Below are 55,623 nucleotides of genomic sequence, written 5' to 3' on the forward strand. Positions count from 1 at the left end.
TTGTTGGATGAGCCGGAGGTGTATGGGTTGCCGCCGGATCCGGTGGTGACGACGCGGGATCTGCCGGCGATGTGGAAACGCGCAGGCCTCGCCGCACTGGCCATGGCGGCGGCTACCGTCGTCGCGTTCGCCGGGAGATCCTCGTGAGTCCACACCGCCCGCAGGTCGGCGACCTGTTCCGCCGCTTCCGCGACCGCCAGGCCGCCGACAGCGCCCGCGACCGCCAGGCCGCCGACAGCGCCCGCGACCGCCAGGCCGCCGACAGCGCCCGCGACCGCCAGGCCGCCGACAGCGCCCGCCGCGGCCCCCAGGCCGACGAGCGCCCAGGCCAAGCCGCCGACCCCAACCGCCAAGCCGTCGACCAACTCCCCGCCCGCAGCCCCAAACGGCGGGGTGGCCGGCGCGGCGGTGGCGAGGACATCCGGGTGCCGGAAGCCGAATTCACCTCGTACTACGGCAGGCCGATCCTCAAGCCGCCGGTGTGGAAGTGGGACATCGCCGCGTACCTGTTCACCGGCGGGCTGGCCGCCGGCTCGTCACTGCTCGCCGCCGGGGGACAGGTCACCGGGCGGCCGGCGCTGCGCCGAGCGGGCCGGGTCACGGCCCTGGCCGCCGTGAGCGCCAGCGCCGTGTTCCTGATCCGGGACCTGGGCCGGCCGGAGCGGTTCCACCACATGCTGCGGGTGGCAAAGCCGACCTCGCCCATGTCGGTGGGCACCTGGATTCTCACGGCGTTCGGGCCGGCCGCCGGTGTCGCCGCGATCGCCGAGGGCGCCGGCCTGCTGCCCCGGCGTGGGCTGCTCGGGCTCGTCGGCCGGGCACTGCCACCCGCCGGGCACGCCGCTGGGCTGGTCGCCGCCGCCACGGCTCCGGCGCTTGCCACGTACACAGGGGTGTTGCTCGCCGACACGGCGGTGCCGTCGTGGCATGAGGCGTACCCCGAGTTGCCTGTCGTCTTCGCGGGCAGCGCGTTGGCCAGCGGCGCCGGCGTGGGTCTGCTCGCCGCGCCGCCCGCCGAGGCCGGGCCGGCCCGGCGGATGGCGGTGGCCGGCGCGGCCCTGGAACTGTACGGCGCGCACCGGGTGGAGACCCGGCTCGGGTTGCTCAGCGAGCCCTACCGGCAGGGCCGGCCCGGTCGGTTGCTGCGCGCCGGTCGGCTGTTGACCGCCGCCGGGGTCACCGGGGCGGTGCTGGGCCGGCGCAGCCGGGCGGTCGGTGCGCTGTCCGGTGCCGCGTTGCTGGCGGCGTCGGTGGTCACCCGGTTCGGCATCTTCTACGGCGGTGTGGTGTCGGCGCGCGACCCGCGTTACACGGTGGTGCCGCAACGCGAGAGGGTGAACGCGCGGCGGACCAGGACGGATCTGCCGGCTGACTGAGCGGCCACGTCGGCGTTGTGATCGAATGTCCGACGGAGGCGTTCAGGCGGCTGGTGCCCCTCCCGGTCTTCAAAACCGGTGTGGTCCGGGACCCGGGCCAGGCGGGTTCGATTCCCGTCCGTCTCCGCCAAGCGGCAGGAGATGAGGCGATGCGCGACGGCGATCCGCGACGTCGGGTGCCCCGCACCGACACGTTGCTGGCCGACCCGCAGTTGGTCGCGGCAGCCGCGTCCCTGGGCCGGGACCGGGTCAAGGCGCTCGTCGTCCGGGCGCAGGAGCGGGCCCGCCGAGGTGAGATCAACCCCGACGAGGTACGGGACGCCGCCGTCGCCGCGTTGCCGGCCCCGGCGCCCCGTGCGGTGCTGAACGCCACGGGCGTCGTGCTGCACACCAATCTGGGCCGGGCGGCGTTGTCGTCCGCCGCTGTGGCAGCAGTCGTGGCAGCCGCCGGTCACACCGACGTCGAGCTGGACCTGACCACCGGGCGACGTGCCCGCCGGGGCCGGGACGCCCTCGACGCGCTCGCCGCCGCCGTGCCCGACGCGGACGCCGTGCACGTGGTCAACAACGGCGCGGCCGCGCTGGTGTTGGCCGCCACCGCGTTGGCCGCCGGTCGGGAGATCGTGGTCAGCCGGGGCGAGCTTGTCGAGATCGGGGACGGGTTCCGCCTGCCCGACCTGCTGGAGAGCACCGGCGCCCGGCTGCGGGAGGTGGGAACCACCAACCGCACCACACTCGCGGACTACGCCGCGGTGATCGGCCCGCAGACCGGCTTCGTGCTCAAGGTGCATCCGTCGAACTTCAAGGTCACCGGCTTCACCTCGGCCACGTCGGTACGACAACTGGCAACGCTCGAGGTGCCTGTGGTCGCCGACATCGGCTCCGGCCTGCTCGCCGCGGACCCGCTGCTGCCCGACGAACCGAACGCGGCGGACACCCTGCGCGCCGGGGCCGCGCTCGTCACCGCCAGCGGCGACAAGCTGCTCGGCGGCCCGCAGGCGGGGCTGCTGCTCGGCGACGCCGAGCTGATCGACAGGCTGCGCCGCCACCCCCTGGCCCGTGCGCTGCGCGTCGACAAGCTCACCCTGGCCGCGCTCGGCGCCACAGTGCACCAACCCGACACGCCGACCCGGATGGCGCTGCACGCCGACCCGGGCGCCCTGCGCGAGCGGGTGGAGCGGTTACGCGACAGGCTCGGCGCCGACGGCCGCAAGGCCGAGGTGGTACCGGCCGTCGCCGTGGTCGGCGGGGGCGGCGCACCCGGTGTCGAGCTGGGCTCGTGGGCGCTGAGCCTGCCCGAACGGTACGCGGCGCCGCTGCGTACCGGAGAGCAGCCGATCCTCGGCCGTGTGGTGCGTGGTCGGCTTCTGCTCGACCTGCGCTGCGTACCCGCCGACGCCGACGAGGCCGTCCGGATGGCCGTGCTGCGGGTACCGGGGGACGACTGAGCATGTTCGTCGTCGCCACCGCCGGGCACGTGGACCACGGCAAGTCGACGTTGGTCCGGGCGTTGACGGGGATGGAGCCGGACCGGTGGGCTGAGGAACGCCGCCGGGGCATGACAATCGACCTGGGTTTCGCCTGGACGACGCTGCCGTCCGGCGCCACGATCGCGTTCGTCGACGTGCCCGGTCACGAGCGGTTCGTGCCGAACATGCTCGCCGGTGTCGGCCCGGTGCCCGCCGCGCTGATCGTGGTGGCCGCCGACGAGGGTTGGATGCCGCAGTCCGCCGAGCATCTGGCCGCGCTCGACGCGCTCGGCGTCGCGTACGGCCTGCTTGCGGTGACCCGCGCGGACCTGGCCGACCCGGGACCGGCGACGGCCCAGGCCCTCGCCGAGATCGCCGGGACAAGCCTCGGCGCGGTGGAGGCGGTGGCGGTCAGTGGTCTGACCGGTGCCGGCCTGCCGGACCTGCGTGCCGCCCTGGACCGGCTGGCCGCCGGCCTGCCCGCCCCGGCCGTGGACGACCCGGTCCGGCTCTGGGTGGACCGCAGTTTCACAGTGCGCGGCAGCGGCACCGTGGTCACCGGCACGCTGGGCGCCGGTCAGCTGCGGGTGGGCGACGAGTTGGAAGTGGCCGGCACGCAGGAGACGGTCCGGGTCCGCGGTCTGCACTCGCTGGGCGAGGCCCGGCCGGACGTGGCGGCGGTCGCCCGGGTGGCGGTCAACCTCCGGGGTACGTCGCGCGACCGGATCGGCCGGGGCGACGCGCTGCTCACCCCGGGCCGGTTCCACCGCACCGACCTCGTCGACGTGCGGCTCACCGGTGACCCGGCCGCCGACCTGCCGGCGGCCCTCACCCTGCACGTCGGGTCGGCGGCGGTGCCGGTGCGGGTCCGACCGCTCGGCGCGGACACCGTGCGGCTCCGGTTGGCGCGGCCGCTGCCGCTGCTGGTGGGCGACCGGGCGCTGCTGCGCGATCCGGGCCGGCACCACGTGGCCGGCGGCGTACGGGTGCTGGACGTCGCGCCCCCGCCGCTGGCCCGCAGGGGTGCTGCCGCTGCCCGCGCGCAGGTCCTCGCCGACCTGGACGGTCGACCCGACCTGGCTGGGGAACTGCGCCGCCGTCGACTGGTCCGCGCCGGCACGCTCATCCGCATGGGCGTGCCGGCGCACGGCGAGCCGGTGGCCGGTGACTGGCTGGCCGACCCCGCGCACTGGCGGCGGCTCGGCGACCAGGTGACCGAGGAGGTCACCCGCTACGCGCGGGAACACCCGCTGGAGCCGGGCATGCCTGTGGAGGTGCTGCGGCAGCGCCTGGCACTGCCCGACCGGGTGCTTGTCGAGGCCCTGATCCGACCGCCTCTGCGTGTCCACGCGGGTCGGGTCGGTGCGGCGGGCGTGGCCGATCTGCCCGAGCCGGTGGCCCAGGCCGTGCAGCGGGTCCGCGACGAGTACGGCGACAGGCCGTTCCGCGCCCCCGAGGCGGACCACCTCGTCGACCTGGGCCTGGGTCCCCGGGAGATCGGCGCCGCCGTGCGCGCCGGGGCTCTCCTGCGGCTGGCCGACAACGTGGTGCTGCTGCCCGACGCGCTCGACGACGCGGTCCGGGTGTTGGCCGGGCTGCCCCAGCCGTTCACCCTGTCGGCGGCCCGGCAGGCGCTTGGCACCACCCGCCGGGTGGCGGTGCCGCTGCTGGAGTTGCTGGATCGCCGGGGCGCGACCCGCCGACTGCCCGACGACGCCCGGATCGTCGTCACCTGAGGGCGTCGCGGAATCCCGGGCCTGCCGCACGTCCTGGCCCGGGTCGAGCGCCTGATCAGTCCAGGTCGGACATGTCGAGCACGAAGCGGTAGCGGACGTCGTTTCGCCGGAGGCGGTCGAGTGCCGTGTCCACCTGCGCCGACGGGAGGACCTCGACGTCGGCGGCGATGCCGTTGTCGGCGCAGAACTGGAGCATCCGGGCGGTCGCGGGACGGCCTCCGCTGCCCGCGGAACTGAGCTTCTTGCGTCCGATGAGCAGGTCAGTGGCCTCGACGGTGACCTGGCCCAGGTAGCCGAGGAGGCTGAGGGTGCCGTCCATCGCCACAAGCTTCAGGTACGGGGCGAGGTCGTGAGGTGCGGAGATGGTGTCGATGACGACGTCGAAGGTGTCGCGTGCCGCGGCCATCTGCTGCGTGTCGGTGGAGTCGATGAGGTCGCGGGCGCCGAGCCGGCGGGCGTCGTCGCGCTTGTCCTTGGTGCGGCTGATGGCTGTCGTGGTGGCGCCGAGCGCCACTGCCATCTTGACAGCGAGGTGGCCCAGGCCGCCGAGCCCGGCCACGGCGATGCGACTGCCGGGGCCCACTCCGAGGGAGTGCAGGGGTTCCCAGACGGTGACGCCCGCGCACAGGAGTGGTGCGGCGGCGGCCGGGTCGAGGCCGGAGGGGAGGGGGTAGGCGAACGCGTCGCGGACGACGTACTCGCGGGAGAAACCGCCCAGTGTGGTCGACCCGTCCTGCCGGTCGGTGCCGCCGTAGGTCAGGGTCGGGAAGGAGTGGCAGAAGTTCTCCTGGCCGGCCCTGCACATGCCGCACGTGCCGCAGGAGTCGACGATGTTGCCAACCGCGACGTGGTCGCCGATCGAGAAGGCGGTCACCTCGGGGCCGGTCGCGGTCACCACGCCGGTGAACTCGTGACCGGGCACCAGGAGTGTTTGCCTGTCGTGGTCGCGCAGGGCGTGCAGGTCGCTGTGGCACACGCCGCAGTAGTCGACCCGCACCGCGATGTCGTCCGGTCGCAGGTCGCGGCGCTGGATGTCGGTACGCCGCAGTGTGGCCGGGCCGGCGGCCCGCCATCCGGTGGTGGTTCGCATGTACGTCAACCTTCCAACAGACTGTTCGGTCTGTTTCAACGTAGACGTGAATTCGGCCTGCGGCAAACCAACCGGTCTGTTTGCTAAAGTGGGAGCATGTCGGCACAGCCCCAGACCTCGCGAGGCGCCGCGACGTACCAGCGCATCCTGGACGCGGCCACCGAGGAGTTCGCCCAACACGGCATCGCCGGGGCACGCATCGACCGCATCGTGTCGGCCGCACGCACCAACAAGGCGCAGCTCTACGCCTACTTCGGTGACAAGGAACGCCTCTTCGACGCGATCTTCCTCAGCTCGCTGGAGCGCATCACCAACGTCGTGCCCATCGACGCCGACGATCTCGCCGACTGGGCCGTTCGCCTCTACGACGAATACCTGCGCCGTCCCGACCTCATCCGGCTGGCGACCTGGACCCGGCTGGAGCGCCGGCCCGCCGGGCACCTCGTCGAGACCCACGAGCACTACGACGATCGCAAACTGGCAGCCATCGCCGAGGCCCAGGCCGCGGGCCGGATCCGCGCGGGCGACCCGTTCGACATCCTGGCCATGGTGATCGCCATGTCCATGGCCTGGTCGCCGGTCAGCAACGTCTACGCGGCAAGTGACCAGGAGCCCGACGACGTGCACGACAAGCGCCGCGCCCTGCTGCATGACTGCGTCCGGAGAGCCACCGCTCCGGCCGAGCAGGATCGACCGCGCCGCTGACCGCTGCCGCTCGCCTGCGCTCCGGTGCTCCAACCGACCCCGCAGTCGGCGACGGTCACCTACGGTGACGGCATGGACCCTTCGGCGGTCTGGCGGGACCGGCAGCACAAATGGCGGATCGAGGCGTACCGCGCGCCGGACCTGCGGTTCGCCATCTACGCCACGAACGGCCCCACCGAGTCGGTTCCGCTGTGGCTGTTCGGCATGTCGGCGCTGGCCCGGTGGCTGATGACGCACTCCATCTCGCTGGACGACCTGGAGGTCGACTGAGCGCCCCGAAACCGGACCAGGGCCGGGTGCGCTGCGGTTGAGTGACCTGAGGTGGCGAACGGGGGTACGCGATGGGCAGCCAGCTCGGGCAGTTGGTGCTGGTGGCCGTGCTGATCCTTGTCAACGCGGCGCTCTCCGGCAGCGAGATGGCGTTGGTGACGCTGCGAGAGGGGCAGCTGCGGCGGTTGGGGCGGCGAACCCGTACCGGCGAGCGGCTGGTGCGGCTGTCGCGCGATCCGAACCGCTACCTGGCCACCATCCAGTTGGGCATCACCCTGGCCGGGTTCCTGGCCTCGGCGGCGGCTGCGGTGTCGCTTGCCCAACCGCTCGTGGCGCCGCTGGGTTTCCTCGGCGCGGCGGCCCGCCCCGCCGCGATCGTGGTGGTGACCGTGGCGTTGACCTTCGTGACGCTGGTGTTCGGTGAGCTGGCGCCGAAACGGTTGGCAATGCAGCGGGCGGAGCGGTGGGCGCTGCTCAGCGCCCGGCCACTGGACCTGCTCGCCCGGGTGTCCCGACCGGCAGTCTGGCTGCTCAGCTGGGCCACCGACGTGGTGGTCCGGCTGGCCGGCGGCGACCCCCGGGCCAGCCGTGAGGAGATGACCGAGGACGAGCTGCGGGAGATGCTCGTCAGCCGGCGTGGGCTCTCGGCGCAGCAGCGGGAGATCCTGACCGGTGCCTTCGACATCGCCGGCCGGACGCTCCGCGAGATCCTGGTGCCCCGGCGGGAGGTGACCACCCTGCCGGCCGACCTTCCCGTAGGCGAGGGTGTCCGTCGGCTGGCCGCCGCCGGACGGTCCCGCGCGCCAGTGACCGGTCCCGGCGGGCTTGACGACGTGATCGGCGTGGTGCACATCCGCGACCTGGTGCAGTCGGGCGTGGGCACTGTGCAGGAGCGGGGGAGGCCGCCACTGCTGTTGCCGGTCACCCTCCCGGTCGCCGACGCGCTGCGCCAGTTGCGCCAGGAGCACCAGCAACTGGCGCTCGTCGTCGACGAGCACGGCGGCATCGACGGCATGATCACCCTGGAGGACCTGCTGGCCGAGGTGGTCGGCGAGTTGTACGACGAGACCGACAGGGACGTACAGGACGTGACACCCGAGCCGGACGGGTCGCTGCTGGTGCCCGGTGACTTCCCACTGCACGACCTGCCCGACCTGGGGGTGCGTCTGAGCTTTCCGCTGTCGCGGGAGTACACGACGGTGGCCGGTCTGGTGCTGGCGCGGCTGGGTCATCTGCCGCGTGCGCCGGGCGAGACGGTGCGGCTGCCCGGGTTGACCATCGAGGTGGTGGAGGTCGCCGACCGGGCGGTACGGCGGGTGCGGCTACGCGGCTTCGTCGTCGACAGGCACGCCGGAGGCCACCCGGACGGTGGATGATCCGTCCAAAACATCCCGAAGTGGCGTCGTGCTGCCTACGGTGCGGTATGTGAAGGACCAAGGTTTTCGCAAGGTGGTCACAGTGCTCGCCGGCCTCGCGGTGATCTACTTCGGCAGCGCGGGCCGCAGCCCCGAGGAGGGCCGAGGCATCTCCGGCGGGGTGATCGTCCTGGCGCTGCTCGCCGCGCTGCTGGTGTGGCACCTGACCCGACCGGGTGACAAGACGGTCAAGTGAGCGCCTCAGCCGGCGGCGACGCGGGTGACCTCGCCTGCGGATTCCTCCCCGAGCGCCACCCGGACCAGTGCCGAGGCGAGGCGGCCGAACTCCGGCCCGTCGACAAGCCCGGCCAGCCGGTCCGGTGAGCCGGGCAGACCGAGCCGCTTCGCGCCGGCCAGCGCGCGCCGGTCGGCGTACGGGCGCAGGTCGGACCAGACCGTCTGTGCCTCGCGCAGGTAGATGTCCGCGCCGGTGGGCCCGATGCCGGGAAACTCGGTGAGCCGTCGGCGCAGCCCGGCCGGGTCGCCCTGAGCCTCCCGGTGCAGCCGCCGCAGGTCGCCGTGCCAGCGGTCCAGGCACAGTCGCGCGCCGGTGCCGAGCATCGTGGCGGTCCGCTCGTCGTAGCGGCGGTAGTGACCCCTGCCGAGCGCGTCGACCCGCTGCTGCCAGGTGGCCGCCTCCATCGCCTGCGGCGTGCGGTAGCCGGCCGCGAACAACTCCCGTGCGGCGTCGACAGCCACGCACGCCCGGATCCGGGTGCTCAGGAGGGTGGCCAGCACCAGCAACTGGTACAGCGGCCCTGGTCGGTCGGCGAGCCGGATCCCGGCCTCCTCCGCGTACGTGTCGCCCCGCCGGTCCAGCAGGACCCGCACCACCGCTCGATCGTCGCCCACACCGGGTGGGTACCCGCCCCGCGACCGGCTAGCCCTCACGTCGGCAGCGAGCCGGTGCGCGGGGCCGGAATGCCGTCGGGCGGGGCGGGTATGCCGGCGGTGGAGGCGGTCGATGCCGCCTGCCGTACCTGGAGGGAGACACTCGTGGTCAACCCGCAGCAGGAGGAGTTCCGGCGTAACGCCAAGGGAGCTACCAGTCAGGACAGCAAGGGGCCCACGCCGACCGGGCACCCGCGCAACAGGGGTTCGTCGCGCGGAGACGCCGGTCGGCCGGTGCCCAAGGGCCAGGTGTCGCCGTACGGCCCGGCGGGTGAGCCGGTCGCCGAGGACGACAGCGACACCCGGGCCTAACTGTCGCGACGTGACGGCCGCCGCAGCCTGTTCCAGGTTGCGGCGGCCGTCAGCCCGTATGCCAGGTGCGGAACGATGTCCGAGACCCAGTCGGAGCGTCCCCACGTCCGCGGGTTGCTGATACCCAGGGCGGTGATGGACCCGTCGGTCATGGCCATGACGCCAGCGCCGAGCACACCGGTGGCCAGTGGCAGTGACTGCCGCCGACCGCCGGCGTAGAGCGCGAACGCCATGCCGGCCGCGATGCCCAGCCCGTAGCCGATCAACGGCCCCAGCCCGGAGCGGCGGGTCGCCGCCCGGGGCTCCGGTCCGAGGTCCACGTGCGCGATGTCGGCCAGCCGGCCGACGGTCTGCTCCGCGGTGGTGCTCGCCGGCCGTGCCCGCAGGGCGATGTCCAGGTAGCCGACCACGTTCAGCGCTGTGCTGCCGACGGCGCCCGCGATGGCGCCGTCGGCCAGGTCGACCCTCCTCACTTCGGATCGCCCGGTTCGCGCTCACCCTTGGGGCCGTAGGTGCGCTCGCCGCGCACGACGCCCCGCTGGCCGCGATCCTCCTGGAGGATCTTGTTGGCGACCTGGTTCGCCTTACCGTCGGGCACCCGCCGTCCGGAGTCGTCGATGGCGTTGCGCAGCCGCGCCCGCTGCTTGTCGTACGCGTTGCTTCCCGGCCGTGGTCCTGGCATCTGCTGCCTCCTTCGTCGCCGTTGGCGTACCGCGGCCGTCTACCCGTCCTGCGGCGGGTCAACCCCGGTGGTCAGCGGGGCGCGCGGACGATGGCGACGGGACAGTGGGCGTGGTGCAGCACGGCCTGGCTCACCGACCCCAGCAGCAACCCGGTCACCTCGCCTCTGCCGTGGCCGCCGACGACGACGAGTTGGGCGGAACGGGACGCCTCGGTGAGCACGGTGCGGGCCCGGCCGCGGGTGGCCACCCCGGTCAGTCGCAGCCCGGGGTGGCTCTCGACCAGCCCGGCCAGCCATCCGGCGAGCACCTGTTCCTGCTCGGCGCGCAGCCCGTCGGCGTCGTACACCAGGGGTTGCATGTCGCCGGGGCCGCGGCTGCCCGGATGGCGGTAGGCGTGCACGGCGTGCAGCGGCACGTCGCGCGTCAGGGCGGTCTCGGCCGCGAATTCGGCGGCGAGTCGGGACGCCGCCGAGCCGTCCATCCCCACCACCACCGGCTCGTCCGGGCGTTGCTCGCCGCGGGTCACGAGGACCGGGCAGTCGGCGTACGCGGCGACCTGCACCGCCACCGAGCCGATGATCAGCGCGGTGAAGCCGCCCATTCCCCGGTCGCCGAGCACGATGAGCGCCGCGCTGGGGGACTCGCCGATCAGCACCGCTGCGGCCTCGCCGTCGATGATCTCGCCGGAGATCGACAGGCCGGGCACGGTGGCCTCGGCTTCGGCCACAGCGGCGGCGACAAGTTCCTCTGCCTGGTGGCGCAGACCGCCGCCGGGCGGCGCGTCCGGAGCGGGGGAGTCCGGCACGTGCAGCAGCGGCCAGATGAAGCCGTGGACGACCCGCAGCGGCCGGTGCCGGCGGGCTGCCTCGGCGGCGGCCAGGCGTACCGCTCGTAGGGACTGCCCCGAGCCGTCCACGCCGACCACGACCGCCGCGCTGTCCGCCGAGTTCACTGTCCACCTCCTGCCCGGCCAGTATCGCGGGCGTGGCGGCTCGGCGGAGCGATACCGCCGAGCGGGTCCGGGTCGGTACGCTGATTGCCGACCGCCGGAGGGAGCGTCGTCGATGGGTGAACCGGCCGAGCCGAGCACCGCCCGCATGATCGACTTTTGGTTGGGCGGGGAGCATCATTTCCCGGTCGACGTGGCCGCCGCGCACGCCTTCGAGCAGGCGTACGGGCCGTGTGCGCCGGTCTTTCGCGAGCTGCGGGCCTTCCTGGGCCGGGCGGTGCGGGCGATGAGCGAGCAGGGCGTGGACGGTTTCCTGGTCTTCGGCGCGGGGGTGCCCACGATGGGCAACGTGCACGAGGTCGCCACCGACGCCACAGTGCTCTACACCGACGTGGATCCGGTCACCATCCGGTTGGGGCAGAGCATCCTCGCCGACAGCGACCGGGCCGGCTACGGCCGCGGTGACGCCACCGACATCGGCACCATCGATCCGTCGCAGCTGCACCGTTTCGTCCCGGGCTGGGGGCGGCGGCCGGTGGGGGTGGTGTTCCTCGGGCTCGCGGCGTTCCTCGACGACGACACGCTGACCCGGACGCTCGACGAGCTGTACGCGGCGGCCGCGCCGGGCAGCCTGCTGGCGGTGGATTTCGACACCGAGGAGTTGGCAGGCTATCCGCAGGCGCTGGCGATGATGGGGCCGGCGTTCCGGATGCGTCCTCCGGCGGCGTTCGCGCCGCTGCTGGGCCGGTGGCGGCCGACGTCCGACGGGATCGTTCCGGTCAACAGGTGGCGACCGGACGGCCCGCCGGTGGAGGTGCCGGACGCGTTCCACGGGGTGCTGGCCACGCGCGACGCCGACTGACCCGCGCCGACCGGCTGTCCGGCGGCGTCCGTATGATGCTTGCCCTGTAGCAAGTTTCTGGAGGAGCGAGCATGGTGGACGCGCCGGACGTGGTGTCGCGCGCGCTGCGGGAGGCCCCACCGGACCAGTTGGCGGAAGCCGCGGACCGGGCGATCCGTTCGGCGCTGGGCGCGGTACGCACCGACGTGTTCGTCGCCGACTACCGGATCAGCGGGCTGTGGCCGGTGCTGGACCCGGATCTGCCGGCGGCAGGCTTCCTGGCCTGCCACAGCGTGGCACAGCGCTGTTTCAGCAGTCAGCAGCCGGTGCGCGACGGCGCCGAGGGCGGCGGGTGTCGGCTCTACCTGCCGCTGACGGTGTGGGGGGAGCGGCTCGGTGTGCTGCTCATCGAGTTGCCGTCGGTGCCCGGCCCGGCCCTCACGGGTCGCGCCACCGACATCGCCGGCGACCTGGCGGTGGCGTTGCGGGCCGCCGATCGCGAGACCGACCGTTACCGCCGGGTTCGTCGGCGTGAACGGCTGAGCATGGCCGCGGAGATGCAGTGGGACCTGCTGCCGGGTCGCAGCGTGGCGCACCGCGCGTTTGACCTGGCGGGTCAGCTGGAGCCGGCGTACACGGTCGGTGGTGACCACTTCGACTGGTCGTTGGACGGTGACCGGCTCACGCTGACGGTGCTCAACGGTGAGGGCAATGGTCTGGCGGCGTCGCTGCTGACCTCGGTGACAGTCAACGCGATGCGCAACGCGCGGCGTTCTGACGGTGGTCTCGTGGAGCAGGCGGAGCTGGCCTCGGACACGGTCTTCTACCAGCACCGGGGGCATCGGCACGTGGCGACGTTGCTGCTGGAGCTGGACATCCCGACGGGGCTGATGCGGGCGGTCGACGCCGGGTCGCCGCACATGTTGCGGATGCGCGGCAAGACGGTCGAGCCGATCAGCCTGGAGCAGCAGTTGCCGCTGGGAATGTTCGCCGAGACCCGTTACGAGGTGCAGGAGTTCCAGCTCACGCCGGGGGAGCGGGTCTTCGTGGTCAGTGACGGCGTGTGGGCCGCGGAGCCGGCCGGCCGGGAGCCGTACGGTCAGAGGGCGATGGCGCGTTCTCTGCGTGCCACGCGGTTGCAGCCAGCGGCCGAAGCGGTTGGTACGGTGATGCGCGAACTGCACGCCTATCACGCGGATTCCGACTTGCGCGACGACGCGGTCGTGGTCTGCCTGGATTGGCACGGTCCGCGCGAGCGGAACGGCGGATGAGGATCAGCGCCGCGCCGGGCGGGCACCAGCGCGACGACGGCAGGGGACATCAGGTGGATCGACCTGTGGATCTCGCCTCGGCGATCGACGCGGCCGCCGAGACGCTGATCGCCGTACTTGAGTCGGCGTCGTTGCGGCATCCCGTGCCGCCGACCCAGCTGCGGGTGCTGGCGCTGATCAGCAGCCGGCCGGAGACCAACGTCAACGGGTTGGCCGAGTTGTTGGACGTGGTGCCGTCGTCGGCCAGCCGGCTCTGTGACCGGTTGGAGGCGACGGGTCTGCTGCGCCGGGTGGCCGACCCGCGGGATCGGCGGGAGGTGCGGCTGGTGCCGACGGCGGCGGCGCAGACCCTGCTGTCTGAGCTGGCGCAGCGGCGCCAGAGCGCGGTGCAGGTGGTGTTGGATCGGATGCCGCCCCGGATGCAGCAGGACCTGTTGCAGGCGTTGCATGCCTTCGCCCGGGCGGCCAGCCAGACGGTGCCGGAGCAGCAGCCCGATGCGGCGGCCGTGCAGACGGCCTGAGCGTTCAACCTTGAACTAGCATCCTAGGACGCTCTACGCGTGGTGATCCACGCCACAACAGGTGAACGCCGCACCGACGAGCGGGCAGCGGCACCCGGCGCTCGGGCACGAGCCCGATATAGTGGCAGCGCACTCACCCGGCCCGTGATCATCGAGATCGCGGGCCGCATCAGGGAACGGGTCCCGCCCCGGGGCCGCAGGGGAGCCGGCGTTGCCGGCCCGACAGCGCGTACGACCTCCGCCGCGCCGATGACGGCCGGTGCCGGAGCGTGCCGTGGAGGAGGTTCGGTGTCGAGTCGGCCGGCTCGGGCAGAGCATCCGCGGGACATCGACGACCAGGCCCCGAGCAACCAGGTGCTCACCCTTCCCAACCTGATCAGCTTCGGGCGGCTGCTGGGCGTACCGATCTTCCTGTACCTGTTCCTTGTGGAGCGCGCGGACGTGGCGGCCGTGATCGTGCTGGCCATCGGCGGCACGACCGACTGGGTGGACGGCTGGATCGCCCGCCGGATGCGCCAGGTGAGCCGACTGGGGGAGTTGCTCGACCCGCTGGCAGACCGGCTCTACATCCTCGCCACCCTTGTCGCCTTCACCGTGCGGGAGGTGGTGCCGTGGCAGTTCACCGCGGCGCTGCTGGCGCGGGAGTTGCTGCTGCTCGGCTCGCTGGCGGTGCTGCGCCGCTACGGGTACGGCCCGCCCCCGGTGCACTACGTCGGTAAGACCGCCACGTTCCTGTTGCTGGCGGCGTTCCCGGTGCTGTTGTTGGCGACCGCGGCGAGCGGGGTGGCCACGGCTGCCGCCGCCATCGGCTGGGGCCTGGCCTGGTGGGGTCTGGTGCTCTACTGGGTGGCCGGCGCGATGTACGTGGTGCAGGCGGCACGGCTGGTGCGCGCGGCACGCGGGCCGGGAGCGGCGGCGTGAGCGCGACCCCGCCTCAGCGGCCGGAGCGGCCACGTCAGGATCGGGTGTACGCGCCGGACTTCCTCACCGAACTGTTCCGCAATCCGCTGGACCCGGGGTACGCCGACGCGGCGACGGCACGCCGGCGCAAGGGTGTGCCGACGCCGGAGCGGGGTTGGCGGGCCTGGTCCGGGCGCTCGGTGAGCCTGGCCGTGGTGGTGGTGCTGGGCTTCCTGTTCGCGGTCGCCTACCGGCAGACGATGGCCGACGAGCCGGGGCGCGCGCAGGCCCGTTCCGGGCTGGTGGCGCAGATCAAGGACCGGGAGAGTCAGACCGACAGGTTGTCGCAGCGTGCGGACCAGCTGCGCGAGGAGGTCAGCCGGCAGCGGGACGCGGCGTTGAGCGGGTCGACGGCGGCGCGACTGCGGGACCTGGAGGCGAGCACCGGGCTGGGCCGGGTGCGCGGCGACGGCGTGGTGGTGCGGTTGGCGGACGCGCCAGGCAACGCGGACGCGGTGACCGGTGCGGGGGCGGGGCCGCCGCGGGTGCTCTACAGCGATCTTCAGGGTGTGGCGAACGCGTTGTGGAGTGCCGGTGCGGAGGCGATCGCCATCAACGGACAGCGGCTGACCTCGACGTCGACGATCCGTTCGGCGGGTGAGGCGATCCTTGTGGATTTCCGGCCGGTGACCGGACCGTACGAGGTGTCGGCGATCGGACCGGGGTCGATGCGTCGCCAGTTCGAGGCGAGCCGTAATGCGGCGTTGATGCGGGAGGTCGCGCAGCAGACGGGCCTGTCGTTCGGTGTGCGGGGCGCTGACGACCTCACCCTGCCGGCGGCGCCGGAGCCGCAGCTACGCTACGCCAAGCCGTCGGTCAGTCCGAGCCCTTCTGTGTCGGGTGGCCGGTCCGGCAGTCCCGGGTCGTCGGGTCCCTCGGCGACCGCTAGCCCTTCCGGAGGTGGCCGATGATCGCGGTGCTGGCGTTGCTCGCCGGTGTGGTGCTCGGGGTGTGGCTTGATCCCACGGTGCCGGCGGCGTTGCAGCCGTACCTGCCGATCGCGGTGGTTGCCGCGTTGGATGCGGTGTTCGGTGGGGTGCGGGCGAAGTTGGACCGCATCTTCGACGACAAGCAGTTCGTGGTGTCGTTCATCTCGAATGTGCTGGTGGCGGGCCTGATCGTGTACCTGGGTGACCAGTTGGGGGTGGGCGGGCAGTTGTCCACCGGTGTGGTCGTCGTGCTGGGTGTGCGGATCTTCGGGAATGTGGCGGCGATCCGCCGGCACCTGTTCCGGGCGTAGGTTTGATGCGATGAGCGACGAGCAGACGGAGACGGGGACGGGTTGGCCGCAGCCGGCGGGTCCGGCGCGGCCGGGTGGCCCGGCGGGTGAGCCGGACCCTCGGCCGGATGCGCCGGATCCGGACGAGCTGAGTCCGTTGGCGCCGCAGGGCCCGGTGGAGGCGGAGCCTCCGGCCGGGGAGCCTGGTGTGGCGCCTGTCGATGACGGTGCGACGGTGGACCTGAGCGCGGTGTCGCGGTCGGAGGAGCCGGTCGAGCGGTCCGACGGGTTGGCGGAGCCGGCTGTGCAGCGGTCGGGGGAGCCGGTGGTTGCTGGCCGGTCGCGGTTGAGTACGGCCGGGGTGATGATCGCGGCGTTGTTGGCGTTGCTGGGTTTCACCCTCGTGGTGCAGTTGAAGACGACGTCGACGGATCCGACGTTGGGGGCGACGCGGCAGGAGGACCTGGTGCGGATCCTGTCGGATCTGGATGCGCGGGAGAACCGGCTTCAGCAGGACATCCGGGCGTTGGAGGACAGCCAGCGGCAGTTGGCCTCGGGTGAGCAGGGCCGCCAGGCGGCGTTGGACGAGGCGACACGTCGGGCGGACGAGCTTGGTGTTCTGGCGGGGACGTTGCCGGCGGTGGGGCCGGGTCTGACGGTGCAGTTCATCAGTGGGGCCAAGCCGATCTCGGCGACGCGGGTGTTGGACGCGGTGCAGGAGCTGCGGGGCGCTGGCGCGGAGGCGATGCAGATCTCCGGTGGTGACCGGACGGCGGTGCGGGTCATCGCGTCGACGTACTTCCTGGACGGGGAGAACGGGTCGTTGGTGGTGGAGGGGCGGCGGTTGGCGCCGCCGTTCACGATCACGGTGATCGGTGATCCGGCGACGATGCGTACGGCATTGAACATTCCTGGCGGGGTGGTCGCGTCGGTCCGGGGTGACGGCGGTAACGTGACGTTTGGGGAGCGTGAGGTTGCCGAGGTTTCGGCGCTGCACGCGCCGATCAGGTTGGAACACGCCCGTCCGGTCTCCTGACCGGCGCGGCCGCGCCGGGCCGGTGGTCCGGGGCACCGATGGATGAGGACGCGTCTGGTGATTCCCGAGGATCTGCGATACACCGCCGAGCATGAGTGGGTGGCGGGTGAGGGCACGGGTTCGGCCCGGGTCGGCATCACGCACTTCGCGCAGGACGCGCTTGGCGACATCGTGTACGTGCAGTTGCCTGAGGTCGGTGCGGTGGTCGCGGCCGGTGATTCGTTGGGTGAGATCGAGTCGACGAAGAGTGTGTCGGAGATCTACGCGCCGGTGGCGGGTACGGTGGCGGCGCGCAACGAGGCGCTTGGTGACACGCCCGAGTTGATCAACTCGGATCCGTATGGTGCGGGTTGGTTGGTGGAGATCACGCCGAATGACCCGACGGCGTTGGACGGGTTGCTGACTGCGGGCGCGTACCAGAAGATCACCGAAGGCTGAGTGTGCTTGATCCGGCGGGCGGGTTGTCTGCGCGCGTCCGGTTGCCCTGCATTTCGGCGCTGGCTAGGCTCGCCCAGTCGACCGAGAAGAAACCATTAGTTGAGCGTTGCGGAATTGCCTTCCCGGGCACGGGGAGCCAGCCGCCGGGTGTTCGAGTGCCCGGCGGCCAGACCCGCCATTACCCGACGCCGACCGAACAGATCCGTGAGGTGGTCCCATGACGCGGCCAGACGACGAGTTCCCCCCGCTCGACGTCACTTCGACGCTCAATCTCGGCTCGCTCGACGAAGTGCTGGAGGGCCCGGACACCGATGTGGTGCCGAGCCGGATGTCCGGTTCGTTGCCGCCCGGTATGGCGCTGCTGGTGGTTCGTCGGGGTCCGAATGCGGGTGCCCGGTTCTTGTTGGACCACGATGTGACGACCAGTGGCCGGCACCCGGACAGTGACATCTTCCTGGACGATGTGACGGTGTCGCGGCGGCATGCTGAGTTCCACCGGGACGGTGGCACCTTCACCGTGCGGGATGTGGGCAGCCTCAACGGCACGTATGTGAATCGTGAGCGGGTCGAGGCGGCCACGTTGAGCAATGGTGACGAGGTTCAGATCGGTAAGTTCCGGGTGGTGTTCATCGCCGGTCCGCGCCCGGAGGAGGAGGCCGGCCGGGGGTGAACGAGCCTGCGGCCTCCACGCCACCCGGGGCGGCCCGGTCCCAGCCGTTGATGAGCATCGGTGAGGTGCTGGGGCAGTTGCGGGTGGATTTCCCGGACACCACGATTTCGAAGCTGCGGTTCCTCGAGGCCGAAGGCCTGGTTGAGCCGCAGCGGACGGCGGCTGGTTACCGGAAGTACAGCTGGGACGATGTGGCGCGGTTGCGGTTCGTGCTGTCCGCGCAGCGGGACCGGTATCTGCCGTTGCGGGTGATCCGTGAGCAGTTGGCGGAGTGGGATTCGTCCGGTGAGCAGCCGGGGCGGTCGCGGCCTTCGTTGGTGGCGGTGGGTCCTGATGGTGCGGTGCCGGGTCGGGAGTCGGCGGAGCCGGCCGAGTCGTCGCAGGTGCGGCTCGGCCGGGCTGATCTGGTGGCCCGTAGTGGGATCGACGACTCGACGTTGGTGGAGTTGGAGCGCCTCGGTGTGCTCGTGTCGGATCCGCCCGGCTGGTACGACGGGGATGCGTTGATCATCGCGTCGGCGGTGGCGGGGTTGGCGGCGTACGGGTTGGAGCCGCGGCATCTGCGGGGTTACCGGAGTGCTGCCGATCGTGAGGTCGGTTTGTTCGCTCAGTTGGTGGCGCCGTTGGCGCGGCAGAGTGATCCGGCGGCGCGGGCGCGGGCTGCGGAGACGGCGCGGGAGTTGGTGGCGTTGTCGGAGCAGTTGCATGCGGCGTTGGTGCGGGTGGGTCTGCGGTCGACGTTGGGTCGGTGATGTGCCGGCTGGGCGGTGGCGGAGCGGAAAGATCTCTTTCGGGAAGAGTGCCGTAGGCTTGCCGGGGTAACCCCTTTCTGGCGCGGGCGTGGTGCTGTAGCGCATGGGACGGCCGTGTTGCGGTCCGTGTACCGTGCAGGGAAGGGCGCGGTGCGTAGGTTGACGACGACACGGAGGCGGCGGTGCGCGAGCTGAGCGTGGTCGGAGTTCGGGTGGAGCTGCCCAGCAACCAGCCGATCGTCCTGCTCAGGGAGGTCGAGGGCGACCGCTATCTGCCGATCTGGATCGGCGCGGTCGAGGCCACGGCCATCGCTTATGAGCAGCAGGGTGTGAAGCCTGCCCGCCCGTTGACGCATGATCTTCTGCGGGACGTGTTGGCGGCGTTGCAGGCGCCGTTGCAGGCGGTGGAGATCACTGAGCTCAAGGAGAACGTGTTCTACGCGGATCTGTTGATCGGCGATGGGGTGCGGGTGTCGGCGCGGCCGAGCGATTCGATCGCGTTGGCGTTGCGGGTTGGTGCGCCGATTCGTTGTGCTGAGCAGGTCCTCAGCGAGGCGGGGATCGTTATCCCTGACGAGCAGGAGGACGAGGTGGAGAAGTTCCGCGAGTTCCTGGAGCAGGTGCGTCCGGAGGATTTCGCGGGCTGACGGGGCTCGGTTCCCGGGTGGGTGTCACTGTTGGTGATGCCCCGGGGCGGGTTGGTGATCTTTCTCGGGTGGCTGTGCGGCGTGTCGCGCCTGTTTCTCCGTGGTAACTCCTGAGCGTGGCGATAGGGTTGCCGTGTCGAGGGGTGCGCGTCCCGGAAACGACGCGTCGCCGCACTGACGGGGAGGTTGTCCGGATGCACGAGCCGCAGGATTCCGATCCGGGTGCACAGTTGAGTGAGCCGGGTGTCTCGGCGACTGAGAGTGATGGCTCGGTGGGCTACCGAGGTGTGACGGCTTGTCACGCGGTGGGCATCAGTTATCGGCAGCTGGATTACTGGGCGCGGACGACGCTTGTGGTGCCGAGCGTGCGGGACGCCTCGGGTTCGGGGACGCAGCGGTTGTATTCGTTCCGGGACCTTGTGGTGTTGAAGGTCGTGAAGCGGTTGTTGGATGCGGGGGTGTCCCTGCAGAACATCCGTAAGGCGATCGAGGCGTTGCGGTCGCGTGGTGTGGAGGATCTGGCGGGGATCACGCTGATCTCTGATGGGACGACCGTGTACGAGTGCCGGTCTCCGGAAGAGGTGGTCGACCTGTTGCAGGGTGGCCAGGGTGTGTTCGGGATCGCGATCGGTGGGGCTTTCAAGGAGATCCAGGGGTCGTTGTCGCATCTGCCTGCGGAGCCGGCGAGTGGCCCTGCGGAGCCGGCGGTGGCGTCCGAGGTGGAGTCGGTGGCCGACGAGTTGGCGGCCCGGCGGGCGCGGCGGCGCGCGGGCTGAGTCCCGTCCCCGCTGTTGCGGGTTCCTTTCGCAGTCCTGTGATCGACTCGCCTTTCTGGAAATCGCGGTGCCCGGGCGCCTCGGGCGCCCCGATTTCCGGGAAGCCGAGCCGAGGCGGTGGTGTTGCCCCGGGTCGGGTCCACTGTGGGGTGCGGTCATGGGCCCTGACCTGGCCGTGGTGACGCTGCGTGTGTGGCGTTGTCGGGAATCGGATAGGGGGGCCCTGACCGGGCGTCAGCGGCACGCTATCGTCCGACACGGTCCATCGGTGTGGCGCCGTGGCGTGAGGGTGGTGCGCCGGTGGCCGTTGCCCCTGCGCGCTGACCCGGCGCGACCCCTCCATTCCTGGAAGGAATGACCGTGACGGTTACGCAAGAAACCGCTCCCTCCTCGCACTACGACCGCATTGGCGGTGCGAACGCTGTGAAGGCGGCCGTCGAGCTGTTCTACGACAAGGTGCTCGCCGACCCTGAGCTGGCGACCTACTTCACCTCTGTGGACATGGCGGGTCAGCGGCGGCATCTCGCGCTGATGCTGGCGGTGGTGCTGGGTGGCCCGGACGAGTACGCGGGCCGTGGGTTGGCCGAGGCGCACCAGCCCTTGGGTATCACTGCGGAGCAGTACGCCAAGGTCGGTGGGCACCTGAGCGCGGCGTTGACCGAGCTGGGGGTTCCGGAGGACATCCTGACCGACGTGCAGGCTGTGCTGGCGCAGGTTCAGGACCAGGTGGTGGCCGCCGGGACGCGTCCGGGCGCCTGAGCGTGGACGCGGCCCGACTCAAGCAGAGCTGGTCGCTGGTCGCCGGGCACGGCGATCAGGTTCCGCTCTTTTTCTATTCGACGTTGTTTCTGGCTCACCCGGAGACCCGGCAGATGTTCCCCACGAACATGGCCGGTCAGCGGGACCGCCTCGTCACCGCGTTGGGGCACATCGTGTCGCATGTGGACCAGGTGGACCAGCTGGTGGGTTATCTGCAGGATCTGGGGGCGGACCACCGGAAGTTCGCGGTCCGCGCCGAGCACTATCCGGCGGTCGGTGAGGCGCTGCTGGCGACGTTGCAGCATTTCCTGGCGGAGCAGTGGACCGACGAGTTGGCCCAGGACTGGGCCGCGGCGTACGGGCTGGTCGCGCAGGTGATGACGGAGGCGGCGCAGGCGGCGGAGGCGGTGAATCCGCCGTGGTGGGTGGCGGAGATCGTGGCTCACGAGCGGCGGGCGTTCGACGTGGCGGTGTTGACGGTACGTCCGCAGTACCTGTTGCCGTTCACGCCGGGTCAGTCGATCGGTGTGTCGCATCCGTCGGTGCGGTCGTGGCGGTACTACTCGCCGGCGAACGCGCCCCGCGCGGACGGCACGTTGGAGCTGCATGTGCGGGCCGCGCCCGGTGGTGCGGTGTCGTCGCGGCTGGTGTACGGGTCGTCGGTGGGTGACCGGGTGCACCTGGCCGCGCCGGTGGGGGAGCGGTTGGCGTTGTGGTCGGCCGGTTCCAGCGATCTGTTGTTGCTGGCGGCGGGCACCGGCTGGGCGCCGGTGAAGGCGTTGGTGGAGCAGGTCGCCGCGGAGGGTTCCCGCCGTCGGGTGGACCTGTACGTGGGGGCTCGTTCGCGCAGCGAGTTCTATGACAGCGACGCGATCGACAAGTTGGCGTCGTCGTGTCCGTGGTTGACGGTGACGTATGTGGTGGGTGCGGATGTGAACCGGCCGGGGGAGTTCGTGCACGCGGTGGACCGGGCGTTGAGCGATGCTGACTGGCGTTCCCGGCACGTGTACGTGTGTGGGTCCGACGAGATGGTGTCGCATTCGGTGCAGGCGTTGGCGCGGGCGGGTTTCCACGCCGGTCAGGTGCACCACGAGGGTTTGGGCGCGCAGTGGTACGGCCCGGCGTGGCGTACGGCGGTGCGGCAGCAGTCGAGTGAGAGGGGTGAGCAGTGAGCGCGACCCCGATCAGCCGGTACGACGGTGTGCAGGTCTCCGGTGGTGTGCAGGTGCGGATGACGGCCGACCGGGTCCGGCGGTGGGAGTTCGGTGCGGCGCCGTTCGCGAGGCGCGGCTATGACAGCGCCGACGTGGATCGGTTCCGGGTGCAGGTCGCCGACGAGTTGGATCTGATGGCGACGCAGATCGCGAATCTGCGGGCGGAGAACGAGCGCCTCACCGACCGGGTGGAGCTGCACCGGCACGGGGTGATCCCGAGCGCGGGTGCGGTGGCGAAGACCCCTGCGGCGAAGGAGGTGAATCTGCTGTCGGCGGCGCAGCGGGAGGCGGAGCAGATCATCGCGCAGGCGCACGACTATGCGCGGCGGGTCGCCGAGTACGCCCGGGTGCAGTACGAGAGTTACATGCGGGCGGCCGCGGAGGAGGCGAAGCTGGAGGCGGAGCGGGCGGTGGCGGACTACCGCGCGTCGGCCGGGCCGAGCTTCGACGATTCGGTGGCGACCCGGGAGGCGTTGCGGATCTTCGGGGAGATGATGGTGTCGCACATGCAGGCGGCGGCGCGTCATCTCGACGAGGGCAGTGAGCAGTTGGCGCGGACGATGGATCGGATCGCCGCGCAGACACCGGGTGCGCCGTTCGTGGACGGTGCGCCGGGTCAGACGGCGTTGCCGCGGCACCACCAGCGCTGAGGTGTGTGACCGGTGGGGTCCGCCGATGACGGACCCCACCGGTCAGGTGCGGGCGGCGGTGACGGCGTCGGCGATGGGTGTCGGCCCGGCGACGAGTTCCAGTGTCGCGCCGGCGGTGTGGGGTGCGTCCAGGAGCGCGGCGAGGACGAGGGCGACGTCGGCGCGGCTGATGGCGCCGCTGCCGGCGTGGCGGGTGAGGGTGACGTGGCCGGTCGGGTCGTCGTCGGTGAGTCGGCCGGGGCGCAGCACCGTCCAGGCGAGGTCGCGGGCGCGCAGGTCGTCCTCGGCGGCGCGTTTGGCCAGCAGGTACGCGGCCCACACGTCGTCGGTGCCGGGGCTTGGTGGCTTGTCCACGCCCATGGAGGACACCAGCAGGTAGCGGTGGACGCCGGCGTGGGTGGCGGCGTCGGCGAGGAGCGCGGCGGCGCCCCGGTCGACGGTGTCCTTGCGGGCGGCGCCGCTACCGGGGCCGGCTCCGGCAGCGAAGATCACCGCGTCGGCGCCGTCGAGGTGCGCGGCGAGGTCGGTGACGTCGGCGTGTTCGAGGTCGCAGACGACGGGGGTGGCGCCGGCGGCGCGCAGCGCGGGCGCCTGGTCGGGGTTGCGGATGAGGCCGACAGGGGTGTCGCCCCGGTCGGCGAGGTGACGCTCCAGCAGTCGGGCGATCTTGCCGTGGCCTCCGGCGATGACGATGCGCATCGTCTCAACGTACCGGCCGGGGCCGGTCGCGGCTCGTGCACGGCCGAGGGCGGGGTTGGTCGGCGGTGGGCGGGTTGAGGCAGCATGGTGGGGTGACCGACAGCCTCGATGCGTTGACCTCGCTGCTGGCAGGCGGGCGGGTGGTGGTGCTCAGCGGGGCGGGCCTGTCCACCGAGTCGGGTATCCCGGATTACCGGGGGCCCAGCGGCGTGGCCCGCCGGCACACGCCCATGACGTTCCAGGCGTTCACCGGCGATGCGCTGGCACGGCGGCGGTACTGGGCGCGCAGCCATCTGGGGTGGCGGTTGATCGCGCGGGCCGCGCCGAACGACGGGCATCGGGCGGTGGCGCGGCTGCAACACGCCGGCCTGGTCGACGCGGTGATCACCCAGAACGTGGACGGGTTGCACGGCGCCGCCGGCAGCGCTCAGGTGGTGGAGTTGCACGGCCGCCTCGACGAGGTGACATGCCTGGACTGCGGCAACCTGACCTCCCGGGAGGAGGTGGACCGGCGGCTGCGCGAGGCGAATCCGGACTTCGTGGCGCAGGTCGACGCGGTCAACCCGGACGGTGATGTGGATCTCCCCGACGAGCAGGTGGCGGGTTTCCGGCCGGTGGACTGCGGGATCTGTCAGACAGGCATGCTGAAACCGGACGTGGTGTTCTTCGGCGAGACGGTGCCGCCGCAGCGGGTGGCGCGGTGTTTCGACCTGGTGGAGCGGGCGCGGGCGTTGGTGGTGTTGGGCTCGTCGTTGACGGTGATGTCGGGTCGCCGGTTCGTGATCCGCGCGGCGAAAAACGGCATTCCGGTCGCGATCGTCAACCAGGGGCCGACCCGTGGTGACGGGTACGCCACGGTGTGCGTGGACGCGCCGTTGGGCGTGGTGCTGCCCGTCCTTGCCGAGCGGGTCGCCGCCGGGGCGTCGGTGTGATGGTCCGGGGGTAGGACATCGGTTGGAAACACCGGCGCTGGTAGCGTTGACCACGCCGGTAACACCCACGTGGGAGAGACCGCCCGACAGCAGCCGGGGCGGCGCCGAAGGGGCAAATCCTCCCCGGAACCTCTCAGGCAAAAGGACCTCGTGGGCAGGCACTGTGGAGCGCCCTGTGGGGTGCGACAGAGGGGGAGGCCGACACGTCGACCTCGCCCCGGGAGTGCCACTGATGACCGTTGAGCAGTTCGCCACCCGTCACATCGGTCCCGGACCGGACGATGAGCGCCGCATGTTGGAGGTCGTCGGGCACGGCTCGGTCGACGAGTTGATGGACGCGGCGATTCCCGAGGTGATCCGCTGGCACGGCACCTTGGACCTGCCGGAGGCGGCCACCGAGGCCGAGGCGATCGCCGAGCTGCGGGCCCTGGCGGCGCGTAACACCGTGGCCGTGTCGATGATCGGCCTGGGCTACCACGGCACGCACACCCCGGCGGTGATCCGCCGCAACGTGCTGGAGGACCCGGCCTGGTACACGGCGTACACGCCGTACCAGCCGGAGATCAGCCAGGGCCGGCTGGAGGCGTTGCTGAACTTCCAGACCATGGTCACCGACCTGACCGGGCTGGCCACCGCGAACGCCTCGATGCTCGACGAGGGCACCGCCGCCGCGGAGGCCATGACCCTGGCCCGTCGGGCGTCCAAGAGCAAGAGCCGTGTGTACGTCGTCGACGCCGACGCGCTGCCGCAGACCATCGCGGTGATCGCCAGTCGGGCGGAGCCGCTGGGCATCGAGGTGCGGGTCGTCGACGTCGACCACGATGAGCTGCCGCAGGAGTTCTTCGGCCTGCACCTGCAGTACCCGGGGGCTTCCGGGGCGATCCGTGACCATTCCGCGCTCGTGGAGGCCGCGCACACCGTAGGGGCCCTGGTCACCGTCGCCGCGGACCTGCTGGCGTTGACGTTGCTGCGCGCGCCGGGGGAGATCGGCGTGGACATCGCCGCCGGCACCACGCAGCGTTTCGGCGTACCCATGGGCTTCGGTGGGCCGCACGCCGGTTACCTGGCGGTGCGCTCGGGCCTGGAGCGGATGCTGCCCGGCCGCCTTGTCGGTGTGTCGCGTGACGCCGACGGCAACCCGGCCTACCGGCTGGCGTTGCAGACCCGTGAGCAGCACATCCGGCGGGAGAAGGCGACGAGCAACATCTGCACCGCCCAGGTGCTCCTCGCGGTGATGGCCGGCATGTACGCCGTCTATCACGGCCCGGACGGGCTACGGGACATCGCGACGCGTACCCACGACATGACGGCGCGGCTCGCGGCCGGGCTGCGCGCCGGTGGGGTGCGGGTCGCGGACGTTCCGTTCTTCGACACGATCACCGCGAGCGTGCCGGGACGCGCGGAGCAGCTCGTCGCGGCCGCCGCCGAGCGCGGGGTGAACCTGCGGCTCGTCGACGCCGACCAGGTGGGCATGTCCTGCGACGAGACGACGACTGTGGCGCACCTGGAGGCGGTGTGGGCGTCGTTCGGGGTGCCCGCGTTCGACGGCGACGGCGACACGGCGCTGCCGGGCGACCTGGCGCGGACGAGCGACTTCCTCACCCACCCGGTGTTTCGCAGCCACCACTCGGAGACGGCGATGCTGCGCTACCTGCGGCGGCTGTCGGACTTCGACTACGCCCTGGACCGGGGCATGATCCCGCTGGGGTCGTGCACGATGAAGCTCAACGCGACCACCGAGATGGAGCCGATCTCCTGGGCGGAGTTCGCCAACATCCACCCGTTCGCGCCTGACGCGCAGACCGCCGGCTACCGGGAGATGATCGGCCAGTTGGAGTCGTGGCTGGCCGAGGTGACCGGCTACGACGCGGTCAGCGTGCAGCCCAACGCCGGGTCGCAGGGTGAGCTGGCCGGACTGATGGCGATCCGTTCCTACCACGCGTCGCGCGGTGAGTCGCACCGCGACGTGTGCCTGATCCCGTCGTCGGCGCACGGCACCAACGCGGCGTCGGCGGTGATGGCCGGCATGCGGGTCGTCGTGGTGGCCTGCGACGACGACGGCAACGTCGACCTGGTCGACCTCGACGCGAAGATCGACAAGCACCGCGACGCGCTCGCCGCGATCATGGTGACGTACCCGTCGACGCACGGCGTGTACGAGACGGGCATCGCGTCGCTGTGCGCGAAGGTCCACGACGCCGGCGGCCAGGTGTACGTCGACGGGGCCAACCTCAACGCGCTCGTCGGTTTCGCCAAGCCGGGCAAGTTCGGCGCGGACGTGTCGCACCTGAACTTGCACAAGACGTTCTGCATCCCCCACGGCGGTGGCGGCCCCGGTGTGGGTCCGGTGGCGGTGCGGTCGCACCTGGCGCCGTTCCTGCCCGGCGACCCGCTCGGCGCGCACGTCGACGCCACGCCGGCGATCTCGGCGGCGAAGTACGGGTCGGCGGGGATCCTGCCGATCCCGTGGGCGTACCTGCGGATGATGGGCGCGGCCGGCCTGACCCGGGCCACCGGCGTCGCGGTCCTCGCCGCGAACTATGTGGCGGCGCGGCTGCGCGGGCACTATCCGGTGCTGTACGCCGGCAACAAGGGCCTGGTGGCGCACGAGTGCATCCTGGACCTGCGGCCGTTGACGAAGGCGACGGGGGTGAGCGTCGACGACGTGGCGAAGCGGCTCATCGACTACGGCTTCCACGCCCCGACGATGTCGTTCCCCGTGGCGGGGACGCTGATGGTGGAGCCGACCGAGAGTGAGGATCTGGCCGAGCTGGACCGGTTCTGCGACGCGATGATCGCGATCCGCGCGGAGATCGACAAGGTGGGAGCCGGGGAGTGGCCGGCGGGGGACAACCCCCTGGCGAACGCGCCGCACACCGCGGCGATGGTCAGCGGTGACGAGTGGCCGCACCCGTACCCGCGGTCGGTGGGCGCGTACCCGGCGGGCGTGGACCGGGCGGGGAAGTACTGGCCGCCGGTGCGGCGCGTCGACGGCGCGTACGGCGACCGGAATCTGGTCTGCTCGTGCCCGTCGCCGGAGGCGTTCGAGGACTGACACCGCCGGAGGCGGTCGAGACCGGCGACGGCGGGCCGGGGCGGGCGGTGTGCCGCCCCGGCAGCCGCGCTGACCTGGGCTCGGGTGCCCCGTACCGGGGGACTAGCCTGGGTCGGCGGCGGCGATTCGGTGACGCTGGGTGGTCAATCAGGCCGCGAGGGCGTGTCGGGCGGGGCCGCGGTGCGGGGCGATGCTGCTGCCGTCGGGGAGCAGCTCACCGGTGTCCTCGAAAACGATGACACCGTTGCAGAGCAGGCTCCAGCCCTGCTCAGGGAAGCAGGCGAGGACCCGGGCGGCGTCCCGGTCAGTGGCTTCGGCGGAAGGGCAGGTCGGCTGGTGCTGGCACATCGGGTTCTCCGGACTGTGGGGGCACTGTGTCATGGTTCACATGACCAGTGACGCACAGTACCAAGTGAAAGTGTCCAGCATCGAGCAGGTGTCGGTCTTGTGTACGGGAAATCCACTGAACGGATGAGGAAGATCAGTCCATACGGCGTGGAAACGCTCCCAGAGGTGCTGGTCGATGCGCCCGCCGCCCCCGCCGGGTGCCGCGGGGCGCTCGTGGAACGCGCCCGTCTGCACTGGCGCCGCACCGACGGAGGCGACCCCGCCGCGCTCGCGCAGGAGTTCCTCGCCGCGCACGGGCTGCCCCTGCACAACCTGGCCCGACCCACACCCACCGGCCACCGCACCGACACCGGGCTCTGCGGCGCCGCCCTGTACCTGTCCGCCGCCGCCGGCGCGTACCTGACCGGCGGCCCACAGGGCAACGCCGAGCCCGCGCCCACCCTGCCCGACCTCGCCGTCGTCGTCTACCACCACCGCCCGAGCACCACACCGGTCAGCGGCCCACCCGCCGGCTGGTGGCTCGGCGACTGGGCCGAGAGCTGGACACCCACCCAGCACGCCCACGCCGTCGACGCCGTCCGCGCCGCCATCGGCCGCGGCGACGTCTACCAGACCAACCTCGTCGGCCACGCCGCCGCCCGCTACACCGGCGACCCGATCCCCGCCCTCCGACGCCTCGGCGCGCTCCCCGGCGCCCGCTACGGCGGCGTGCTCACCGGCGACGGCTGGGCCATCGGCTGCGCCTCACCGGAAACCCTCATCGAAGCCCACGACGGGCAGCTGATCACCCGACCCATCAAAGGCACCCGCCCCGCCACCCCAGCCGGCCGCGCCGAACTGCTCGCCAGCGCCAAGGAACGCGCCGAACACATCATGATCGTCGACCTGGAACGCAACGACCTCGCCCGCGTCGCCCGCACCGGCACCGTCGTTGTCGACGACCTGTTCGCCGTACGCCGCTGGTGTGACCTGTGGCAGGCCGAGTCGACAGTCCGCGCCCACGCCGCCGACGGCCTTGGCCTGGCCGACCTGCTGCGCGCCACCTGCCCCGGCGGCTCCGTCACCGGCGCACCCAAACACGCGGCCCTCACCCAGATCGCCGCCCTCGAACCCGTCGGCAGAGGCGCCAGCATGGGCGCGCTCGGCTGGATCGCCCCCGGCCGCGTCGACCTCGGCCTGACCATCCGCACCGCCGCCGCCGACGGCGAGAAGCTGCACACCTGGGCCGGCGGCGGCATCACCTGGGACAGCGACGCCCACGCCGAGGTCGCCGAAGCCGCGGCGAAAACCGCACCGATCCGCGCGACCCTCGCCGGGCGACGGCCACCACCGCCGATACGCTGACCCCATGACCATGCGGCCCATCCGGATCATCGGCGACCCCGTCCTGCGCACCGAATGCGAACCGGTGACCAGCTTCGACGCCGAGCTGCGCGCCCTCGTGGCCGACCTGATGGACACGCTGCTCGGCGCACCCGGCCGCGCCGGCGTCGCCGCACCCCAGATCGGCGTCAGCGCCCAGGTGTTCGTCTACGACGCCGACGGGCACCGCGGCCACCTCATCAACCCCACACTGGAACTGTCCGACGAGCTCCAGGACGACGAGGAGGGCTGCCTGTCCATCCCCGGGCTGTACTTCCCGACCCGACGCGCCCTGCACGCCACCGCCCACGGCGTCGACCAGCACGGCGAACCACTCACCATCGAAGGCAGCGGCTTCCTCGCCCGCGCCCTGCAACACGAGACCGACCACCTGCGCGGCACCCTCTACGTCGACACCCTGCGCGGCGACATCCGCCGCCGTGCCCTGCGGGAAATCCGCGCCGGCCGGTTCGACTCGCCCAGCCGCCCCCGCTGACCGGCTACCGGGCCGTCAACACACACTCGTCGTAGTCGGCCACCCGGGTGAACCCCACCCGCTCGTACAGCCGCACCGCCGTCGTGTTGTCGGCCTTCACGTTCAACGTGACGTGCTCGACGCTCTCCCGCAGCCGGACACACAGCGCCGCCACCACCGCCGCGCCCAACCCCCGACCCCGCCACCGCGGATGCGTCGTCACGTTGCCCAACGCCGCCACCCGGTAGGCCCGCGAGAACACGTGCACCCCCGCCACCGCCACCAGCTCACCGCCGTCGCGCACCCCCAGGTACTGCCCGGTGTCCAGCATCCGCGCGTCGAACCAGTTACCCGGGTACGCCCGCGCGTACAGCTCGCGCAACTGCGGCAGATCCGCCGCACCCAACTGCGCACCGGCCGGCGTCACCGCCGCCAGCCGCGCCGGATCAGTCAGCGCCATCCGATGATGCCGACCAACCGAGCCCACCCGGAACGACCCGTCCAGCGCCCCGGTGAGACCGGGGGACAGGTGCGCGTACAGCCGGGCCGGCAACACCGGCGCCGCCTCGGTCAACAACGCCGCCAGCTCCGCGCGCCCGGCCGGCGCCGCGAACGCCACAAGCGTCGGCGGATCCACACCGTGATACAGCAGGATCACCTGCTCGCCCCGACGAAACCACGACGTGTACGGCCAGAAGAAATCGTCCAGATCACCCAACTGGTACGCGTGCAACACCGGATCCCGCCCCAGCAGCCGCGCCAGAACCGCCCGGTCGTGCTCGGCCACCACCGGCATCAGCGGGCCATCCACTGGTCGTAGCCCAACTTCGCCACCAGCGCCAACACCACCACCAGCAGGACCACCCGCACGAACCCCGAGCCGCGCCGCAACGCCATCCGCGCACCCACCACCGCCCCGGCGATGTTGCACACCGCCATCGCCGCGCCCAACAGCCACCACACGTGCCCGGTCACCCCGAACACCACGAGCGCACCCAGGTTCGTACCCGCGTTGACCACCTTCGCCATCGCCGACCCGTGCACGAAGTCCGCGCCCACCACCATCGTGAACGCCAACACCAGGAACGTGCCCGTACCCGGCCCGATCAACCCGTCGTACAGGGCGATGCCCACCCCGGCCACCGCGATCACCACCGCCACCCGTACCGGAGTGCGCCGCGCCGGCTGCGCCACCACCCCCAGCCGGGGACGCAGCAGCACGAACAACGCCACCGACACCAGCACCACCAACACCACAGGCCGGTACGCCGACGCCGGCACCGCACCCGCCAACGCCGCACCCACACCCGCGCTGAGCACCGCGAACCCCGCCGCCGGCCCCACCACCCGCCAGTCGATCTTCGTGCGCCGCGCGTACGTCGCCGCCGCCGTCGCCGTACCGAAGATCGCCGCCAACTTGTTGGTGCCCAACGCCGTCGCCACCGGCAACCCCGGCGCCGCCACCAGCAACGCCGGCAGCAGCAGCAACCCACCACCGCCGACCACGGCATCGACCCACCCGGCCATCGCGGCAGCGGCCAGCAGCGTACTCAGCGTCACGGCGTCCACGGCCGGCAATTCTCCCCACCCAACGCCCCTGACCGGCGCCTGAGTGGCCAGCCTCACCCCGTCACCGACCCCGCGCCCGCCGCAACCACACCCCCAACGCGCCGATCGCCACGAACACCAGCACCGAACACAGCAGCAGCTTCACCACCGGGCAACCATGCCACGGGGACGTAGGGTGCAGGGGTGCGCCTGGCCACCTTCAACCTGCTGCACGGACGGTCCCTCACCGACGGGCTCGTCGACCCCGACCGCCTCGCCGACGCCGTCCACGCCCTCGACGCCGACGTCCTCGCCCTACAGGAAGTCGACCGCGACCAGAGCCGCAGCGGCCACCTCGACCTCACCGCCATCGCCGCCCGCGCCCTCGACGCCCCCCACCACCGCTTCGCCGCCGCCGTCGTCGGCACCCCCGGCGAACAGTTCCGGCCACTGCGCCACGACGACGACGGACACGGCGAACCCTGCTACGGCATCGGCCTGATCAGCCGCCACCCCGTCCGCAGCTGGCACGTCACCCGCCTCAAACCCGCACCCGTACGATCCCCGGTCTACGTCCCCGGCCCCGGCGGTGGCCTCATCCTGCTGCACGACGAACCCCGCGTCGTCCTCGCCGCCGTCCTGGACACCCCCCACGGCCCACTCACCGTCGCCGCCACCCACCTGTCCTTCGTCCCCGGCTGGAACGCCCACCAACTCCGCCGCACCATCAAGGCGCTACGCGCCCTGCCCGGCCCCCGCGTCCTGCTCGGCGACCTCAACCTGCCCGCCGGCCCGGCCCGCCTCATCACCGGCTGGCGCCCCCTGGGCCGCCGCCCCACCTACCCCTCCGGGCAGCCCCGCGTGCAACTCGACCACATCCTCGCCGACCGGCACGCCCTCGCCGAACTCCCACCGGTACGCGCCGTCACCGCCCCGCTGTCCACCATCTCCGACCACCGCCCCCTGCTGGTCGACCTCGGCTGAAAGCGGGCACTTCCGCCCCGCGAGCCGCAAGATTCGCTCAAGATCATTGCATCGACGTACTCCGACAACCATGCTGAGCGGGTCGCGCCACGATCAACTAGTCGGAGGCCACATGAGACGCAAGCGACCCACCCTCATTGCCATATCCACAGTCATCGCACTCACGCTGACCATCTCACCCACCCCCGCCAACGCCCAGAGCGCCGCGCAACCCAACCAGGTCGCCGACCTCACCGTCCGCCAGAGCGACGGGTACGCCACCCTCGCCTGGCAGCACGTCGACGGCGCCACCGACTACCAGATCGAACGCACAGCTGTCGACGCCAACGGCAACCCCACCGGCGCACCGACAATCGTGGGCATCTGGCGACCCAACCGCCAGGTCAACCAGCAATCACCCACCTTCGCCGACGCCGGATTCAACCCCGGCGACCGGTTCCAGTGGCGGGTACGCGCCCGCGCCGGCACCACCGAACAGCCCTACTCCGAGCCGGTCGTCGCCACGACCACCGCGCCCTGGGGCAACCCCGACACCCCCGGCGAGCAGCTGCGCACCCAGTGGGAGACCACCCGCGGCGCGCAGTACACAAACGACGTCAACGAGTACGCCTACACCGAGGCCATCGACGCCCTCAGTGACCGCGTCCGCGTCGTCGAGCTCGGCCGCACCCTGCAGAACCGGCCCATCAACATGATGGTCTTCGGCAACCCGCCGGCGGCCACCCCGGAGGCCGTCGCCGCCACCGCACCCGTCGCCATCAACTGCAACGTGCACGGCAACGAGCCCGGTGACCGCGAAGCCTGCCTCATCATGGCCCGGCAACTCGCCTTCAGCACCGACCCGCGGATCATCGACCTGCTCAGCCGCACCAACGTCCTGATCGTCCCCACCATCAACGGCGACGGTCGGGCCAACAACACCCGCGGCAACGCCGCCGGCCAGGACCTCAACCGCGACTACTCGCTGATCCGCCAGCCCGAGACCACCGCGTACATCAAGATGGTCCGCGACTACCGGCCCGTCGCCGGCTACGACGGCCACGAGTACGGCAACGCCCGCGCCGGTGACCTGCCGATGCTGCCGCCGCGGCACCAGAACGTGCCCCAGTCCATCTTCGACCAGTCCCAGGACATGATCGAAGGCCACATGTACACAAAGGGCGCCGAAGACGGCTGGTGGGCCTGCCCCTACGGCTGCGAAGGCGGCAGCACCGTCGGCAACAGCGAGGAAACCATCCTGCGCAACACCCTCGGCCTGAAGAACGTCGCCAACTCCCTGCTGGAGCTGCGCAGCTCCGGCGGACAGACCCGACCCGACGAGGGCAACACCGCAAACAACCGGCGCCGCAAGACCTACTCCGCGCTGTGGACGTTCCACCAGTTCCTCGACTACCACCGCGCCAACAAGGCGGAGATCCTCGCCTCCCGCGCCGAGGGCATCGAGGGCCAGGCCGCCAACAACGGCCGCCTCGTCTTCCGCGGATCCCGACCGATCCCGGCCTACCCTGCCCCGCACCCGGGCGACAGCCCGCCGGGGCTCGACGCTCCCCGCGCCGACCTCATCCTCGACGACGCGCCGTGCGCCTACCGGCTCACCGAAGCGCAGTACAACGGCACCCGCACCGACGGCCCCAGCGGCGTCGGCGCCACCGTCGCACAGCGCATCGCCGCACACGGCTGGAAGGTCATCAAGACCGCCGACGGCTACTACGTGCCCCTCAACCAGCCCGAACGCGGCCTGATCCCGCTGCTGCTGGACACCAAGGGCGTGGAGAAGCTCGTCGACGGCGAGCGCATCTACCCGAACCTCACCGGCCGGCGCAACGGGCCGCTGACCATCTCCGGCTTCACCTGCGCCGACGACGCCACCATCAACGGCCCGGTCACCATCCGGGCCGGCGCGGCACTCGTCGCGACCGGAACCACAATCAGCGGTCCGGTCACCGCCAACGGCGCCGCCGGTGTCCTGCTCGCCGACGGCACCGTCAACGGCCCGGTCCAGATCGCCAACACGACCAACGCCGTCTCCCTGATCGACGTCTCGGTCTCCGGCCCGGTCAACATCACCGGCACCGGCGCCGACGTGCCACTGCTGGCCGGCAACACCATCCGCGGCCCGCTCAACTGCACCGCGAACAGCACCGCCCCGACCAACCTCGGGGTCAGCAACACCGTCCACGGCCCGCGCAACGCCCAGTGCGCGGCACTGTGACACCCAGCTAGCCGTACCGGCGGCGCGGGCATCCAGCCCGCGCCGCCGGCACACCCATCGACCCGACACCCATGGAGTACGCCGTGTCGCAACCCGCCACCTCGAACGGCACCCGACCGCGGCGCTACCGCCTGCTCGCGCCCGCCCTGCTGCTCGCCCTCACCGCGTGCAGCAGCACCTCCGCCGATCCTCGCCCGGTCGCGGTAGCCGAGATCACCGGCCCGCTCTGCGCCGCCCTGCCCACCGGCGACGACCCCGGCAACCCGACATTCCTCGCCGGTCAGCCCGTCGACGAGGCGCTGCGCTGGATGCCCACCCTCACCACATTCGAGGCGGCCCTGCGCGCCAGCGGCGTACTCACCGAACTGCCCAAGGACGGCCTCACCGTCCTCGCGCCGTCCGACGACGCCTTCGCCGCGAAGTTCTCCGAGGACAACTGGGACGACCTCATGGTCCGACACACCGACCAGCTGCGCCCCCTGCTCAAGGCACACCTCGTCGCGGGTACCCACTCGATCGACGACCTGCTGAAGGCCGGCACCGCCACCACCCTCGACGGCACCACCATCACCGTCACCGGCACCGCCCCCACCGTGCGCCTCGCCGACCGCGCCGACACCGTCTGCGCCGACTACCGGGCCACAAACACCCGCATCCACATCATCAACGCGGTCCTCGGCACCCTGCCCACCACCGCCAACGACTCCGACCACAAGGCCCACTGATCACGGCGCCGCCGGCTCCTCCCGGCCGGCCGGCAGGAGCGCCGCCAGAGCACGGTTCGTCCGGTTGGCCCGCACCGCGTCGCGCTGCTGCCCGGCAGTCACCTCGATGTACGTCTGCGACGACGCCAACGACGCGTGCCCCAACAACCGCATGATCTCCGCAGCGCTCGCCCCGTCCTCGGCCAACCGCGTCGCGAACGTGTGCCGCAGCGCGTGCAACCGCGCACCCCGCGGCACCCGGTCACCGATGCCCGCCCGCCGGTAACACGACTCCACCAGATACTGCAGCCCACCACGGCGCAACGGCTCACCGCGCCGGTCCACGAGCAACGCCGAGTCGGGGCGTACCGACCGGGACCCGAAACGCCGCGCCCGACTGTCCAGGTAGTCCACCAGCACCCGGTCCAGATCCGCCTCGATCGGCACCACACGGGGCCGCCCGCCCTTTCCGGCCACCTCGATCCGCCGTTCGCCGGGCCGGCCACCCAACGAGTCGACACGCAGCGCGAGTAGCTCCGACAGGCGCAGCCCGGCGCAGAGCGCCACCGCCAACACCGCGACGTCCCGCTCCGGCCACGGGTCGCGCTGCCTGCCCTCGTCACGGGCTGCGGAGGCCAGCAGCACCTCGGGGGTGTCCGCGCCACGCAACGGCTTGGGCTGGGGGAGTAGCGCCCGGGGACGCCCGACCGCCGGCATCGGATTGCCCGCCACGACACCGTCGGCGACCAGGAACGTGAAGAAGCTGTTCCAGGTGGACCAGGCCCGGTGCACCGACGCGGCGGCCCGGGGCGCGGCGAACCGGGCGAAGGCCGCCCGCATCACCCGGGGGGAGAGGTCGGTGATCGACAACGCGTCGAGGGGGAGGGGAGTGGTGGTGTCCTCGGCGACCAGGGCGGCCACCGCGTGCAGGTCCCGCCGGTACGCCGCCAGGGTGTGGGGGGAGGGCTTGCGGGTGGCGCGGGCGGTCAGGAACTCCTCGATCAGAACCATGAGCGATTCGTCCTGTTTGTCATGCATAAGGGATATTATGCATGATTTTCGCGTTGCTCGGAAGGGCGGAGAAGGGGAGTGGCGAGCGGGCTCGGGCACGTATCGTGCGCGACATGACGTCGCCCGTCGCCGCATGTCCCGACTGCGGTCGACTCGGCATGCCGACGGTGTACCGGGAGCCGTACGACCCTGCGGAGTGGGTCTGCGCCGAGGGGCACCGGTGGCGGGCTGTTGACTGGCCCGGGTGGGCGCCGTGGGCAACGCCGGCCGCTGTCAGCGGAGACCGCGCGTCGACCCCGGATCTCGTGGACGTCATCAGGGACGGGCGGAGGTGGCGGATCGGCACTGCCAGCGACGTCGCCTGGATCGCGGGCCGCACCTCGTCCGGCGGCCGGTCCGTCACCACGGCGATTCCTGCGGTGTTCGAGGCGTACGCCACCTTCCATCCGCCCGACGACGTCAGCTTCGACGCCCACGAACGTGCCGTCGTCGACGAGTTGACGGCACGCACCCCGGATCAGCCCTGGTGGCTGGGCTACCTGGACACCGGCGCCCACGACATCGTCTTCCCGGACGCCGCGAAGGTGTCGCTCTACTGGGGCTGGTCGTACGTGCTGGTCGAGGCGGGACCCGAGCAGGCGCTCACCTGGCGGACCGGGCACATGCGCGGCGACGGACGGTTGCCCGACCTGTTCTTTCCGGCGGATCGCTCCTGGCTCGTCTCCGCCCTGTGGGACGACACCTGGACCGATGTCGGTGGCAGCGCCGCGCTGCTCGCGGGCCTGCGGCGCAACCCGTTGGTCACGGCGCGGCTCGTCCAACCTGACGAGGCCCTGACCCGCCAGTGACCCCTTCCGAGGGGACCGCGAAATCACGCTACTTTACATAATGTACATTATCGAATCTCAGCGTGAGGCGGGTCAGGGCCTTTTCCGCGATGCGCCGGCCCAGGCCGCTCGGCTGGTCGGAGCCGGTGAGCGCGACGACCGGGATGGCGCTGTCCAGTAGTTCCCGGCGGACGCGTTCGGTCTGCTGGACGAAGCGTTCGTCCGGGCCGGGCGATGGGTCGCTCGTCATCCCCGGCTCCTCCTCGGTGTGGTGCGGCTGTCCCCCCTGCGGCTGGTCATCATGGTGCCAGAGCCGGTGATCAGGTGATGGTGGACGCATCTGATCATGCGAGTGCGTCTCGGACGTTAATGCATATCCATGTAGCTCACTTTCTGCGTAGCATCCGTTACGAACCCGCCGGAGGCATCGGTGCCCCCGCGGGTGGCACGGGGGTGCCTCTACCCCGCCGCAGTTCCTACCGGAACCCACGCACCGCGGCGGTCCTATGGTCCGGCGACGGCTGCGTGACGGCTGTCAGGAGAACGTGTTGGCATTCAGCGGGTGGCATCGCCTGGTGGCGATGTTGGCGATCAGCACACTGGGGGTGGGACTGCTCGTGGCGCCAGCCTCGGCAGAGCCCACCTCGACGACGTACGGGCCGGACAACCCGGTCCGCCTGGAATCCTTCTACGAGCCCACCCCCGACGGGCGGGCGGCGGCCGACCTGTCGGCACCTACCTCACGCGCCCCGCTCGCCTCCAGCTCCGTCCGCAGGCCACCGGCCTCACCGGACGCCGACGGACGAGCCTCGGAGTGCATGGACCAACCCGGCGTCGGGAGCGTGGAGGGGCGTACCCACAACCGGTTCCTATGGTGCCAGTCCATCTTCGTGGGCAGCAGGGTCTACAGCATCGACCGCAAGGTGTACGTCGGCCAGGCGGTCTTCGCCATGAACGCCGTGGCGTACGGCCGGGACGACGGCAACCGCACGGTGGAGGTCTTCTTCCGGTCCGTGCCCGGCAGTCTGCGTTATCTGGAGGGTGACCGGGGCGAGTTGGCCAACGCCATCATGATGGTGTTCGCCGACTGCAAGCAGTGGCTCACCGGCTGCTCGGCGGGTGGACCGTCGGCCGCGAAGAGGTTCGCCGACTGGAACGTCGACGGATCCTGGCATTCCTGGACGATCGCCTCGTCCGAGTTCCAGGGCGTGGGGCCGGACAAGGTCAACCGGCACGACTGGGCGCTGACCATCGACGCGTACGCGCCTGGCACGCCGGACGCCGGTGGGGAGGCGCTGCCGTCGCACCGGATCCGTTGTGACACCGCGCAGGTCGGGTTCTCCACGCGGCCGAAGGCCTGCATCATGGACGACGTCATCCCCCACCTGCAGTACTCGTTGCAGAGCGCGAACTACGCCCAGGTTTCGGCGCACGTTCACTGTGCGATGACTCCGGGCTGTCAGACCTGGCCGGGGCCGCGTACGGACCGGGTGATTCCCGGCCGGTACACGGGTAGCCGCGACGATCCGGGCCTGCATCGGATCACCGAGGATTTCCCTGTCGACGCGTCGGACAACAGGACGTTCTACTCGAAGAACTCCTCGGCCAAGAATGCTGCGTGCGCGACGCTGCCGGCGTACATCCTGGACCGGACGACCCAGCAGTGCGACGAGTTCCCCTTCGCCTCGACCATCGAGGGGGCGGGTAAGGGTGACGGCAACTTCTCCGTCCTCGGGGTGACGAGCCGGCACAACAGTTGCGCCGGTAACGCCCTGGCCAGGTACTACCGGCAGGACCGCATCCTGGTCTGGCAGCCGGGGTTGCCGAACGAGGCCCTCGACACGTACTACGTGGAGATCACCGACGTGCCGACGAGCAGCACCGACGAGTGCCTGCCGCCGCAGGACGACCCGGCCGAGCCGAACTCGCCGCCGACGGCGAACGCGGGGCCGGACACCACAGGCGACGAGGGTTTCACGATCGTGCTGGGTGGCTCGGTCAGCGACCCCGACGGCGGGCCGCCGACGGCGCAGTGGACGTACGCGCTGGGCCCGGACGCGGATCCCGGCATGTCCTGCACGTTCCACGACTCGCGTAGCGCCAACACCACTATGCGGTGCAACGACGATGGAGCGGTCACTGTCACGTTGACGGCGTTCGACGGGGTGAACGCGGCGGTCAGCGACAGCGCCCTGGTCACCGTACGCAATGTCGACCCGAGGCTGCGGCGGCTCGGCGAGCTGGCGCCACCGAGGGTGGCCGCGGCGGAGGATGTCGAGTACGGCATCACCTCGCCGCAGCCGTGGCAGGTGTTCCGGGTAGGCGATGCGGTGCCGTTCAAGGCCCGTTTCCTCGATCCGGGTGACAACGACACCCACTCCTGCGCGATCGAGTGGGACGACGGGCAGACCAGCACCTTCGACTCGTACGCGGACCGGTGCGAGGCGACGCACACCTTCACCCACCCGGGGATGTACACCATCAAGCCGACGATCACCGACGACGACGGTGGTGCGTCGCCCGCGGCGAGCGTCATGGTGATCGTGTACGACCCGAACGCCGGGTTCGTCACCCAGGGTGGCTGGCTGAACTCCCCTGCCGGCGCGCTGGTCGACGAGCCTGCAGTGCAGGGGCGGTTGATGGTGGAGTTCAACCCGAAGTACCTGCCTCGGGAGCCGGGGCCTGCGCCCGGTGGCGGCAAGGTGGCCGCAGCGCTGCGGGGTACCGGGTTCGACCTGGCCTCCACCACTCTCGAATGGCTTGTGGTCACGCCTGATCAGAAGGCCGCTGTGAAGGGCACCGGCACGATCGGCGGGGCGGCCGGGTACGGCTTCGTGGCCTACGGCGTCGACACGCCGGACGCGGTGCGGCTTGTGGTGTGGCCGCTGTCGGCGGGGCACTATCCGCAGCAGACACTGGTGTATGACAACCGGCCTGGGAAGAGTTACGACCTGGATCTGAGCGATCCGCAGCCGCTGGGTGGTGGATCGGTGCAGGTGCACGACTAGCGCCACCGACGCCCGTACCGTGATCGGGGGGTTCGATGACCGTTGCCTTCGACGGCCTGCTGAGTGTGTCCTACAGCCAGGCGTACGTGGTCAGCGACGACGATCCGCCCGATCCGGTACGGGCGTTCGCCGGCCAGCTCAACGGCCTGTGCGGCGCCCGCGTCCCCGGTGCGCTGTTCCTGGTGACCGGCCGGCACACCGGTAAGGTCGCTTTCCGGGTCGAGGTGGTGGACGGGCCGCCACCTGTCGACCCGGGGTGGGAGGAGGTCGTCGAGGTCTCCTTCACGGCCCTCTCCGGCGATGTGCATCTGATGGATTGGCACCAGGGGATGTATCCGCTGCCGTTGCGCGAGTCAGTCAGCTACCGGGTGCGTTACTGCGCCAGGGGTATGGACGCGGGCAAGACGTACCTCGGTGAGCTTGAAACCGTCGTGGACCACTACCTGTTGGTCTTCTGGCCGGCGCCGGTGGAGGCGGACCGGGTCGTGCGGCGGACCAGCCGGATCGCGGCGTACTGGCACGACGAGGGTTTCCTCGTGGGTTGAGCTGCGGCTCCCCCGTCACGTGGCGGCGAAGGAGTCGTGGCGGCAAGATCGTGGGCCCGTAGGATCGGGGCATGTCTGAGGCCCAGCCTGCCCCGCGGTTCCGCCAGCGCGCGGCGAAGATGGGTGAGCTGGTGGCCCGGCAGATCCTCGAGGACATCGTCGAGCAGGGGTTGTCGGCCGGGGCGGGGCTGCCCACCGAGGCGCAGATGATGCAGGCGTACGGGGTCAGTCGCGGGACGCTGCGGGAGGCGCTGCGGATCCTGGAGATCAACGGGCTGGTGCGGGTACGCCCGGGTCGTGGTGGCGGGCCGATCGTGGGGGCTGTCGATCCGCACACGTTCGGTCGGACGATGGCGTTGTTCATGCAGATGGGCCGGACCCGGTTCGGTGAGCTGGTCGAGGCGCGCGTGATCATGGAGCCGTTGATGGCTCGGTTGGCGGCCGAGCGGCGCGATGCGGCGCACCTGCGGGAGTTGGCCGAGTCGATGCGGGAGCACGCCACGTTGGAGGAGCGTGACGAGGCCAGCTATTTGGCGGTCATGCAGCGTTTCCACGGTGTGGTGGCGGGGTTGTCGGGCAACGGGGTGCTGGATCTGTTCGGTAGGGCGTTGAAGGAGATCTACACCGAGCGGGTGGTGGCTGCCGAGCGTCGTCCGGAGCGGTGGGAGGACGTGCGGCGGGAGCACCAGGCGGTCGCGGCGGCGATCGCCGACGGGGACGCGGCGCGGGCGGAGACGTTGATGCGGGCGCACATGGTCGCCCTTGCCGATCACCTCGAACGTGACTACGCGGGTCTGCACGACGAGGTGATCGGCTGGTGGTGACCGCCGGTCAGGACAGTGCGCTGGAGAGGACCGCCTGCACGGGTGTGGTGTCCTTGTCGACGCGCCAGGTGGTGTCCTTGTCGTGCCAGTCGGCGCCGAGGGCGGTGACGGCGGGCATGACGTCCTTGGCGAACAGGGTGAGGTGGTCGCGTACCTCGTTGCTTGTCATGTCGCCGGCGTGGTTCATGAGGATGAGGTGTCCGGCGCCGGTCTGTTCGTAGAGGCGGTGGATCTGGGCGGTGACCTGGTCGGGGGTGCCGATGAGGAGGATGCCGGCGTCGATGAGGTCTTCGTAGCTCATGCGGCGTACGGCGCCGAGGCGGCCCTGGAGGGCGGCCACGGCGGATGCTGGCGGGAAGTAGCCGGGTGGGCTGGCGGCGCCGAGTCGGAGTTTGCCGGGCTTGAGGTAGTACATGAGTTTGCGGCCGATTTCGCGGGCCTTGGCTTCGGTGGGTGCGACGTGGCACAGGGCCATGTAGGCGAAGCGGTCCGGGCCGGGTTCGGGAAGGCCTGCGGCGACGGCGGTGCGGCGGTAGAGCCGGAACGAGGTCGCGGTGTCGTCGTAGGTGCCGAGCAGGTTGCACAGGGTGTAGCCGTGTCGGGCGGTCCATTCGACGAGTCGGGTCGAGGTGCCGCTGATCCAGATCGGTGGGTGTGGCTGCTGGTACGGGCGGGGCCAGACGCTGACGTACCGGTAGTGGTAGTGGCGGCCCTCCCAGGAGAAGACGTCGCCGCTGGTCCACGCTTTTTTGATCAGGTCGTGGGCTTCGATGAACATGTCGAGGTTGTGCACGGGGTTCTGGTTCGACGGGAACGTTTCGCCCTGGACGCCGCGGACGAAGCCGCAGTCGATGCGGCCGCCGCTGACCGAGTCGAGGTAGGCGATCTCCTCGGCGACGCGGATGGGGCTTTCGCGGTGTGGCAGTGGGGTGCCCAGGATGAGGACCCGGCCGCGTCGGGTGCGGTGCAGGACGGAGGCGGCGCTGAGGGTGGCCGAGACCTGCAGGGTGGACGCGGACTGGTGGTGTTCGTTGACCATGAGGTCGAAGCCGAGTTCGTCGGCGAGTTCGTACTCGTCGAGGTAGCGCTGGTAGAGCTCGTGGCCGAGGACGGGGTCGTAGTAGCGGTTGGGCATGAAGTACTTGAGGCCGCGGTTTGCCTCTTCGGCCTCGGGTGCGATGTACGGGTAGGGCATTTCGGTGAAGTGGTAGAGCTTCACTGGGCCTCTCCGATCAGGAAGGACCGGACCTCCCGGTGGAATGCGTGGGGGCGTTCCAGGTAGGGGTAGTGCCCGGCGTGCGGCAGCTCGACGAAGCGGGCCGAGGGCAGCAGGTCGGCCAGTGCGGCGCTGTGTCGTGGGGGTACGAGCCGGTCGTGGGTGCCGGCGATCACGAGGGTGGGCATGGTGATCAGGTGCAGCCATCGGCGTAGTCGTGGGTCGTGCAGGAAGGGTTTCCAGGCGTACCGGGACAGGGCGGCGCGGTCGGCGAAGGCCCGTTCGTAGTCGTCGTCGGTGAGGCCGGGTGGGTAGCCGGGCATGCGCAGGTCGTGGCAGGCGGTGGGTTCGGCCCAGCCGAGTTCGACGATTTCGGTCGGGTCGAGCAGGAGGATGTCGGCGAAGTCGGGTTCGGTGGGTCCGGACAGTTTCACCCCGTACGGGCTGACGAGGGTGAGTGTGGTGAACAGGTGTGGGGCGCGTACGGCCATCTCCAGGGCGATCCAGCCGCCGAAGCCGGCGCCGGCCAGGTGCAGGGGGCCGTGTGGTGGGTCGGTGACGGGGTCGGACAGGTAGTGCTGGGCGAGGTCGGCGACGCTGTCCCAGTCCTGTGCGGTGTCGTCAAGTGGTGTGCCGAAGCCGGGGTGTCGGGGTACGGCGACGTGCAGGTCGTCGGCGAGCAGGCCGAGGGCGCCGATTGTTCCGGGGAGGACGTCGGCGTCGTGGAGGAACAGCAGGGTGCTCATGGTGTGGTCCTCCCCCGGCTGAAGAAGGTGTGCAGGAGGGTGGCGACGGCCTCGGGTTGGTCGAGGTTGGGTGCGTGGCGGGCGTCCATGCGGCGCACGTGTACGTGGGGGGTGAGGTTTTCCAGGTGGCGGCCCCAGTCGGGTTCGAGGAGGTCGTCGCGGGTGGCCTCGACCACGAGGATGGGGACTGTGGTGTCGCGCAGGGGTGCTGGCCAGGTGTCGGGGCCGGGTTTGGGCAGGGTGGGGTGTTGCAGGCGGGGGGCCATGCAGGCCTGGACGTGGCCGGGTTTGCGGGTGTTGGCGTAGCGCACCTTGACGGTGTCGTCGAAGCCTGGGTATTCGTCGGTCATGAGGGCGACGAGGCGGCGTACGTCGTCTTCGGTGCCGTCGAAGCGGCCGAGTTCGGTGGTGCCCTTTGTGGAGCGCCAGGGGCCGCCGGTGCCGCAGATGCTGACCGCTGACAGGGCGGGCAGCGCGGGTGTGGGTGTGGCGAGTGCGCGTAGCAGGAGGGATCCGCCGAAGGACTGGCCGGCGAAGTGGGCGGCGTCGACGTCGAGGGCGGCGCAGAACGCGGCGAGGTGTGCGGTGCGGAAGGAGTACGGCGAGCGGTCGAGGTAGACGACCTTGTCGGTGTCGCCGTAGCCGAGCAGGTCGGGTGCGAGGACCCGGTAGTGCTGGGCGAGCAGCGGCATGACCCGGGACCAGCTGCCGATGGCGTCGCCGCCGAATGCTCCGTCGTGGACGAGGACGACTGTGCCTTCGGGTTGTCCGGGTGGTGTGGATTCCCAGTAGCGGGTGGTGAAGCCGCCGGCGTTGATGGTGTGGGTGCGTGGTGGGGTCATGGTTCTGCCTCGCGGTGGGTGGGCTGCGGTCAAGGGCTGTGGGGGTGGAAGGTGCCGTAGCGGCCGTTGTGGTGCAGCAGGGGTTCGGCGTCGGTCTGGGCGCGGGCGTGCAGTACCTCGCCGCAGAGGACCCAGTGGTCTCCGCCCTGGTGGATGGCGGTGGTGCGGCATTCGAGGACGGCGGTGGTGCCGGTGGCGAGGGTGGGCACCGGTGTGCGGCCGGTGACGATGGCGGCGGCGAGGTCGTCGAGGTCGCGGCCTCGGCTGGCGAACGCTCGTGCCCAGGCGGCGCGGTCGGCGGCGAGGTAGTTGATGCTGAACCGGCCGGCCCGTTCGGCCAGCGGCGCGACGCCGGTCTTGGTGTCGACGGCGACCATGGCCATTGGTGGTTCGCCGGACAGGGATGTGGCCGAGGTGCAGGTGACGCCGGTGATGCCGCCAGGTCCGCCGGGTATGAGGAGGATCGCCACGGGCGCGGGTACGCGGCGGAAGGCGGCCCGGAACCGTGCGGGTTCGACGAGGCGGTCAGGGTTTGTGGGGTTCATGTGCCGCTCCCCTGTCGGTGCGGGTCAGCCAGAGGTGGTGGACGTCGGTGCGGGTGGTGAGGTGTGCGGCTGTGGGGCTGCCGCCGATCACGACGGCTGAGGCGACCCAGTCGGCGCAGGCGCCGGTGCGGGCCAGGACTGTGCTCTGGGTGATGTCGGAGGTGGCGGGTCGGCCGGTGCGCGGGTCGATGAGGTGGTGGCCGTTGGTGCCCCAGCGGCGTTTGCCGATGCCGCTGGTGGCGACGCCGCCGTCGCGAACTCGCAGGACGTGGCCGTTGGGCAGGTTGACGGGCCAGCCGTCGCCGTCAGGGCCGGGGCCGCGGCAGGTGACGTCTCCCCCGACGCTGGCGGCGGAGTTGGGGCCGAGCCAGGTGACGATGTCGTCGGCCCACCGGCCCTTGGCGAGCGCGCCGACGTCGATGCCGTATCCGGGTGCGAGGCGGGCGGTGTCGCGGCGTAGTTCGAGCAGTTCGGCCAGGGGTGGCACGGGGGTGGGTGTCGTGGGTGGCGCGGTCGGTGGTGTGCCGGTGGTCCAGGAGCGGACGTAGCCGGCGGCGAGGAGCCGGGGCAGCATCGCGGCGTTCACCAGGTTGGCGCTGGCGGCGGCGACGGCCAGGGCGTGGCGGAGCATGGCGTGCAGGTCCGCGGAGACGGGGTGCCAGCGGCCGGCGGCGGCGTTCAGGTGGGACAGTTCGCTGTCGGGGCGGAATCGTGAGTAACGCTTGTCGAGGGCGTGGAGTCGTCGCTGGACCTCGGCGAACGGTGTGGCCGGTGTGCCGTGGCTGGCGAGGGTCACGTCGCAGGTGAACACCGAGCAGGTGTAGCGCTGTGTGGGCGCGGTGGTCATGCGGGTGCTCCCTTCATCACCAGTTTTAACATGCTAAACATGATGATGTTTCGGGAGCAAGGGGCTGTCCAGGTGGTTCCCCGCCCGACCCGTCGTCGTTGACGGGCCGGGCGGTTCACCGTCGGCGGGCTACCGGCCCGCCGAGTCCCGGTCCAGCACCTCCCGGGCGCTGCGGGCGACCGCGGCGTCGATCAGCCGGCCGTCGGCGGTGACCGCCACTCCGGAGCCGCTGAGTTCGGCGGACGCCAGTCGGTCGACGATGTCGCGGGCCGCGTCGATCTCGGCAGTCGTCGGCGAGAACACCGCGTTCACGACGGGCACCTGCGCGGGATGGATCGCCGTGCGGCCTCGGTATCCCTGACGCAGCAACAGGCGGCTTGTCGCCTCGAGCCGGTCCGGGTCGCGCAGGGCCGTCTCGGTCGGGCCGACCGGCGGGGCCAGGCCGACCGCCGCGCAGGCCAGGACGATGCGCGAGCGGTGCGGCCACAGCTCCTCCCGGTCCGGGCCGGGTTGCAGGCGCAGCTCCGCCGCGAGGTCCGCCTCGCCCAGGCCGAGACGCTCGACGCGGGGTGCGGCGGCCACGGCCTCGGCGTGCAGCACGCCGCTGGCCGTCTCCAGCAGCGCGAACACGGCTGTCGACCCGTGCGGGACGCCACTGTCGCGTTCGGCGTCGCCGAGCAGCCGGTGCACCTCGGCCAGCAGGTCGACGTCGGCCTTCGGCACGACCACACCGGTCAGTCGTGGGCCGACCACCGCGGCGATGTCGGCGGCCGGCGTGTCCGCGTTGAGGCGTACCCACCACTGCACGGTGGCGGGGGCGTCGGCGAGGAACGCGCCGACGCTGGCCCTGGCGGTGGCCTTGTTCGCAGGTGCGACAGCGTCCTCCAGGTCGAGGATGCAGGCGTCGGCGCCCCGGGCCGCCGAGCGGGCCATCTTGTCCGGCTGGTCCCCCGGCACGTACAGGTAGCTGCGGGCGGTGGGCAGGGGCGCCCCGATGGCCGTCACGGGCGGGTGGGACGGGACAGGTACCGGCCGCGCGGCTGCCCGACCAGGGCGCCGTCGCGCAGGATCTGCTCGCCGCGCAGGAACGTGTCGGTGACGCGAGCGGTCAGTTCCATCCCCTCGAACGGCGTGTACTCCTGCGTCGACAGCGAGTCGTCGGCGCGGACCGTCCAGGTGTGGTTCTCATCCAGCAGGCAGAAGTCGGCGTCCAGCCCTTCGGCGATGGCGCCCTTGGTGGCCAGGCCGTAGCGGCGCGCTGGCGCCCAGGAGGTCAACTCGGCGACGCGGGCGTACGACAGGCCGCGCTTGGAGCCCTCGCTGACCAGGCCGGGCAGCAGGTACTCGGCGCCGCCGAAGCCGGACTTGGCCACGAAGATGTCGTCGGCCGGCTCGCCGAACTTGGTTTCGGCGCGGCAGCAGGCGTGGTCGCTGACGACCCAGTCGAGGTGGCCGTCGAGCAGGTAGCCCCACAGCGCCTCCACGTCCTCGCGGGGACGCAGCGGCGGGTTGACCTTGCCGCCGAGGCCGTAGGCGGTGTCGATGTCGGCAAGCAGGTGGCCGATCGTCACCTCGCGGCGGAAGTCGACGTGCGGGAACGCCTTGGCCATGCGCAGCGCCGCGTCGACGGCCTTCGCCGAGGTCAGGTGCAGCAGGTTGATGGTGGGCAGGCCGGTCTCGTGGGCGAGGTAGGAGGCGATGCTGATCGCGAGGCCCTCGGAGTGCGGCGGCCGGGAGGCGCTGTAGGCGGCGAGCCCGGTGAGGGCGCCCTCCTCCTCGACGAGGCGGGTGTACGCCCGCATGATCTCGGCGGTCTCGCAGTGCAGCGACAGCGAGATCTCGTCGGCCAGGTCGGGGAACTGCTCGCGGGCGGCCTGCACGCCGCGCATGACGAACTCGAAGTGCGCGTAGTCGTAGCGGGCGTCCGGCGGGATCATGAGGAAGGAGCTCTGGTCGGTGGAACGGCCGTGCAGGCCGTGGCCGCCGTAGAACATGAACACCTTGAACGAGGTGACGCCGTGGTCGCGGATCAGCTCGGGGATCTCGTCGATGTGCTCGCTGGTCATGGGCGCGACGTGGAACGCGTAGTCGACGTAGGACTTGTGGTCGGTGGCGTTGCGCACCTCGGGGAAGAACTCGCGGTACGGTCCGCCCCGGTTGAGGTAGTACTGCCCGGTGCGGATGTAGTTGATGGCGGAGGTGACGCCGCCCTGCGCGCAGGCGCGGCTCTCCGTGGCGGTGTCCTCGGCCAGCGGGTGGTAGATGCCCCAGTGCTGGTGGGCGTCGACGACGCCGGGGAAGGCGAGCTTGCCGCCGCCGTCGACGACGGCCTTCGCGCCGGTCGGGTCGATCTTCGGGGCGAGGCGGGCCACGCGGCCGTCGCGGACGGCGATGTCCAGCGCCGCCGGTTCGGGCTGGTCGTGCCGCACCACTCTGACGTTTTTCACTACGAGGTCGAAAGGTTCCACTGTGTGCTCCTGTGTTGGCGGACAGCGAGTCGGTGCCGGCGTCAGTCGGCCTGTAGGCGGGTCAGTGGGAGCAGCAGGTCACCGACGTCGATGACGTCGGCGAGGCCGAGTACCGCGGCGACGACCTGGTCGGCGGTGTCGGAGTCGACACGTCCGGCGACGTTGTCCCGGAACTTCAACGCCAGTTCCGCGTCGGACAGGGGTCGCTGCGGGCCGCCGCGGTTGGTCAGCACCTCCTCGCGCCAGGTCTGCCCGTCGTCGGTGCGTACCGTCACGATGGCCGGGAACTGGTGCGGGAAGATCGTGTTGCACTCGTCGTCGGGGACGACGTCGACGCGGGCCATCAGTGCCCGGCGCTGCGGGTCACGGGCCAGGTCGTCGGTGAAGTCGCCAAGGCCGAGCCCCAGTCCCCCGCCGCCGAGCAGGCCGGCGACGACGGCGTACGGGCCGCTGAACTGCGCCTGGTAGCCGGTGTCCGGTGCGCGTTTGGTGGTGATCGGCTCGCCGATGGTGCGGATCACCGCCGCGGGTACCCGCAGTTCGATGTGGGTGATCCGGTCCACGGGCACGCCCGCGGCGCGCAGGGCCAGGCCGGCGTCGATGGCCGCGTGGGTGAAGTGGTTGGCGGGGTACGGCTTGAAGAAGATGTCCGGCACCGCCCACCGCTGGCCGAGGCCGTCGGTGATCTGGTCGTGGTCGGCTTCGCCGCGCAGGAAGGCGGTGAAGAAGCCGAAGCGGCCCTCCAGGACGGTGGGTGGCCCGGTGAAGCCGCGTCGGACCAGGTCGGCGGCGGTGACGGCGCTGTGGGCGGCCCAGCCGCAGTGCAGCCGCTTGACAGTGCCGCCGGTCCGGTTGGCCTCGATCACCCCGGAGGCCATGGAGGCGGTGACACCGAGGACGTCCAGTAGGCCGTCCTCGTCCAGGCCCAGGAGCATGCCGGCGGCCACGGCGCCGCCCATCGCGCCGCAGATGGAGGTGGCGTGCTGGCCGTGCTCGAAGAACACCGAGTTCTTCAGCGCCGGGTCGTAGCCGGCCATGCCCAGCCGTACCGTCGTCTCGATGCCGACGGCCACGGCGTTGGTGAGGGCCGCGCCGTCGGCGCCGGCGGCCTGGGCGGCGGCCAGGGCCGCCGGGACGACGGCGGCGCTGGGGTGCAGCACCGAGGGCAGGTGGGTGTCGTCGTAGTCCAGCGAGTGCGCCAGGACGCCGTTGCCGAACGCGGCCTGCGCCGCGGGCACCGCGTCGGGTAGCCCGACGACGTGGGCCTGGGCGCGTCCGCCCTGGTCGGCGACGAACTCCAGGGCGGCGCGGCTGGTGGGCAGCCGGTGCGCGCCCACGCACAGGCCGAGGATGTCCAGGACCCGTTGGCGCACGCTGGCGGCGACGCGCTCGGGCACTGGCTCGTCGCCGGTGCGGGCGGCGAACGCGGCGAGTTGCCGGGCCAGGGTCTGCTCAGACACGGGCGACCACGGCCAGAGGGCGCACGGGTGAGCCGGTGGCGCCGAAGATGGCCAGCGGCGACAGGACGAAGAGGAACTCGTGGACGTTGTCGGCGGCCAGCTCCTCCAGCGCCATCGTCTCGATGATGTAGACGCCACGTTCGACGAGCAGCACGCGGTGGGCGGGCAGGACGCTGTGCCCCGCGCCCGGTGGCAGGCACTCGAAGGCGATGGTGTCGGCCCCGACGGCGTGGACGCCCTGGTCGGCAAGCCAGGTGGCGCCGGCCTCGCCGACTCCGGGTACGCCTGTGGTGTGCCCGATGTAGCGGGTGCGGTCCTCGTGGTCGAACAGCCTGCCCCAGCCGCTGCGGACCAGCGCCACGTCGCCGGGGCGCAGCGGGGTGCCCTGCCGGTCGGCGGCTGCCGACAGGTCGGCGGGGGTGATCTCGTATCCGGGCTCGCAGCCGTCGGGCAGGCCCAGGGCGGCGGGGACGTCGAGCAGCACGCCGCGGCGCACGATCGGGGCGATGGTGTGCGCGCCCAGGTCGGGGTAGCGGCCGCCGCGGCCGGCGTCGGCGGCGTCGGAGCCGTCGAGCAGCCGGCCGTCCTGCGAGACGTGGGAGAACGCGTCGATGTGGGTGCCGACGTGGGTGCCCATGGTGATGATGTCGTTGGCGGCGGAGCCGCCGTCGGGGCGTACCGCGTCGCCGTGCCGGCGGGGCAGGGCGTGCCAGAACGGCGGGTGGTTCGGCGACTGGGGCATGCCGATGGTGAGGCGGCGGCCCAGGTCGTACACCCGGACCCCCGCCTCGACGGCGGCCAGGAGCGCGGCCGTGCCGGCGTCGCTGGTGATGTTCGTTGTGGTCACGACAATCCTTAATCGGTGGTGACGACCGTCAGGCCACGATCTCCCGCGAGCGCAGCTCCGCGACGGCGTCGGGAGCGCAGCCGAGTTCGTTGACGAGGAGGTCGTCGGTGTCGGCGCCGAGCGGCCGGCCGGTGAAACGGATCCGGCCCGGTGTGTCGGACATGCGCCACAGCACGTTGTGCATGAGGACCTCGCCGAGGTCGGGGTCGGGGACCTTGACGACCATCTTGGCGGCCTGGACGTGTTCGTCGGCCACGATGTCGCGGGCGGTGTAGACGGCGGCGACGGCGGCGCCGGCCTCTTCGAAGGCGCGCATGACCTCGTCGCGGGTGCGCTCGGCGATCCACCCGCCGACGTACTCGTCGAGCAGGTCGGCGTGCGCGGCGCGTTGCCGGCCGGAGGCGAACCACGGCTCGTCGATGACCTCGGGGTGACCGACGAGGCGCAGGACCCGCTCGGCGATGGACTGCGCGCTCGTGGACACGGCGACCCAGTCGCCGTCCTTGGTGCGGTAGGTGTTGCGGGGGGAGTTGTTGGTGGACCGGTTGCCGTGCCGGTGCTCGACGACGCCGAGCTGGTCGTAGACGGTGGGGCCGGGGCCGACCGCCATCATGATCGGCTCCAGCAGGCTCATGTCGACGACCTGGCCCTTGCCGCCGTTGCGGTCGCGGGCGAACAACGCCGTCATCGTGGCCGACGACGCGGCGATGCCGCAGATGCTGTCGGCGAGGCCGAACGCGGGCAGCGTGGGCGGGCCGTTCTCGTCGCCGGTGAGGTGGGCGAAGCCGCTCATCGCCTCGGCGAGGGTGCCGAAGCCGGGTCGGCTGGCGTACGGGCCCTGCTGGCCGAAGCCGGAGATGCGCACGATGACCAGGCCGGGGTTGACCTCGTGGAGCTTCTCGGGGCCGATCCCCCACCGCTCCAGGGTGCCGGGGCGGAAGTTCTCCACCAGCACGTCGGCGGTGGCGGCCAGGCGCAGCAGCAGGTCGGCGCCCTCGGGCGCGGACAGCTTGAGGCCGAGGGTGCGCTTGTTGCGGGAGATCTCCTTCCACCACAGCGGTACGCCGTCCTTGGCGTGGCCGTGTCCGCGCATGCTGTCTCCGGCAACGGGGTGTTCGACCTTGATGACGTCGGCACCGAAGTCGCCGAGGATCTGGCAGCACAGAGGGCCGGCCAGGATCGTCGAGGCGTCGATGACGCGGAGTCCGGTCAGCGGTCCGTCGTGCACTGGGCCTCCCCAACTCAGTCCGTTCGCTTCAAACGAACGGTGTTTCGCTCAGCAGAATAGGTTGGAATACGGTTCCGGGTCAACGGCGACGCGCTCCGTCATCCCTGCTGGACAGGCCCATCGGCGTCACCGCGTCGGGTCAGCCGACCGCGCAGGACCACAGCGGCGGCCACCGCGGACCCGGCCGCGACGAACGCGCCGGCAGATGCCGAGAACGTGTCGCCCAGCCAGCCGTGCAGCATCGCGGCGCCCGGCCGGATACCGAGGAAGCACATCGACCACAGCGCCATCACGCGGCCGCGCACCGCGTCGGACAGCCCCTCCTGCATGGTGGCGTTGACGTCGCTGACAGCGAGCAGGTAACCGGCCCCACCCACGGCGATGCCGACGGTGGCCAGCACCGGTCCCGGGCTCACCGCCAACACCGCCATCCCCACGGCCAGCGCGGCCACACCGACCGCGCCCGTCTTGCCGCTGCCCACCGTGCGCCGCAGCCGGCCCACGAAGATGGCGATCAGCGCCGAGCCGACGCCGAAGAAGGTGATGAAGACACCCACCAGCAGGTCACCGCCGCCGAAGCTCTCGGCGAACAACGGCGACAACGTGTTGATCGGCTCCATCGCCAGGCCGATCAGGGCCACGGCCACCAGGCATCGCACCAGCACGGGCCGGTGCCGTACGTAGGCGACCCCGCCCAACACGCCCAGCCGGCCCCGCGCGCCGGCAGCCGGTTTCGGTAGCCGCACACCGCGCAGCGCCAGCGCGAACGCCAGGAAGCTTGCGGCGTTGACGGCGAACGCCGTACCGGCGCCGGCCACCGCGTACGTGGCCGCCCCGGCCACCGGGCCGATGGCCCGCGACAGGTTGAACGTCAGCGAGTGCAGGGCGATCGCCTGCGGCACGTCGGCGCGGCCCACGATGTTGGGCACCAACGCCTGCGCGGCCGGACCGGTGATCGCCTGACCTATCCCGGACAACCCGATGAACGTGAGCAGCAGCCCCGGGTTCAACGCGTCCAGGAAAGCCAGCAGCGCGAGCACCGCCGCGGCGGAACCGCCGAGCGTCTGCCCCACGATGATCAGCCGCCGCCGGTCGACACGGTCGGCCAACGCCCCGATCACCGGGGCGAGGACCAACTGCATGGCGAACTGCAGGGCGGTGACCAGACCCACCATGAACGCCGAGCGGGTCAGCGCGTAGATCGTCAGGATCGCCGCGACGTTCTGGAACCACGTGCCGGTGTTCGACGCCAGCGACCCGAAGAAGTACGGGCCGAAGCGGCGGTCCCGCAGTAGCGCGAGACCGCCGCGGCCTCTCTCGTCGGCTGGCGCGTCGACCGGTGACCCGGCCGGGCGGTCAGCCTGCCGCACCAGCGCCTCCCATGCCGTACCCCTGCGGGGTGCCGCCGGTCAGCGAGGTCCACACCGACTTCGAGCGCAGGTAGAGCCGGGCCGCCTCGGTGCCGTTCTCGCGGCCGTACCCGGACAGGCCGACACCGCCGAACGGCACCAGGTCGGACATCACCCGGTAGGTGTTGATCCACACCGTGCCCGCCCGCACCTGCCCGGCGAACCGGTGTGCGCGGGCGATGTCGGCGGTCCAGATGCCCGCAGCCAGGCCGAACTCGGTGTCGTTGGCCAGCCGCAGCGCGTCGGCGTCGTCGCGGAAGGACGACACCGCGAGGACCGGCCCGAACACCTCCTCGCGCAGCAGGCGGGCGTTGTCGTCCAACCTGTCGAACACCGTCGGCGCCACGTAGAAGCCGTTGCGCAGCCGCTCGGTGTCCGGCAGCGTCGCCTGCGCGACAAGCCGACCCACGCCGCTGGACTCGGCGATGAACGCCGCCGTCTTGTCCCGCTGCACGGCGGTGATCTGCGGACCCAGGTCCGTCTCGGCGTCGAACGGGTCGCCCACCCGCAGTGCCCGCACCCGCTCGGCCACCCGGTCCAGCACGTCGTCGTAGATCGACTCGTGCAGGACCAGCCGGGAGCCGGCGATGCACATCTGCCCGCAGGAGGCGAATACGCCCAGCACCACTGCGTCTACGGCCTGGTCCAGGTCGGCGTCGGGGAAGAGGACCTGCGGCGACTTGCCCCCCAGCTCCAGCGCCACCGGGGTCAGGTTGGCCGCCGCCGACCGGGCGATCGCCTTGCCGGTGTCGTGGTGGCCGGTGAACACGATCAGGTCGACGTCCGGGTGCGACACCAGTGCCACGCCGGTCTCCCGGCCACCGGGCAGCACCCGTACCAGCCCGTCGGGCACGCCCGCCTCGGCCAGCAGGCCGGCCAGCCGCAGGGCCGTCAACGGCGTCTCCTCGGCCGGCTTGAGCACGCAGGCGTTGCCGAAGGCGAGCGCCGGGGCGATCTTCTTGACCGCGAAGAAGAACGGCACGTTCCACGGGATGACACCGGCGACGACGCCGTGCGGCTCGGGCACCGTGTAGGTGTGGTACTCCGGACCGACCGGGATGGTCTCGCCCCGTACCTGCTCGGCCCAGCCGGCGTAGTAGCGGAAGCTGTTCGCGGCCCGGATCGCCTCCCGGCGGGTGTCGCTGAGGATCTTGCCGGTGTTGCGGGTCTCGGTCTCGGCCAGCTCGTCGATGCGGGCCTCGATGAGGTCGGCGACCGCGTGCAGGATCCGGCTACGGTCGCTGCCGGTGCGGCGGGCCCACGCCGGCTGGGCGGCACGCGCCTCCCGGACGGCGGCGTCCACCTCGGCAGGCGAGGCGGGCGCGATGTGGGTCAGGACCCGGCCGTCGATAGGCGAAACGACATCAGCCATCGGTGTTCCCTTCGTCGTGAGCCGGGCGTGCCCGGCGTGCCGGGTCCATCGACCCGGTGAGATGCTCGGGCACCCAGACGTCCAGCACGGCCGGGACGCGGTCGCGCGCCACCGCCGTACGGGCCCGGTCCAGGGCCGCGGTGAGGTCGGCCGCCCGCACCACCTGCTCCCCGTAGCAGCCCTGCGAGCGGGCGTGCGCCGCGAAGTCCGGCGACGGGGTGAGGTGGCCGCCGAGCACAGTGGGTTCGGTGACGGCCAGGCCGTCCGGGTAGTGCGCGGCAAGGGTGGTCGTGCCGGTGCGGTAGCCGCCGTTGTTGACCACCACGGTGACCACCGGCGCGTCGTGCTGCTGCTGCAACCACAGGCACGAGTCCGGCGAGCCGAACAGGTACGAGCCGTCGCCGGTGACCGCCACGGCGTGCGCGCCGCCGGCGGCCATGCTGGCGCCGGTGGCCGCCGCCACCGACCAGCCGAGGCTGGACCCGCCCTTCTCGAAGAGGGTGCCCGGCTTCGTCCGGCGGACCGGCGCGGTGTCGAACACCTCCCAGGTCAGCAGGTCGTCGGGGCGCAGGTGCTGGTCCAGGGCCGCGGCGATCAGCGCGGGCGTGGGAGCACCGGAGACCGCCGCGTTGCCACCGGCCGGTCGCGGCGCGGCGGCCGGCGGCCGTTGCCGCCGTCGGCGTACGGCGTCGGCGTCGCCCGGTCCGGCCGCGCCGACCTCGGCCAGCACGGCGGCGAGGAACGCCGCCGGGTCGGCGGTGGTACGTGCGTCGGCGCGCAGCTCGTACAGCGGGACGCGACCCTCGATCGGGTCGGGTCCGGCCCAGCCGATCCACGCGTCCTCGTGGGGACGTTCCACGGCGGGCATCCACGGCACCGGATGGTCCAGCACGACGATGACGTCGAACTCGTCCAGTGGCGCGGTGGTGTGCCACGGGTTGTCGTCGGGCAGGTTCATCCGGTAGCGGGTGGCGCGTACCTCCACGCCGAGGGTGTCGGCCAACTCGGCCAGCAACGTCACGGCGTGCGGGTTGACGCCGACGCGGTCGGTGACGATGACGGGCCGTCGGGCGGTCGTGAGGCGGCGGGCCACCTCGCTGACCACGCCGGGGTCGCCCGGTCCCAGGGTCGGGATGCCGAGCCGTTGGGCGCTGGGGACCGGGTTGCCGACCGGGATCGGGTGCCGGCCCACCTCTTCGGGCATCGCCAGGTAGACGGGGCCGCGTCGGGGCGCGAGGGCGACCTGGAAGCCACGCGCCACCACCAGGGCGGCGTCGTCGAGGGCGGACAGCTTGTAGTCCCACTTGACGTACTGCCGCACGATCGAGCCCTGGTCCCAGCGCTGCTGCTTCCAGAACACCGGCGAGTTGCGCGACTCGGCGCGGGTGGGCGGATAGCCCGACATGATCATGATGGGGTGGTCGCCCCACATGGCGTTGTGGATGGCGCCGCCGTGGTG

The 55,623-nt window shown here is 71.6% G+C and carries 58 protein-coding genes, 1 tRNA gene, 1 pseudogene and 1 riboswitch (1 of these 61 only partly in view); of the genes and pseudogenes, 36 read left to right on the forward strand and 24 right to left on the reverse strand.

Going from position 1 to position 55,623, the window contains the following annotated elements; all coding sequences use genetic code 11:
* The 5 genes and pseudogenes from ADK66_RS32525 to selB all read left to right on the forward strand — a co-directional run.
* Positions 1-147: pseudogene (locus ADK66_RS32525) on the forward strand (4Fe-4S ferredoxin); the annotation flags it as partial.
* 272 nt (positions 148-419) lie between these two features.
* Positions 420-1,376 carry an NrfD/PsrC family molybdoenzyme membrane anchor subunit gene (gene nrfD, locus ADK66_RS29180; protein WP_082377755.1) on the forward strand — a complete coding sequence of 319 codons (957 nt, stop codon included), beginning with the start codon at positions 420-422 and terminating at the stop codon, positions 1,374-1,376.
* A 34-nt stretch (positions 1,377-1,410) separates the two neighbouring features.
* A tRNA-Sec gene (locus ADK66_RS31735) sits at positions 1,411-1,506 on the forward strand.
* 19 nt (positions 1,507-1,525) lie between these two features.
* A complete protein-coding gene (selA, locus tag ADK66_RS29185) occupies positions 1,526-2,824 on the forward strand; it encodes an L-seryl-tRNA(Sec) selenium transferase (RefSeq protein ID WP_053661023.1) in 1,299 nt (432 codons plus the stop codon).
* Positions 2,825-2,826: 2 nt separating this feature from the next.
* A complete protein-coding gene (gene selB, locus ADK66_RS29190; RefSeq protein ID WP_053661025.1) occupies positions 2,827-4,581 on the forward strand; it encodes a selenocysteine-specific translation elongation factor in 1,755 nt (584 codons plus the stop codon).
* Positions 4,582-4,636: 55 nt separating this feature from the next.
* Here selB and ADK66_RS29195 read toward each other — a convergent pair whose 3' ends face one another.
* Positions 4,637-5,671 (reverse strand): NAD(P)-dependent alcohol dehydrogenase, encoded by a 1,035-nt coding sequence (locus ADK66_RS29195; RefSeq protein WP_053661027.1) that lies wholly within the window; start codon positions 5,669-5,671, stop codon positions 4,637-4,639.
* Between the two features lie 96 nt (positions 5,672-5,767).
* On the opposite strand from ADK66_RS29195, the gene ADK66_RS29200 reads away from it, so the two are divergent.
* From ADK66_RS29200 to ADK66_RS29215, 4 genes are all read left to right on the forward strand, one after another.
* Entirely contained in the window at positions 5,768-6,376 is a 609-nt protein-coding gene (locus ADK66_RS29200; RefSeq protein WP_053661029.1) for a TetR family transcriptional regulator, read from the forward strand.
* 72 nt (positions 6,377-6,448) lie between these two features.
* Positions 6,449-6,646, forward strand: a complete 198-nt coding sequence (locus tag ADK66_RS29205) for a hypothetical protein (RefSeq protein ID WP_030492010.1) — start codon at positions 6,449-6,451, stop codon at positions 6,644-6,646.
* A gap of 71 nt (positions 6,647-6,717) precedes the next feature.
* A complete protein-coding gene (locus ADK66_RS29210) occupies positions 6,718-8,022 on the forward strand; it encodes a hemolysin family protein (RefSeq protein WP_053661031.1) in 1,305 nt (434 codons plus the stop codon).
* Between the two features lie 49 nt (positions 8,023-8,071).
* Positions 8,072-8,257 (forward strand): hypothetical protein, encoded by a 186-nt coding sequence (locus ADK66_RS29215; protein WP_053661398.1) that lies wholly within the window; start codon positions 8,072-8,074, stop codon positions 8,255-8,257.
* A gap of 5 nt (positions 8,258-8,262) precedes the next feature.
* Here the strand turns inward: ADK66_RS29215 and ADK66_RS29220 are convergent, their stop codons facing one another.
* Positions 8,263-8,913, reverse strand: coding sequence for a hypothetical protein (locus ADK66_RS29220; protein ID WP_053661033.1), 651 nt, complete (start codon positions 8,911-8,913; stop codon positions 8,263-8,265).
* A 144-nt stretch (positions 8,914-9,057) separates the two neighbouring features.
* On the opposite strand from ADK66_RS29220, the gene ADK66_RS29225 reads away from it, so the two are divergent.
* Positions 9,058-9,264, forward strand: a complete 207-nt coding sequence (locus ADK66_RS29225) for a hypothetical protein (RefSeq protein WP_053661400.1) — start codon at positions 9,058-9,060, stop codon at positions 9,262-9,264.
* On the opposite strand, the gene ADK66_RS29230 is transcribed toward ADK66_RS29225, so the two are convergent.
* From ADK66_RS29230 to ADK66_RS29240, 3 genes are all read right to left on the reverse strand, one after another.
* Positions 9,261-9,737 carry a hypothetical protein gene (locus ADK66_RS29230; protein ID WP_053661035.1) on the reverse strand — a complete coding sequence of 159 codons (477 nt, stop codon included), beginning with the start codon at positions 9,735-9,737 and terminating at the stop codon, positions 9,261-9,263. The genes ADK66_RS29225 and ADK66_RS29230 overlap by 4 nt on opposite strands.
* Positions 9,734-9,946 carry a hypothetical protein gene (locus tag ADK66_RS29235; protein WP_053661037.1) on the reverse strand — a complete coding sequence of 71 codons (213 nt, stop codon included), beginning with the start codon at positions 9,944-9,946 and terminating at the stop codon, positions 9,734-9,736. The genes ADK66_RS29230 and ADK66_RS29235 overlap by 4 nt, the downstream gene beginning before the upstream one ends.
* A gap of 71 nt (positions 9,947-10,017) precedes the next feature.
* Complete coding sequence (locus ADK66_RS29240) at positions 10,018-10,899, reverse strand: universal stress protein (protein WP_053661039.1); 882 nt, start codon at positions 10,897-10,899, stop codon at positions 10,018-10,020.
* A 112-nt stretch (positions 10,900-11,011) separates the two neighbouring features.
* Here ADK66_RS29240 and ADK66_RS29245 point away from each other — a divergent pair, with 112 nt between their 5' ends.
* From ADK66_RS29245 to ADK66_RS29315, 15 genes are all read left to right on the forward strand, one after another.
* On the forward strand, positions 11,012-11,758 hold the full coding sequence (locus ADK66_RS29245) for an SAM-dependent methyltransferase (RefSeq protein WP_053661041.1): 747 nt from the start codon (positions 11,012-11,014) through the stop codon (positions 11,756-11,758).
* A 71-nt stretch (positions 11,759-11,829) separates the two neighbouring features.
* Positions 11,830-13,008: a PP2C family protein-serine/threonine phosphatase gene (locus ADK66_RS29250; RefSeq protein WP_053661044.1), complete on the forward strand. Its 1,179-nt coding sequence runs from the start codon at positions 11,830-11,832 to the stop codon at positions 13,006-13,008.
* Positions 13,009-13,061: 53 nt separating this feature from the next.
* Positions 13,062-13,529 (forward strand): MarR family winged helix-turn-helix transcriptional regulator, encoded by a 468-nt coding sequence (locus ADK66_RS29255; protein WP_053661046.1) that lies wholly within the window; start codon positions 13,062-13,064, stop codon positions 13,527-13,529.
* A 288-nt stretch (positions 13,530-13,817) separates the two neighbouring features.
* Positions 13,818-14,450: a CDP-alcohol phosphatidyltransferase family protein gene (locus tag ADK66_RS29260; RefSeq protein ID WP_053661047.1), complete on the forward strand. Its 633-nt coding sequence runs from the start codon at positions 13,818-13,820 to the stop codon at positions 14,448-14,450.
* Positions 14,447-15,400 (forward strand): DUF881 domain-containing protein, encoded by a 954-nt coding sequence (locus ADK66_RS29265; RefSeq protein ID WP_053661049.1) that lies wholly within the window; start codon positions 14,447-14,449, stop codon positions 15,398-15,400. Before ADK66_RS29260 ends, ADK66_RS29265 begins: the two co-directional genes overlap by 4 nt.
* Positions 15,397-15,729 carry a small basic family protein gene (locus ADK66_RS29270; RefSeq protein ID WP_007460356.1) on the forward strand — a complete coding sequence of 111 codons (333 nt, stop codon included), beginning with the start codon at positions 15,397-15,399 and terminating at the stop codon, positions 15,727-15,729. Before ADK66_RS29265 ends, ADK66_RS29270 begins: the two co-directional genes overlap by 4 nt.
* A 10-nt stretch (positions 15,730-15,739) precedes the next feature.
* A complete protein-coding gene (locus ADK66_RS29275; protein ID WP_053661051.1) occupies positions 15,740-16,744 on the forward strand; it encodes a DUF881 domain-containing protein in 1,005 nt (334 codons plus the stop codon).
* A gap of 57 nt (positions 16,745-16,801) precedes the next feature.
* A complete protein-coding gene (gene gcvH, locus ADK66_RS29280; protein ID WP_053661053.1) occupies positions 16,802-17,182 on the forward strand; it encodes a glycine cleavage system protein GcvH in 381 nt (126 codons plus the stop codon).
* 217 nt (positions 17,183-17,399) lie between these two features.
* A complete protein-coding gene (locus ADK66_RS29285) occupies positions 17,400-17,852 on the forward strand; it encodes an FHA domain-containing protein (protein WP_007071101.1) in 453 nt (150 codons plus the stop codon).
* 50 nt (positions 17,853-17,902) lie between these two features.
* Positions 17,903-18,604 carry a MerR family transcriptional regulator gene (locus ADK66_RS29290; protein ID WP_197281691.1) on the forward strand — a complete coding sequence of 234 codons (702 nt, stop codon included), beginning with the start codon at positions 17,903-17,905 and terminating at the stop codon, positions 18,602-18,604.
* Positions 18,605-18,786: 182 nt separating this feature from the next.
* Positions 18,787-19,251, forward strand: a complete 465-nt coding sequence (locus ADK66_RS29295) for a bifunctional nuclease family protein (RefSeq protein WP_007460347.1) — start codon at positions 18,787-18,789, stop codon at positions 19,249-19,251.
* 194 nt (positions 19,252-19,445) lie between these two features.
* Positions 19,446-20,027: a MerR family transcriptional regulator gene (locus ADK66_RS29300; protein ID WP_053661057.1), complete on the forward strand. Its 582-nt coding sequence runs from the start codon at positions 19,446-19,448 to the stop codon at positions 20,025-20,027.
* Between the two features lie 354 nt (positions 20,028-20,381).
* Positions 20,382-20,786, forward strand: coding sequence for a group 1 truncated hemoglobin (locus tag ADK66_RS29305; protein ID WP_209273247.1), 405 nt, complete (start codon positions 20,382-20,384; stop codon positions 20,784-20,786).
* 2 nt (positions 20,787-20,788) lie between these two features.
* Positions 20,789-21,958, forward strand: a complete 1,170-nt coding sequence (locus tag ADK66_RS29310) for a globin domain-containing protein (RefSeq protein WP_053661059.1) — start codon at positions 20,789-20,791, stop codon at positions 21,956-21,958.
* Positions 21,955-22,650 carry a DivIVA domain-containing protein gene (locus ADK66_RS29315; protein ID WP_053661061.1) on the forward strand — a complete coding sequence of 232 codons (696 nt, stop codon included), beginning with the start codon at positions 21,955-21,957 and terminating at the stop codon, positions 22,648-22,650. Before ADK66_RS29310 ends, ADK66_RS29315 begins: the two co-directional genes overlap by 4 nt.
* 42 nt (positions 22,651-22,692) lie before the next feature.
* Here ADK66_RS29315 and ADK66_RS29320 read toward each other — a convergent pair whose 3' ends face one another.
* On the reverse strand, positions 22,693-23,349 hold the full coding sequence (locus ADK66_RS29320) for an NAD(P)H-binding protein (RefSeq protein WP_053661063.1): 657 nt from the start codon (positions 23,347-23,349) through the stop codon (positions 22,693-22,695).
* 92 nt (positions 23,350-23,441) lie between these two features.
* Here ADK66_RS29320 and ADK66_RS29325 point away from each other — a divergent pair, with 92 nt between their 5' ends.
* On the forward strand, positions 23,442-24,281 hold the full coding sequence (locus ADK66_RS29325; protein ID WP_053661065.1) for an NAD-dependent protein deacetylase: 840 nt from the start codon (positions 23,442-23,444) through the stop codon (positions 24,279-24,281).
* A 60-nt stretch (positions 24,282-24,341) separates the two neighbouring features.
* Positions 24,342-24,440, forward strand: a riboswitch (glycine riboswitch).
* Between the two features lie 73 nt (positions 24,441-24,513).
* On the forward strand, positions 24,514-27,336 hold the full coding sequence (gcvP, locus tag ADK66_RS29330; protein ID WP_053661067.1) for an aminomethyl-transferring glycine dehydrogenase: 2,823 nt from the start codon (positions 24,514-24,516) through the stop codon (positions 27,334-27,336).
* A 147-nt stretch (positions 27,337-27,483) separates the two neighbouring features.
* On the opposite strand, the gene ADK66_RS29335 is transcribed toward gcvP, so the two are convergent.
* Positions 27,484-27,684 carry a DUF5999 family protein gene (locus tag ADK66_RS29335; RefSeq protein ID WP_053661069.1) on the reverse strand — a complete coding sequence of 67 codons (201 nt, stop codon included), beginning with the start codon at positions 27,682-27,684 and terminating at the stop codon, positions 27,484-27,486.
* 123 nt (positions 27,685-27,807) lie between these two features.
* On the opposite strand from ADK66_RS29335, the gene ADK66_RS29340 reads away from it, so the two are divergent.
* Both ADK66_RS29340 and def read left to right on the forward strand, forming a co-directional pair.
* Positions 27,808-29,028, forward strand: a complete 1,221-nt coding sequence (locus tag ADK66_RS29340; protein ID WP_053661071.1) for a chorismate-binding protein — start codon at positions 27,808-27,810, stop codon at positions 29,026-29,028.
* A 4-nt stretch (positions 29,029-29,032) separates the two neighbouring features.
* Positions 29,033-29,542 carry a peptide deformylase gene (gene def, locus ADK66_RS29345; RefSeq protein WP_053661073.1) on the forward strand — a complete coding sequence of 170 codons (510 nt, stop codon included), beginning with the start codon at positions 29,033-29,035 and terminating at the stop codon, positions 29,540-29,542.
* Between the two features lie 4 nt (positions 29,543-29,546).
* On the opposite strand, the gene ADK66_RS29350 is transcribed toward def, so the two are convergent.
* Entirely contained in the window at positions 29,547-30,332 is a 786-nt protein-coding gene (locus ADK66_RS29350) for a GNAT family N-acetyltransferase (RefSeq protein ID WP_053661075.1), read from the reverse strand.
* On the reverse strand, positions 30,317-31,090 hold the full coding sequence (locus ADK66_RS29355) for a TSUP family transporter (protein ID WP_304438239.1): 774 nt from the start codon (positions 31,088-31,090) through the stop codon (positions 30,317-30,319). The genes ADK66_RS29350 and ADK66_RS29355 overlap by 16 nt, the downstream gene beginning before the upstream one ends.
* A gap of 183 nt (positions 31,091-31,273) precedes the next feature.
* On the opposite strand from ADK66_RS29355, the gene ADK66_RS29360 reads away from it, so the two are divergent.
* The 3 genes from ADK66_RS29360 to ADK66_RS29370 all read left to right on the forward strand — a co-directional run bounded on the left by ADK66_RS29360 (position 31,274) and on the right by ADK66_RS29370 (position 34,990).
* Complete coding sequence (locus ADK66_RS29360) at positions 31,274-32,053, forward strand: endonuclease/exonuclease/phosphatase family protein (RefSeq protein ID WP_053661077.1); 780 nt, start codon at positions 31,274-31,276, stop codon at positions 32,051-32,053.
* A 112-nt stretch (positions 32,054-32,165) separates the two neighbouring features.
* Positions 32,166-34,265: a M14 family zinc carboxypeptidase gene (locus tag ADK66_RS29365; protein ID WP_053661079.1), complete on the forward strand. Its 2,100-nt coding sequence runs from the start codon at positions 32,166-32,168 to the stop codon at positions 34,263-34,265.
* 83 nt (positions 34,266-34,348) lie between these two features.
* Complete coding sequence (locus ADK66_RS29370) at positions 34,349-34,990, forward strand: fasciclin domain-containing protein (protein ID WP_167943876.1); 642 nt, start codon at positions 34,349-34,351, stop codon at positions 34,988-34,990.
* On the opposite strand, the gene ADK66_RS29375 is transcribed toward ADK66_RS29370, so the two are convergent.
* The gene (locus ADK66_RS29375; protein ID WP_053661083.1) at positions 34,991-36,007 is read right to left on the reverse strand and encodes a tyrosine-type recombinase/integrase; all 1,017 of its coding nucleotides are present in this window, start codon (positions 36,005-36,007) and stop codon (positions 34,991-34,993) included.
* Positions 36,008-36,093: 86 nt separating this feature from the next.
* Between ADK66_RS29375 and ADK66_RS32055 the strand changes: the two genes are divergently transcribed.
* Positions 36,094-36,828, forward strand: a complete 735-nt coding sequence (locus ADK66_RS32055; protein ID WP_231640250.1) for a hypothetical protein — start codon at positions 36,094-36,096, stop codon at positions 36,826-36,828.
* Between the two features lie 28 nt (positions 36,829-36,856).
* On the opposite strand, the gene ADK66_RS29385 is transcribed toward ADK66_RS32055, so the two are convergent.
* A complete protein-coding gene (locus ADK66_RS29385; RefSeq protein ID WP_053661085.1) occupies positions 36,857-37,057 on the reverse strand; it encodes a hypothetical protein in 201 nt (66 codons plus the stop codon).
* Positions 37,058-37,388: 331 nt separating this feature from the next.
* On the opposite strand from ADK66_RS29385, the gene ADK66_RS29390 reads away from it, so the two are divergent.
* The 3 genes from ADK66_RS29390 to ADK66_RS29400 all read left to right on the forward strand — a co-directional run bounded on the left by ADK66_RS29390 (position 37,389) and on the right by ADK66_RS29400 (position 41,184).
* Positions 37,389-39,815, forward strand: coding sequence for a PKD domain-containing protein (locus ADK66_RS29390; RefSeq protein WP_231640255.1), 2,427 nt, complete (start codon positions 37,389-37,391; stop codon positions 39,813-39,815).
* 35 nt (positions 39,816-39,850) lie between these two features.
* A complete protein-coding gene (locus ADK66_RS29395; RefSeq protein ID WP_053661089.1) occupies positions 39,851-40,360 on the forward strand; it encodes a hypothetical protein in 510 nt (169 codons plus the stop codon).
* Between the two features lie 71 nt (positions 40,361-40,431).
* The gene (locus ADK66_RS29400; RefSeq protein ID WP_082377740.1) at positions 40,432-41,184 is read left to right on the forward strand and encodes a FadR/GntR family transcriptional regulator; all 753 of its coding nucleotides are present in this window, start codon (positions 40,432-40,434) and stop codon (positions 41,182-41,184) included.
* Between the two features lie 7 nt (positions 41,185-41,191).
* Here the strand turns inward: ADK66_RS29400 and ADK66_RS29405 are convergent, their stop codons facing one another.
* The 13 genes from ADK66_RS29405 to ADK66_RS29465 all read right to left on the reverse strand — a co-directional run.
* The gene (locus ADK66_RS29405; RefSeq protein ID WP_053661093.1) at positions 41,192-42,403 is read right to left on the reverse strand and encodes an LLM class flavin-dependent oxidoreductase; all 1,212 of its coding nucleotides are present in this window, start codon (positions 42,401-42,403) and stop codon (positions 41,192-41,194) included.
* Positions 42,400-43,146 (reverse strand): alpha/beta fold hydrolase, encoded by a 747-nt coding sequence (locus ADK66_RS29410; RefSeq protein ID WP_053661096.1) that lies wholly within the window; start codon positions 43,144-43,146, stop codon positions 42,400-42,402. Before ADK66_RS29410 ends, ADK66_RS29405 begins: the two co-directional genes overlap by 4 nt.
* On the reverse strand, positions 43,143-43,988 hold the full coding sequence (locus tag ADK66_RS29415) for an alpha/beta fold hydrolase (protein WP_053661098.1): 846 nt from the start codon (positions 43,986-43,988) through the stop codon (positions 43,143-43,145). The genes ADK66_RS29410 and ADK66_RS29415 overlap by 4 nt, the downstream gene beginning before the upstream one ends.
* A 29-nt stretch (positions 43,989-44,017) precedes the next feature.
* Positions 44,018-44,533, reverse strand: a complete 516-nt coding sequence (locus ADK66_RS29420) for a flavin reductase family protein (protein WP_053661100.1) — start codon at positions 44,531-44,533, stop codon at positions 44,018-44,020.
* Positions 44,514-45,380, reverse strand: a complete 867-nt coding sequence (locus tag ADK66_RS29425; RefSeq protein ID WP_053661102.1) for an FAD:protein FMN transferase — start codon at positions 45,378-45,380, stop codon at positions 44,514-44,516. The genes ADK66_RS29420 and ADK66_RS29425 overlap by 20 nt, the downstream gene beginning before the upstream one ends.
* A 129-nt stretch (positions 45,381-45,509) precedes the next feature.
* Positions 45,510-46,385 (reverse strand): CoA ester lyase, encoded by an 876-nt coding sequence (locus ADK66_RS29430; protein ID WP_082377741.1) that lies wholly within the window; start codon positions 46,383-46,385, stop codon positions 45,510-45,512.
* A complete protein-coding gene (locus ADK66_RS29435; protein WP_053661104.1) occupies positions 46,382-47,848 on the reverse strand; it encodes a dihydroorotase family protein in 1,467 nt (488 codons plus the stop codon). The genes ADK66_RS29430 and ADK66_RS29435 overlap by 4 nt, the downstream gene beginning before the upstream one ends.
* A gap of 41 nt (positions 47,849-47,889) precedes the next feature.
* Positions 47,890-49,308: an MmgE/PrpD family protein gene (locus ADK66_RS29440; protein WP_053661106.1), complete on the reverse strand. Its 1,419-nt coding sequence runs from the start codon at positions 49,306-49,308 to the stop codon at positions 47,890-47,892.
* Complete coding sequence (locus ADK66_RS29445; RefSeq protein ID WP_053661108.1) at positions 49,301-50,155, reverse strand: cyclase family protein; 855 nt, start codon at positions 50,153-50,155, stop codon at positions 49,301-49,303. Before ADK66_RS29445 ends, ADK66_RS29440 begins: the two co-directional genes overlap by 8 nt.
* Positions 50,156-50,183: 28 nt before the next feature.
* Positions 50,184-51,383: a CaiB/BaiF CoA-transferase family protein gene (locus tag ADK66_RS29450; RefSeq protein ID WP_053661110.1), complete on the reverse strand. Its 1,200-nt coding sequence runs from the start codon at positions 51,381-51,383 to the stop codon at positions 50,184-50,186.
* 98 nt (positions 51,384-51,481) lie between these two features.
* On the reverse strand, positions 51,482-52,753 hold the full coding sequence (locus tag ADK66_RS29455) for an MFS transporter (protein WP_053661112.1): 1,272 nt from the start codon (positions 52,751-52,753) through the stop codon (positions 51,482-51,484).
* A complete protein-coding gene (locus tag ADK66_RS29460; RefSeq protein WP_053661114.1) occupies positions 52,740-54,164 on the reverse strand; it encodes an aldehyde dehydrogenase family protein in 1,425 nt (474 codons plus the stop codon). Before ADK66_RS29460 ends, ADK66_RS29455 begins: the two co-directional genes overlap by 14 nt.
* A protein-coding gene (locus tag ADK66_RS29465; protein WP_053661116.1) for a thiamine pyrophosphate-dependent enzyme crosses the window boundary here: on the reverse strand, positions 54,157-55,623 show its 3' portion. It continues 267 nt past the right edge of the window; the window shows 1,467 of its 1,734 coding nt (coding positions 268-1,734); its start codon lies beyond the right edge, outside the window; its stop codon occupies positions 54,157-54,159. The genes ADK66_RS29460 and ADK66_RS29465 overlap by 8 nt, the downstream gene beginning before the upstream one ends.

Source organism: Micromonospora sp. NRRL B-16802 (assembly GCF_001279555.1).
In the GTDB taxonomy this organism is placed as follows: domain Bacteria; phylum Actinomycetota; class Actinomycetes; order Mycobacteriales; family Micromonosporaceae; genus Micromonospora; species Micromonospora profundi.

Excerpts from the sequence above, each read along its gene's own strand:
- selA (WP_053661023.1), top strand. The coding sequence starts at position 1,526 with ATGCGCGACGGCGATCCGCGACGTCGGGTGCCCCGCACCGACACGTTG.
- selB (WP_053661025.1), top strand. The coding sequence starts at position 2,827 with ATGTTCGTCGTCGCCACCGCCGGGCACGTGGACCACGGCAAGTCGACG.
- ADK66_RS29195 (WP_053661027.1), bottom strand. The coding sequence starts at position 5,671 with ATGCGAACCACCACCGGATGGCGGGCCGCCGGCCCGGCCACACTGCGG.
- ADK66_RS29200 (WP_053661029.1), top strand. The coding sequence starts at position 5,768 with ATGTCGGCACAGCCCCAGACCTCGCGAGGCGCCGCGACGTACCAGCGC.
- ADK66_RS29205 (WP_030492010.1), top strand. The coding sequence starts at position 6,449 with ATGGACCCTTCGGCGGTCTGGCGGGACCGGCAGCACAAATGGCGGATC.
- ADK66_RS29210 (WP_053661031.1), top strand. The coding sequence starts at position 6,718 with ATGGGCAGCCAGCTCGGGCAGTTGGTGCTGGTGGCCGTGCTGATCCTT.
- ADK66_RS29235 (WP_053661037.1), bottom strand. The coding sequence starts at position 9,946 with ATGCCAGGACCACGGCCGGGAAGCAACGCGTACGACAAGCAGCGGGCG.
- ADK66_RS29245 (WP_053661041.1), top strand. The coding sequence starts at position 11,012 with ATGGGTGAACCGGCCGAGCCGAGCACCGCCCGCATGATCGACTTTTGG.
- ADK66_RS29250 (WP_053661044.1), top strand. The coding sequence starts at position 11,830 with ATGGTGGACGCGCCGGACGTGGTGTCGCGCGCGCTGCGGGAGGCCCCA.
- ADK66_RS29270 (WP_007460356.1), top strand. The coding sequence starts at position 15,397 with ATGATCGCGGTGCTGGCGTTGCTCGCCGGTGTGGTGCTCGGGGTGTGG.
- ADK66_RS29275 (WP_053661051.1), top strand. The coding sequence starts at position 15,740 with ATGAGCGACGAGCAGACGGAGACGGGGACGGGTTGGCCGCAGCCGGCG.
- ADK66_RS29285 (WP_007071101.1), top strand. The coding sequence starts at position 17,400 with ATGACGCGGCCAGACGACGAGTTCCCCCCGCTCGACGTCACTTCGACG.
- ADK66_RS29290 (WP_197281691.1), top strand. The coding sequence starts at position 17,903 with ATGAGCATCGGTGAGGTGCTGGGGCAGTTGCGGGTGGATTTCCCGGAC.
- ADK66_RS29300 (WP_053661057.1), top strand. The coding sequence starts at position 19,446 with ATGCACGAGCCGCAGGATTCCGATCCGGGTGCACAGTTGAGTGAGCCG.
- ADK66_RS29305 (WP_209273247.1), top strand. The coding sequence starts at position 20,382 with ATGACCGTGACGGTTACGCAAGAAACCGCTCCCTCCTCGCACTACGAC.
- ADK66_RS29320 (WP_053661063.1), bottom strand. The coding sequence starts at position 23,349 with ATGCGCATCGTCATCGCCGGAGGCCACGGCAAGATCGCCCGACTGCTG.
- gcvP (WP_053661067.1), top strand. The coding sequence starts at position 24,514 with ATGACCGTTGAGCAGTTCGCCACCCGTCACATCGGTCCCGGACCGGAC.
- ADK66_RS29335 (WP_053661069.1), bottom strand. The coding sequence starts at position 27,684 with ATGTGCCAGCACCAGCCGACCTGCCCTTCCGCCGAAGCCACTGACCGG.
- ADK66_RS29340 (WP_053661071.1), top strand. The coding sequence starts at position 27,808 with ATGAGGAAGATCAGTCCATACGGCGTGGAAACGCTCCCAGAGGTGCTG.
- def (WP_053661073.1), top strand. The coding sequence starts at position 29,033 with ATGACCATGCGGCCCATCCGGATCATCGGCGACCCCGTCCTGCGCACC.
- ADK66_RS29365 (WP_053661079.1), top strand. The coding sequence starts at position 32,166 with ATGAGACGCAAGCGACCCACCCTCATTGCCATATCCACAGTCATCGCA.
- ADK66_RS29375 (WP_053661083.1), bottom strand. The coding sequence starts at position 36,007 with ATGCATGACAAACAGGACGAATCGCTCATGGTTCTGATCGAGGAGTTC.
- ADK66_RS32055 (WP_231640250.1), top strand. The coding sequence starts at position 36,094 with ATGACGTCGCCCGTCGCCGCATGTCCCGACTGCGGTCGACTCGGCATG.
- ADK66_RS29385 (WP_053661085.1), bottom strand. The coding sequence starts at position 37,057 with ATGACGAGCGACCCATCGCCCGGCCCGGACGAACGCTTCGTCCAGCAG.
- ADK66_RS29390 (WP_231640255.1), top strand. The coding sequence starts at position 37,389 with ATGTTGGCGATCAGCACACTGGGGGTGGGACTGCTCGTGGCGCCAGCC.
- ADK66_RS29395 (WP_053661089.1), top strand. The coding sequence starts at position 39,851 with ATGACCGTTGCCTTCGACGGCCTGCTGAGTGTGTCCTACAGCCAGGCG.
- ADK66_RS29400 (WP_082377740.1), top strand. The coding sequence starts at position 40,432 with ATGTCTGAGGCCCAGCCTGCCCCGCGGTTCCGCCAGCGCGCGGCGAAG.
- ADK66_RS29410 (WP_053661096.1), bottom strand. The coding sequence starts at position 43,146 with ATGAGCACCCTGCTGTTCCTCCACGACGCCGACGTCCTCCCCGGAACA.
- ADK66_RS29415 (WP_053661098.1), bottom strand. The coding sequence starts at position 43,988 with ATGACCCCACCACGCACCCACACCATCAACGCCGGCGGCTTCACCACC.
- ADK66_RS29420 (WP_053661100.1), bottom strand. The coding sequence starts at position 44,533 with ATGAACCCCACAAACCCTGACCGCCTCGTCGAACCCGCACGGTTCCGG.
- ADK66_RS29425 (WP_053661102.1), bottom strand. The coding sequence starts at position 45,380 with ATGACCACCGCGCCCACACAGCGCTACACCTGCTCGGTGTTCACCTGC.
- ADK66_RS29460 (WP_053661114.1), bottom strand. The coding sequence starts at position 54,164 with ATGGCTGATGTCGTTTCGCCTATCGACGGCCGGGTCCTGACCCACATC.